Annotated in this window: 53 protein-coding genes and 2 tRNA genes (1 of these 55 running past the window's edge); 17 read left to right on the forward strand and 38 right to left on the reverse strand. The window is 69.9% G+C overall.

What is annotated here, in order from left to right; genetic code table 11:
• The first annotated feature begins 112 nt into the window (after window positions 1–112).
• The 5 genes from xseA (at window position 113) to ITJ62_RS10700 (ending at window position 4,419) form a co-directional block, all read left to right on the forward strand.
• Window positions 113–1,372 carry an exodeoxyribonuclease VII large subunit gene (gene xseA, locus ITJ62_RS10680; RefSeq protein WP_194601812.1) on the forward strand — a complete coding sequence of 420 codons (1,260 nt, stop codon included), beginning with the start codon at window positions 113–115 and terminating at the stop codon, window positions 1,370–1,372.
• A gap of 9 nt (window positions 1,373–1,381) precedes the next feature.
• Window positions 1,382–1,618, forward strand: a complete 237-nt coding sequence (locus tag ITJ62_RS10685; protein ID WP_064296575.1) for an exodeoxyribonuclease VII small subunit — start codon at window positions 1,382–1,384, stop codon at window positions 1,616–1,618.
• Window positions 1,615–2,310 (forward strand): DUF4245 domain-containing protein, encoded by a 696-nt coding sequence (locus ITJ62_RS10690; RefSeq protein ID WP_194601815.1) that lies wholly within the window; start codon window positions 1,615–1,617, stop codon window positions 2,308–2,310. The genes ITJ62_RS10685 and ITJ62_RS10690 overlap by 4 nt, the downstream gene beginning before the upstream one ends.
• Window positions 2,307–2,948 carry a carbonic anhydrase gene (locus tag ITJ62_RS10695; RefSeq protein WP_064296442.1) on the forward strand — a complete coding sequence of 214 codons (642 nt, stop codon included), beginning with the start codon at window positions 2,307–2,309 and terminating at the stop codon, window positions 2,946–2,948. Before ITJ62_RS10690 ends, ITJ62_RS10695 begins: the two co-directional genes overlap by 4 nt.
• A 67-nt stretch (window positions 2,949–3,015) precedes the next feature.
• A complete protein-coding gene (locus ITJ62_RS10700) occupies window positions 3,016–4,419 on the forward strand; it encodes an aspartate ammonia-lyase (RefSeq protein WP_082455866.1) in 1,404 nt (467 codons plus the stop codon).
• 72 nt (window positions 4,420–4,491) lie between these two features.
• On the opposite strand, the gene ITJ62_RS10705 is transcribed toward ITJ62_RS10700, so the two are convergent.
• The 4 genes from ITJ62_RS10705 to ITJ62_RS10720 form a co-directional block, all read right to left on the reverse strand.
• Window positions 4,492–5,073, reverse strand: coding sequence for an A24 family peptidase (locus ITJ62_RS10705; protein WP_194601818.1), 582 nt, complete (start codon window positions 5,071–5,073; stop codon window positions 4,492–4,494).
• A 100-nt stretch (window positions 5,074–5,173) separates the two neighbouring features.
• A complete protein-coding gene (locus ITJ62_RS10710; RefSeq protein WP_086473691.1) occupies window positions 5,174–6,598 on the reverse strand; it encodes a PhoH family protein in 1,425 nt (474 codons plus the stop codon).
• A gap of 203 nt (window positions 6,599–6,801) precedes the next feature.
• Window positions 6,802–7,968 carry an aminotransferase class V-fold PLP-dependent enzyme gene (locus ITJ62_RS10715; RefSeq protein WP_194601821.1) on the reverse strand — a complete coding sequence of 389 codons (1,167 nt, stop codon included), beginning with the start codon at window positions 7,966–7,968 and terminating at the stop codon, window positions 6,802–6,804.
• Window positions 7,965–8,747: an isoprenyl transferase gene (locus ITJ62_RS10720; RefSeq protein WP_064296447.1), complete on the reverse strand. Its 783-nt coding sequence runs from the start codon at window positions 8,745–8,747 to the stop codon at window positions 7,965–7,967. The genes ITJ62_RS10715 and ITJ62_RS10720 overlap by 4 nt, the downstream gene beginning before the upstream one ends.
• Window positions 8,748–8,820: 73 nt before the next feature.
• On the opposite strand from ITJ62_RS10720, the gene ITJ62_RS10725 reads away from it, so the two are divergent.
• Window positions 8,821–9,537 (forward strand): hemolysin III family protein, encoded by a 717-nt coding sequence (locus tag ITJ62_RS10725; protein WP_079705497.1) that lies wholly within the window; start codon window positions 8,821–8,823, stop codon window positions 9,535–9,537.
• A gap of 43 nt (window positions 9,538–9,580) precedes the next feature.
• Here ITJ62_RS10725 and ITJ62_RS10730 read toward each other — a convergent pair whose 3' ends face one another.
• Window positions 9,581–9,904: a hypothetical protein gene (locus tag ITJ62_RS10730; protein WP_228498154.1), complete on the reverse strand. Its 324-nt coding sequence runs from the start codon at window positions 9,902–9,904 to the stop codon at window positions 9,581–9,583.
• Window positions 9,901–10,776 carry a mycothiol conjugate amidase Mca gene (gene mca, locus ITJ62_RS10735; RefSeq protein WP_194601822.1) on the reverse strand — a complete coding sequence of 292 codons (876 nt, stop codon included), beginning with the start codon at window positions 10,774–10,776 and terminating at the stop codon, window positions 9,901–9,903. The genes ITJ62_RS10730 and mca overlap by 4 nt, the downstream gene beginning before the upstream one ends.
• A gap of 168 nt (window positions 10,777–10,944) precedes the next feature.
• Here mca and ITJ62_RS10740 point away from each other — a divergent pair, with 168 nt between their 5' ends.
• Together ITJ62_RS10740 and greA are read left to right on the forward strand one after the other, a co-directional pair.
• Window positions 10,945–11,379 carry a DUF4307 domain-containing protein gene (locus ITJ62_RS10740; RefSeq protein ID WP_194601825.1) on the forward strand — a complete coding sequence of 145 codons (435 nt, stop codon included), beginning with the start codon at window positions 10,945–10,947 and terminating at the stop codon, window positions 11,377–11,379.
• Window positions 11,380–11,535: 156 nt separating this feature from the next.
• Entirely contained in the window at window positions 11,536–12,027 is a 492-nt protein-coding gene (gene greA, locus ITJ62_RS10745) for a transcription elongation factor GreA (RefSeq protein WP_229938696.1), read from the forward strand.
• A gap of 86 nt (window positions 12,028–12,113) precedes the next feature.
• Here greA and ilvA read toward each other — a convergent pair whose 3' ends face one another.
• Both ilvA and ITJ62_RS10755 read right to left on the reverse strand, forming a co-directional pair.
• Entirely contained in the window at window positions 12,114–13,370 is a 1,257-nt protein-coding gene (ilvA, locus tag ITJ62_RS10750) for a threonine ammonia-lyase (RefSeq protein WP_194601828.1), read from the reverse strand.
• The gene (locus ITJ62_RS10755) at window positions 13,367–14,689 is read right to left on the reverse strand and encodes an AI-2E family transporter (RefSeq protein ID WP_194601831.1); all 1,323 of its coding nucleotides are present in this window, start codon (window positions 14,687–14,689) and stop codon (window positions 13,367–13,369) included. Before ITJ62_RS10755 ends, ilvA begins: the two co-directional genes overlap by 4 nt.
• A 109-nt stretch (window positions 14,690–14,798) precedes the next feature.
• Between ITJ62_RS10755 and ITJ62_RS10760 the strand changes: the two genes are divergently transcribed.
• On the forward strand, window positions 14,799–16,145 hold the full coding sequence (locus tag ITJ62_RS10760) for a DNA glycosylase AlkZ-like family protein (RefSeq protein ID WP_194601834.1): 1,347 nt from the start codon (window positions 14,799–14,801) through the stop codon (window positions 16,143–16,145).
• A 38-nt stretch (window positions 16,146–16,183) separates the two neighbouring features.
• Complete coding sequence (locus ITJ62_RS10765) at window positions 16,184–17,701, forward strand: hypothetical protein (RefSeq protein ID WP_194601837.1); 1,518 nt, start codon at window positions 16,184–16,186, stop codon at window positions 17,699–17,701.
• 80 nt (window positions 17,702–17,781) lie between these two features.
• On the opposite strand, the gene ITJ62_RS10770 is transcribed toward ITJ62_RS10765, so the two are convergent.
• From ITJ62_RS10770 to ITJ62_RS10795, 6 genes are all read right to left on the reverse strand, one after another.
• Window positions 17,782–18,666, reverse strand: coding sequence for a M48 family metallopeptidase (locus ITJ62_RS10770; protein ID WP_194601840.1), 885 nt, complete (start codon window positions 18,664–18,666; stop codon window positions 17,782–17,784).
• A gap of 19 nt (window positions 18,667–18,685) precedes the next feature.
• The gene (locus tag ITJ62_RS10775; protein ID WP_064296457.1) at window positions 18,686–19,252 is read right to left on the reverse strand and encodes a LemA family protein; all 567 of its coding nucleotides are present in this window, start codon (window positions 19,250–19,252) and stop codon (window positions 18,686–18,688) included.
• Between the two features lie 134 nt (window positions 19,253–19,386).
• The gene (locus tag ITJ62_RS10780) at window positions 19,387–20,697 is read right to left on the reverse strand and encodes a D-arabinono-1,4-lactone oxidase (RefSeq protein ID WP_194601843.1); all 1,311 of its coding nucleotides are present in this window, start codon (window positions 20,695–20,697) and stop codon (window positions 19,387–19,389) included.
• The gene (locus ITJ62_RS10785; RefSeq protein ID WP_194601846.1) at window positions 20,697–21,941 is read right to left on the reverse strand and encodes an alanine racemase; all 1,245 of its coding nucleotides are present in this window, start codon (window positions 21,939–21,941) and stop codon (window positions 20,697–20,699) included. The genes ITJ62_RS10780 and ITJ62_RS10785 overlap by 1 nt, the downstream gene beginning before the upstream one ends.
• Window positions 21,941–23,197 (reverse strand): MFS transporter, encoded by a 1,257-nt coding sequence (locus ITJ62_RS10790; RefSeq protein ID WP_194601849.1) that lies wholly within the window; start codon window positions 23,195–23,197, stop codon window positions 21,941–21,943. The genes ITJ62_RS10785 and ITJ62_RS10790 overlap by 1 nt, the downstream gene beginning before the upstream one ends.
• Complete coding sequence (locus tag ITJ62_RS10795) at window positions 23,194–23,823, reverse strand: TetR/AcrR family transcriptional regulator (RefSeq protein ID WP_194601851.1); 630 nt, start codon at window positions 23,821–23,823, stop codon at window positions 23,194–23,196. The genes ITJ62_RS10790 and ITJ62_RS10795 overlap by 4 nt, the downstream gene beginning before the upstream one ends.
• 206 nt (window positions 23,824–24,029) lie before the next feature.
• On the opposite strand from ITJ62_RS10795, the gene ITJ62_RS10800 reads away from it, so the two are divergent.
• The gene (locus tag ITJ62_RS10800; protein ID WP_228498158.1) at window positions 24,030–26,216 is read left to right on the forward strand and encodes a hypothetical protein; all 2,187 of its coding nucleotides are present in this window, start codon (window positions 24,030–24,032) and stop codon (window positions 26,214–26,216) included.
• Window positions 26,217–26,323: 107 nt separating this feature from the next.
• Entirely contained in the window at window positions 26,324–26,761 is a 438-nt protein-coding gene (locus ITJ62_RS10805) for a hypothetical protein (RefSeq protein ID WP_194601858.1), read from the forward strand.
• A 57-nt stretch (window positions 26,762–26,818) separates the two neighbouring features.
• On the opposite strand, the gene ITJ62_RS10810 is transcribed toward ITJ62_RS10805, so the two are convergent.
• From ITJ62_RS10810 to mfd, 15 genes are all read right to left on the reverse strand, one after another.
• Window positions 26,819–27,130, reverse strand: coding sequence for a rhodanese-like domain-containing protein (locus tag ITJ62_RS10810; RefSeq protein WP_064296463.1), 312 nt, complete (start codon window positions 27,128–27,130; stop codon window positions 26,819–26,821).
• Between the two features lie 275 nt (window positions 27,131–27,405).
• On the reverse strand, window positions 27,406–27,660 hold the full coding sequence (locus tag ITJ62_RS10815; RefSeq protein ID WP_138946673.1) for a hypothetical protein: 255 nt from the start codon (window positions 27,658–27,660) through the stop codon (window positions 27,406–27,408).
• 71 nt (window positions 27,661–27,731) lie between these two features.
• Complete coding sequence (locus tag ITJ62_RS10820; protein ID WP_085510468.1) at window positions 27,732–27,947, reverse strand: Lsr2 family protein; 216 nt, start codon at window positions 27,945–27,947, stop codon at window positions 27,732–27,734.
• 37 nt (window positions 27,948–27,984) lie between these two features.
• Window positions 27,985–28,058, reverse strand: a tRNA-Leu gene (locus ITJ62_RS10825).
• Between the two features lie 104 nt (window positions 28,059–28,162).
• Complete coding sequence (locus tag ITJ62_RS10830) at window positions 28,163–29,698, reverse strand: NAD(P)/FAD-dependent oxidoreductase (RefSeq protein WP_194601861.1); 1,536 nt, start codon at window positions 29,696–29,698, stop codon at window positions 28,163–28,165.
• 66 nt (window positions 29,699–29,764) lie between these two features.
• A complete protein-coding gene (locus tag ITJ62_RS10835) occupies window positions 29,765–31,003 on the reverse strand; it encodes a S8 family serine peptidase (protein ID WP_370581893.1) in 1,239 nt (412 codons plus the stop codon).
• A gap of 104 nt (window positions 31,004–31,107) precedes the next feature.
• Complete coding sequence (locus tag ITJ62_RS10840) at window positions 31,108–31,629, reverse strand: DUF501 domain-containing protein (RefSeq protein ID WP_194601867.1); 522 nt, start codon at window positions 31,627–31,629, stop codon at window positions 31,108–31,110.
• Window positions 31,630–31,667: 38 nt separating this feature from the next.
• Window positions 31,668–32,444 (reverse strand): septum formation initiator family protein, encoded by a 777-nt coding sequence (locus ITJ62_RS10845; protein WP_194601870.1) that lies wholly within the window; start codon window positions 32,442–32,444, stop codon window positions 31,668–31,670.
• 74 nt (window positions 32,445–32,518) lie between these two features.
• Complete coding sequence (gene eno / locus ITJ62_RS10850; RefSeq protein WP_085510462.1) at window positions 32,519–33,799, reverse strand: phosphopyruvate hydratase; 1,281 nt, start codon at window positions 33,797–33,799, stop codon at window positions 32,519–32,521.
• Window positions 33,800–33,915: 116 nt separating this feature from the next.
• Window positions 33,916–34,905 carry an endonuclease/exonuclease/phosphatase family protein gene (locus tag ITJ62_RS10855; RefSeq protein WP_194601873.1) on the reverse strand — a complete coding sequence of 330 codons (990 nt, stop codon included), beginning with the start codon at window positions 34,903–34,905 and terminating at the stop codon, window positions 33,916–33,918.
• Window positions 34,906–35,056: 151 nt separating this feature from the next.
• A complete protein-coding gene (gene hisS / locus ITJ62_RS10860) occupies window positions 35,057–36,364 on the reverse strand; it encodes a histidine--tRNA ligase (protein ID WP_194601876.1) in 1,308 nt (435 codons plus the stop codon).
• Between the two features lie 60 nt (window positions 36,365–36,424).
• Window positions 36,425–37,093: a MazG family protein gene (locus ITJ62_RS10865; protein ID WP_370581894.1), complete on the reverse strand. Its 669-nt coding sequence runs from the start codon at window positions 37,091–37,093 to the stop codon at window positions 36,425–36,427.
• Entirely contained in the window at window positions 37,090–38,541 is a 1,452-nt protein-coding gene (locus ITJ62_RS10870) for an aldehyde dehydrogenase family protein (RefSeq protein ID WP_194601879.1), read from the reverse strand. The genes ITJ62_RS10865 and ITJ62_RS10870 overlap by 4 nt, the downstream gene beginning before the upstream one ends.
• A gap of 77 nt (window positions 38,542–38,618) precedes the next feature.
• The gene (locus tag ITJ62_RS10875) at window positions 38,619–39,563 is read right to left on the reverse strand and encodes an alpha/beta fold hydrolase (RefSeq protein WP_194601881.1); all 945 of its coding nucleotides are present in this window, start codon (window positions 39,561–39,563) and stop codon (window positions 38,619–38,621) included.
• Between the two features lie 86 nt (window positions 39,564–39,649).
• Window positions 39,650–43,261, reverse strand: coding sequence for a transcription-repair coupling factor (gene mfd / locus ITJ62_RS10880; protein ID WP_194601883.1), 3,612 nt, complete (start codon window positions 43,259–43,261; stop codon window positions 39,650–39,652).
• Between the two features lie 124 nt (window positions 43,262–43,385).
• Between mfd and folP the strand changes: the two genes are divergently transcribed.
• The 3 genes from folP to ITJ62_RS10895 all read left to right on the forward strand — a co-directional run bounded on the left by folP (window position 43,386) and on the right by ITJ62_RS10895 (window position 47,248).
• Window positions 43,386–44,318, forward strand: coding sequence for a dihydropteroate synthase (gene folP / locus ITJ62_RS10885; protein ID WP_194601886.1), 933 nt, complete (start codon window positions 43,386–43,388; stop codon window positions 44,316–44,318).
• Between the two features lie 22 nt (window positions 44,319–44,340).
• On the forward strand, window positions 44,341–45,093 hold the full coding sequence (locus ITJ62_RS10890) for a pyrimidine reductase family protein (RefSeq protein WP_194601889.1): 753 nt from the start codon (window positions 44,341–44,343) through the stop codon (window positions 45,091–45,093).
• Window positions 45,094–45,205: 112 nt separating this feature from the next.
• Window positions 45,206–47,248 carry an Ig-like domain-containing protein gene (locus tag ITJ62_RS10895; RefSeq protein ID WP_194601892.1) on the forward strand — a complete coding sequence of 681 codons (2,043 nt, stop codon included), beginning with the start codon at window positions 45,206–45,208 and terminating at the stop codon, window positions 47,246–47,248.
• Between the two features lie 7 nt (window positions 47,249–47,255).
• Here the strand turns inward: ITJ62_RS10895 and pth are convergent, their stop codons facing one another.
• The 3 genes from pth to ITJ62_RS10910 form a co-directional block, all read right to left on the reverse strand.
• Window positions 47,256–47,837 (reverse strand): aminoacyl-tRNA hydrolase, encoded by a 582-nt coding sequence (gene pth, locus ITJ62_RS10900; protein WP_194601895.1) that lies wholly within the window; start codon window positions 47,835–47,837, stop codon window positions 47,256–47,258.
• 128 nt (window positions 47,838–47,965) lie between these two features.
• A complete protein-coding gene (locus tag ITJ62_RS10905) occupies window positions 47,966–48,574 on the reverse strand; it encodes a 50S ribosomal protein L25/general stress protein Ctc (RefSeq protein ID WP_079705465.1) in 609 nt (202 codons plus the stop codon).
• 174 nt (window positions 48,575–48,748) lie between these two features.
• On the reverse strand, window positions 48,749–49,252 hold the full coding sequence (locus ITJ62_RS10910; RefSeq protein WP_370581895.1) for a gluconokinase: 504 nt from the start codon (window positions 49,250–49,252) through the stop codon (window positions 48,749–48,751).
• 266 nt (window positions 49,253–49,518) lie between these two features.
• Between ITJ62_RS10910 and gndA the strand changes: the two genes are divergently transcribed.
• Window positions 49,519–50,979: an NADP-dependent phosphogluconate dehydrogenase gene (gene gndA / locus ITJ62_RS10915; protein ID WP_079001993.1), complete on the forward strand. Its 1,461-nt coding sequence runs from the start codon at window positions 49,519–49,521 to the stop codon at window positions 50,977–50,979.
• A 75-nt stretch (window positions 50,980–51,054) separates the two neighbouring features.
• Here gndA and ITJ62_RS10920 read toward each other — a convergent pair whose 3' ends face one another.
• The 3 genes from ITJ62_RS10920 to ITJ62_RS10930 all read right to left on the reverse strand — a co-directional run bounded on the left by ITJ62_RS10920 (window position 51,055) and on the right by ITJ62_RS10930 (window position 53,668).
• On the reverse strand, window positions 51,055–52,032 hold the full coding sequence (locus tag ITJ62_RS10920; RefSeq protein ID WP_064296480.1) for a ribose-phosphate diphosphokinase: 978 nt from the start codon (window positions 52,030–52,032) through the stop codon (window positions 51,055–51,057).
• Window positions 52,033–52,067: 35 nt separating this feature from the next.
• The gene (gene glmU, locus ITJ62_RS10925; protein ID WP_194601898.1) at window positions 52,068–53,549 is read right to left on the reverse strand and encodes a bifunctional UDP-N-acetylglucosamine diphosphorylase/glucosamine-1-phosphate N-acetyltransferase GlmU; all 1,482 of its coding nucleotides are present in this window, start codon (window positions 53,547–53,549) and stop codon (window positions 52,068–52,070) included.
• Between the two features lie 47 nt (window positions 53,550–53,596).
• Window positions 53,597–53,668 (reverse strand) — tRNA-Gln (locus ITJ62_RS10930).
• Between the two features lie 102 nt (window positions 53,669–53,770).
• Here ITJ62_RS10930 and ITJ62_RS10935 point away from each other — a divergent pair.
• Window positions 53,771–54,265: a MarR family winged helix-turn-helix transcriptional regulator gene (locus tag ITJ62_RS10935; RefSeq protein ID WP_064296482.1), complete on the forward strand. Its 495-nt coding sequence runs from the start codon at window positions 53,771–53,773 to the stop codon at window positions 54,263–54,265.
• Here the strand turns inward: ITJ62_RS10935 and ITJ62_RS10940 are convergent, their stop codons facing one another.
• The 3 genes from ITJ62_RS10940 to ITJ62_RS10950 all read right to left on the reverse strand — a co-directional run.
• Window positions 54,266–54,925, reverse strand: coding sequence for a methionine ABC transporter permease (locus ITJ62_RS10940; RefSeq protein ID WP_064296483.1), 660 nt, complete (start codon window positions 54,923–54,925; stop codon window positions 54,266–54,268).
• Window position 54,926: 1 nt separating this feature from the next.
• Window positions 54,927–55,955 carry a methionine ABC transporter ATP-binding protein gene (locus ITJ62_RS10945; protein WP_194601901.1) on the reverse strand — a complete coding sequence of 343 codons (1,029 nt, stop codon included), beginning with the start codon at window positions 55,953–55,955 and terminating at the stop codon, window positions 54,927–54,929.
• A gap of 103 nt (window positions 55,956–56,058) precedes the next feature.
• A protein-coding gene (locus ITJ62_RS10950) for a MetQ/NlpA family ABC transporter substrate-binding protein (RefSeq protein ID WP_194601904.1) crosses the window boundary here: on the reverse strand, window positions 56,059–56,479 show its 3' portion. The gene runs 488 nt beyond the window's last position; 421 of the gene's 909 nt are visible here — the last part of the coding sequence; its start codon lies beyond the right edge, outside the window; its stop codon occupies window positions 56,059–56,061.

Genomic DNA, 56,479 nt, shown 5'->3' on the forward strand with positions numbered 1-56,479 from the left:
TCGCGGAGATCGGTCACGTGTGGATTCTACGCGGCAGCGCTCGGGAGTCGGCCGTGAACGGCCGGGTGGTCCACGACCCCGCGCCGTCGGTGCTCGCGGCTAGGCTGGAGGGATGAGCGATGCACCGGCCACCATGGAAGCCCCCTGGCCGGTCGCGCTCCTCGGCACGAAGCTCCGCGACTACATCGACCGCCTCGGCACGGTCTGGGTCGAGGGTGAGATCACGCAGTGGGGCGCCTCGGGCGGCAACGTCTACGGCAAGCTCAAAGACCTCGAGATCGATGCGACGGTCGGGTTCACCATCTGGTCGTCCGTCCGGGCGAAGATCCCCGCCGACCTCAAGCAGGGCGACCACGTGGTCGCGTTGGTCAAGCCGAACTACTGGCTCAAGGGCGGCACGCTCACCATGCAGGTCATGGCGATGAAGCACGTCGGCATCGGCGACCTCCTCGAGCGACTCGAACGGCTCCGTCGGCAGCTCGCCGAGGAGGGGCTCTTCGACGCGTCGCGCAAGCGCCCACTGCCGTTCCTCCCGCAGCGCATCGGTCTCGTCACCGGCAAGGACTCCGACGCCGAGAAGGACGTCCTGCGCAACGCGGAGCTGCGCTGGCCGTCGGTCCGGTTCCGCGTCGTCCACGCCGCCGTCCAGGGCGACCGCACCCCCGGCGACGTCGTGAGCGCTCTGCAGACGCTCGACGCCGACCCCGAGGTCGACGTCATCATCGTCGCGCGAGGCGGTGGCGACTTCCAGAACCTCCTCGGGTTCAGCGACGAACGCGTGGTCCGTGCCGCGGCGGCCTGCACCACGCCCCTCGTGAGCGCCATCGGCCACGAGGCGGACCGCCCGCTGCTCGACGACGTCGCCGACCTCCGCGCCTCCACACCGACCGACGCCGCCAAGCGGGTCGTCCCCGACGTCGCGGAGGAGTTCGCTCGCGTACAGCAGGCCCGCGTCCGGTTGTCCTCCCGGGTGACCTCGTTGCTCGGTCACGAGATCGACCGCCTCGCGACGCTCCGCACCCGTCCAGCGCTCGCCGACCCGTCCTGGATCGTCGACTCACGGGCCGACGAGCTGACCCGCACGGTCGCCAGGGGTGCCGAGCTCATCGACCGCGCCGTCGAGCGCTCCCAGCGCGAGGTCACGGAACTCCGCGCACATCTCCGCGCCCTGTCGCCGCAGCGCACGCTCGACCGCGGCTACGCCATCGTCCAGCGAGCGGACGCGGAGGCCGGTGTCCCGGGCGGCGCGGTCGTCCGTGCGGAAGGCGACGCCCCCGCCGGCACGGAGCTCCTGGTCACCCTCGCCTCCGGCGCGATCGGCGCCTCCAGTACCGGCCCGGCCACGGCTGCCGCCCGGACCGACGACGAATAGGATAGAAGCATGCCAACCCCCTCCGATGTCCAGGAGCTCAGCTATGAGCAGGCACGCGACGAGCTCGTGCGTGTCGTGTCCGAGCTGGAGCAGGGCTCGGCGTCGCTCGAGGACTCCCTCCGGCTCTGGGAGCGCGGCGAACAGCTCGCCCAGCGCTGCGAGGAGTGGCTGATCGGCGCGAAGGCACGGCTGGACGCGGCTCGCGCCGCCCAGCTCGGATCCGGCACTCCGGACGCATCGCGGTGAAGGACACCAAGCCGCCGCGCGTCGTGGCCGAACTCGGCCGCCCCGAGACGCCGCAGGAGACCGCCGACCGCAAGGCGGAGAACTCCCGCCTGTACCGCTCGCGCAAGACCGTCAACAACCTCGTCCTGTCACTCCTGGCCACGGTCGGCCTCGTGGTCGTGATCGTGCTCGCCGTGCCCCGCGGTGAGGCCCCGGAACGCCCGACCGTCGACTACGCGCAGCTCGCCGGCCAGGCGCAGCCCGACCTCCCCGTCCCGCTCCTCACCCCCGAGCTCGGCGACGACTGGGGCAGCAACTACGCCGACGTCCGCACCGCAGCCTCGCCGGTCGCCGGCACGCCCGACATCCGCTCGTGGAACGTCGGACTCATCTCCCCCGACGACGAGTTCGTCGGCCTCGTCCAGGGCGTCGACGCCAACGACACCTGGCTCCTCGCCGAGCTCGACGAAGCCCGGCCCACCGGAACCGTCACCATCGACGGCGTGGAGTGGGTCGAATACGCGAACGGCAGCGGCTCCGACGACGGTAACGTCGCATACGCCCTGTCGACCGTCGCCGGTCGGAGCACGATCGCCGTGTTCGGCACGGCGAAGCCCGAGTACGTCCTCGATGTCGCACGGTCCGTGCGCACCGGGGTCACCGCCAACTTCGACGCCCCGTCGGGCGCCCCTGCAGAAACGGACTCAGAATGACCCAGAAGCGCCCCGGTGCCGTCTGGCGCGAGATGCAGCGCGGTAACGCGCGGTTCGTCGCCGGTCAGCCCGCCCACCCCCGCCAGGACGTCGAACGCCGCGCCACCCTCGCGCACTCCCAGGCCCCGGAGGCGGTCATCTTCGGCTGCTCCGACTCCCGCCTCGCGGCCGAGATCATCTTCGACAAGGGACTCGGCGACCTCTTCGTCGTCCGCAACGCCGGCCAGATCGTCTCCGACTCGGTGCTCGGCACCCTGGAGTACGCCGTCGGCGTCCTGCAGGTCCCGCTCATCCTCGTGCTCGCGCACGACGAGTGCGGCGCCGTCCGCGCGGCGATCGACTCGCAGATCGAGGACGCAACGCCGCTCCCCCCGTACATCGACCAGCTGATCCAGCAGATCGTCCCCGCCGTGAGCGCGGTCGCCGGCCCCGCACCGATCGACGCCGCCTCCGTCGACACCTCCGAGGTCGGACGACGCCACCTCCGCCGCACCGTCATGGAGGTCGTCTCGCGCTCCGAGCTCATCAGCGACGCCGTTGCGGCCGGGACGGTCGCCATCATCGGCGCGAACTACAAGCTCCTCGAGGGCACCGCCGTCGCCGACATCGTGATCGGCGACGTCACCGTCCCCGAATGACCTCCACCGCGCTCACCGACCGGTCGAGCGCCGCACCACCGCAATCGCACGAAGGAGAACGAACAGCGTGGTAGACACCTCAGCAACCGAGTACCGCATCGAACACGACACCATGGGCGAGGTGCGGGTCCCCGCGAACGCGCTCTACGGTGCGCAGACGCAGCGGGCCGTCGAGAACTTCCCGATCTCGGGCAGCGGGCTCGAGTCGGCGCAGATCGCCTCGCTGGCCCGGATCAAGAAGTCCGCGGCGCTCGCCAACGCCAAGCTCGGCGTCCTCGACCAGGGTGTCGCCGACGCGATCGCCGCAGCGGCCGACGAGGTCATCACCGGCGCTCACGACGCGCAGTTCCCGGTCGACACCTACCAGACCGGCAGCGGCACCTCGTCGAACATGAACATGAACGAGGTCCTGGCGACGCTCGCGAGCGCGCGCCTCGGCAGCCCGGTGCACCCCAACGACCACGTCAACGCCTCGCAGTCCTCCAACGACGTCTTCCCGACCTCGGTGCACATCGCGGTCACGAGCGCCCTCATCGACGACCTCATCCCGGCCCTCGACCACCTGGCCGTGTCGCTCGAGCGCAAGGCCGAGCTGTGGAAGACCGCGGTGAAGCCCGGCCGGACACACCTCATGGACGCCACGCCGGTCACCCTCGGCCAGGAGTTCGGCGGCTACGCGCGCCAGATGCGTCTCGGCATCGAGCGTGTGCGCACGGCCCTCCCCCGCGTCGCGGAGGTCCCGCTCGGCGGAACCGCGACGGGCACCGGCATCAACACGCCGAAGGGCTTCCCCCAGCTCGTCATCGAGCTGCTCGCGCAGGAGACCGAGCTGCCCATCACCGAGGCCCAGGACCACTTCGAGGCCCAGGGCGCTCGCGACGGACTCGTCGACGCCTCGGGAGCCCTCCGGGTCATCGCGGTGAGCCTCACGAAGATCTGCAACGACCTCCGCTGGATGGGCTCGGGCCCGAACACCGGTCTCGGCGAGCTGCACATCCCCGACCTCCAGCCGGGATCCTCGATCATGCCCGGCAAGGTGAACCCCGTGATCCCGGAGGCCGTCCTGATGGTCGGCGCGCGGGTCATCGGAAACGACGCGACCATCGCCTGGGCCGGTGCCTCGGGCTCCTTCGAGCTCAACGTCGCGATCCCGGTCATGGGCACGGCGCTCCTCGAGAGCATCCGTCTCCTGTCGAACGCGACCCGGGTCCTCGCAGACAAGACCGTCGACGGCCTCGAGGCCAACCTCGACCGCGCCGCGGCACTCGCCGGCTCCTCGCCCTCGATCGTCACCCCGCTGAACAAGATCATCGGCTACGAGTCGGCGGCGAAGATCGCCAAGCACTCCGTCGCCAAGGGCCTCACCGTCCGCGAGGCCGTCGTCGACCTCGGGTTCGTCGAACGCGGCGAGATCACGGAGGAGCAGCTCGACACGGCGCTCGACGTCCTCTCGATGACGCACCCCGGCTGAGTCGACCCGCTCGTCGAACGACCGGACGGCCCCGGAACCCTCGCGGTTCCGGGGCCGTCTCCGTCCGTGCGGTCACGCCGAGGCGGCGATCGCGCTCCAGCAGCCGAGGAGCAGGAACGGGCCGAACGGGATGCGCGTGCGCCAACCGGCGGAGCCGCCACGTGAGCGTGCGAGGAGCACGACGACCGCACCCGCGAGGCCGGCCGAGGAGACCGACACCACCGCGAAGAGCAGTACCGCGGACGTCCCGAAGCAGCCGACCGCGAGGCCGAGCAGCGCGCCCAGCTTCACGTCCCCCATGCCCAGCCCGCCGAAGACGGCGCACGCGTACAGGACGGCGCCGACCGCGAACCCCATCAGGAGTGGTCCGAGCGGGGCCGCCTGACGCGCCACGGCATCGATGGTCGTGACCGGCACCGCGATGGCGAGCGCCGGCAGCACGAGACGGTTCGGGAGCCGCCGCTCCACGATGTCGATGTGCACGAGCGGCGGCGTGATGCAGGCGAGCCACACGAGCACGATGACGACCGGTCGCGGCTCGGGGGCGAGTCGGGCCACGGTGACGGCCACGAGCAGCAACGTCGAGCCGACCATCGCCGCGGTGGTGACACGCGGGCGGAGCCGCCTGAGGGTGGAGGTCGGTCGCGAGGGCATCCCGTCAGGATAGGAGGATCCTCGCGCCGGCCGTCGGCGTTCTCCACAGGCGGCCGGAGCCGGCGGAGCGAGCCTCGCGAGCTCGCTCCGCCGACGGCCGCTAGGCCAGTTCGTTCCCTTCGAGCATCTCGGTCACGAGTGCCGCGATGGCCGAGCGCTCCGAACGCGTCAACGTGACGTGCGCGAACAGCGGGTGCCCCTTGAGCGTCTCGATCACCGAGGCGACGCCGTCGTGTCGGCCGACGCGCAGGTTGTCGCGCTGGGCGACGTCGTGCGTGAGGACGACCCGCGAGTTCTGCCCGATCCGGCTGAGGACCGTGAGGAGGACGTTGCGCTCGAGCGACTGCGCCTCATCGACGATCACGAAGGCGTCGTGGAGCGACCGGCCGCGGATGTGCGTCAGCGGGAGCACCTCGAGGATGCCCCGCTCCACCACCTCGTCGAGCACGTTCTGCGAGACGACCGCGCCGAGCGTGTCGAAGATCGCCTGTCCCCAAGGGTTCATCTTCTCGCCCTGGTCGCCGGGCAGGTACCCGAGCTCCTGGCCACCGACCGCGTACAGCGGGCGGAACACCATGATCTTCTTGTGCGCCTGTCGCTCGAGGACGGCCTCCAGCCCCGCGCAGAGGGCGAGCGCGGACTTCCCCGTCCCTGCTCGACCTCCCAGCGAGAGGATCCCGATCTCGGGGTCGAGCAGGAGGTCGATCGCGAGCCGCTGCTCGGCCGAGCGTCCGTGCAGACCGAAGACGTCGCGGTCGCCGCGGACGAGCTTGTAGCTGCGCTTGCCCGTGACCCGTCCCAGTGCGGATCCCCGGTCGGAGTGGATCACGAGGCCCGTGTTGATCGGCAGGTCCTCGATGATCGGCGTCGTCCCCTCCTCGCGCTCCCACAGCGTGCTCATGTCCTCGGAGCCGAGGGTGATCTCGGACATGCCCGTCCAGCCGGAGTCGACCGCGAGTTCCGCCCGGTACTCCTCCGCCTGCAGACCGATGGAGGCCGCTTTGACGCGCAGGGGCAGGTCCTTGGACACGACCGTGACCGTCAGGCCGTCGTTCGCCAGGTTCAACGCGACCGCGAGGATGCGCGAGTCGTTGTCGCCGAGCTGGAGACCGGACGGCAGCGAGGCCATGCTCGAGTGGTTGAGTTCGACCCGCAGGGATCCGCCGTCACCGACGGGGATCGGGAAGTCGAGGCGTTCGTGCTCGATGCGGAGCTCGTCGAGGATGCGGAGTGCCTGACGTGCGAAGTAGCCGATCTCGGGGTCGTTGCGCTTGCCCTCGAGCTCGCTGATGACGACGACCGGGATGACGACGGCGTGCTCCGCGAACCGGAAGAGCGCCTTGGGGTCCGACAGCAGCACGGAGGTGTCGAGCACGTAGGTGATCTCGGCCTGCGCCTGATCTCCCCCGCTCGCCGTGTGGTCGGCAGGTCGTCGGCTCGGTCTCGTCGACGCGTCCCGCGTCTCGGTCCCGGCTGACGTGTTCTGGATTTCTCGCGAGGCCACAACCACTCCCACCCCGAGCATCTGATGCTCGGATCACTGTGCGAAACGGCCGCCTGCAGGGTTTCGAGCCGAACTTGTGTGGCCGTCTCGACCGGGCTCCATGCCCGATGAGATGAACGTACGTCCGGCCACCGACATCGATGCGACGACACGCCCCGTGTCCTGTTACGGGGAGGTGAACAGATGGGGGCCGTCCCCTGGCCTGCCGGTGGTCGGACGGCGGCTCAGTAGCTCGCGGCCGTCGCGAACGAGAGCAACGCACCGCGCAGCTGGTCCAGCGTCTGCCGGCTGGTACCGGCGTGCACGCTGAGCCGCACGGCCCCGGCGCGGATGGTCGCGGTGACGCCGTGGTTCTCGAGCGAGGTCCACAGCGTGTCGAGGACGGACTCCTCCGGTTCCAGGACGACGATGCCCGCGCGTTCGTGCTCGTCTCGCGAGGAGACCACCGCGACGCCGAACTCGTCCGCGAGCTCGATCACCTCGGCCGTGAGCTCGGCGATCGCGGCGTGGACCGTCGCGGTGCCGACGGCGACCGTGTCCTCCAAGGACGCCGCGAACCGCGCTGCCGCGAGCGGGTCGGGCCTGGTGATCGAGTATGCGCGCGCGGATCGGCTCGGTGCCGGGGTCGCGCTGAACGGCCAGGGCTCGTCGGTGCCGGTCACGCCGGAGAAGACCGGTTCAAGTCGCTCGACGGCGCGGTCGCTCAGGGCGAGGAATCCGGTGCCCCAGCCCGCCCGCATCCACTTCTGCCCGCCCGAGGCGACCACGTCGGCGACGGCGTAGGGGGCGTCGACCACACCGAAGCCCTGGATGGCGTCGACGATCAGGAGGCGGTCGCCGATCGCCTCGCGGACGGTTTCGAGGTCGCAGACGTATCCGGTGCGGTAGTCGACGAGGCTCACGGCCACCGCGGTGACGGTGTCGTCCAGCTGCTCGCGCACGCTCTCGGCCGTGACGTGTCCGCGTCGCGTCTCGAGCCATCTCGGCGTGAGCAGGTGCCGGTGCTCGGCGGCCCGCTCCGCGGCGAGCGGCAGCGTGGGGTATTCCAGGCGGGAGAGCAGGACCGTGCCGCTCAGGCCGAACATCGCGTGCATGAGGCCCTGCGAGGTGTTGGGCTGGGCGACGACCTGGTCGGCTCGGAACCCGGTGAGCGTCCCGACGGCGGTCCGCATCCGTTCGTCCTGCCCGTCGACCGCGCCGAGCGTGCCGGGGGTCGCGCTCGCGAGCACGTCGTTCCAGCGGGCGGCCTCGACGACGACGGACGCGGCCAACGGACCGACACTGCCGTAGTTGAGGTAGCCGGCGACCTCTCCGAATCCCGCTTGGAAGGTCTCCAACCGGGACGCCGTCTCCGGCTCGTCCGGCTCCGAGGCGGGCGTGGACCGGCTCATCCGCCGAACCGCCGCTGCCGCCTGGAGAAGTCGCGGAGGGCGCGGAGGAAGTCGACCTCGCGGAGGTCGGGCCCGAGCGCCTCGACGAAGTAGAACTCGCTATGGGCGCTCTGCCAGAGCATGAAGTCGCTCATCCGCTGTTCGCCGCTGGTGCGGATGACGAGGTCGGGGTCGGGCTGGCCTCCCGTGTAGAGGTGCTCACCGATGAGGTCGGGGGTGAGCAGCGCCGCGAGGTCTTCCAGGCTCCGACCCTCGAGGTGGTGCTTGGCGACGATCGCGCGCATCGCGTCCACGATCTCGGTGCGGCCGCCGTAACCGACCGCGAGGTTGATGTGCATGCCGGCACGGTCCGCCGTGCGCTCCTCCGCGCTCGTCAACGCCGTGCGCAGCGACTCCGGGAGACCGTCGCTCGAACCGACGTGCTTCACGCGCCAGTCACGGTAGTGCGACAGCCCCTCGGCGAGGTCGGCGATGATGTCGACGAGGTCGTCCAGCTCGTCCGGTGCGCGGTTCACCAGGTTGTCGCTCGACAGCAGGTACAGGGTGACGACGCCGATGCCGAGGTCGTCGCACCAGGTCAGGAACTCGCGCATCTTCGCCGCACCGGCCCGGTGGCCGTGCGCCGCGGTGTCGTACCCGAGCTGCTTGGCCCACCGCCGGTTGCCGTCGATGATCATCGCGACATGGTGCGGCAGCGTCTGCGGAGTGAGCGCCTTCCGGAGGCGGCGTGCGTAGACGCCGTACAGGAAGCCGTCCACCGGTGCGGAATGCCTCGTCATCACCCTGCAACGCTAGTGCAGTTTCCTGCATCGCTCCCAGTACGGGTTCCGTGCCACCCCGTATCCTGGACCCATGACGAGTGGAGATCCCGAGCTGCCGAAGCTGCCGTTGCTCGAGGTCGCCGCCGACGATGCCGCCGCACCGGAGGAGGTCAAACCGACCTGGCGCGGATGGCTGCACGCCGGGATCTTCCCCATCTCGATCGTCGCCGGGATCGTCCTCGTCGTGCTCGCACAGGGTGCGGCCGCGAAGTGGAGTTCGACGGTGTTCGTGCTCACGTCGATGCTGCTCTTCGGGAACTCGGCGCTGTACCACCGGTTCTCCTGGCGCCCCTCGGTCAAGCTCCTCCTCAAGCGGATCGATCACGCCAACATCTTCCTGTTGATCGCCGGCACCTACACGCCGCTCGCCGTGCTCGCGCTACCACCGGCGCAGGGCAACCTCCTGCTCGTGCTCGTCTGGGGCGGCGCGCTCCTCGGCATCGGTTTCCGCGTGTTCTGGATCAACGCCCCGCGGTGGCTCTACGTCCCGCTCTACCTGGCACTCGGGTGGGGTGCGGTCGCGTACCTCGGCGACATCGCCCGCGGCAACTTCGCCACGATGGTGCTCGTCGCCGCCGGTGGCCTGTTCTACACGGTCGGCGCGGTCATGTACGCGATGAAGCGACCGAACCCCTGGCCCGGACGGTTCGGGTTCCACGAGCTCTTCCACCTGTGCACGGTGCTCGCGTTCCTCTGCCACTGGACCGGGATCCTGCTGATCGCGATCGACCCGGTCTACAACCGCTGACGACCCGCGACCCGGCGAGCGGCGAGACGTCGCGGTGGTGGTGTCAGCGGGCCGACTGGTCCGACGGCGGCCGAGGGTCGTCCTCGACGCCCGCGGGGGCAGCCTTGCCGGCGTCGCTCCCCGCGCGGTCCGCGGCTGCCCGCTCGGCGACCTCGGCCTGGAGCCGCTCGTCGATCTCCGCGCGGTAGTTGACCCGGCGCACGCGACGCACCATGTCGATGACGAGGAAGACGACGATGCCGGCGATGGCGAAGGTGATCACGAAGCCCCACGGTCCCGGCGTCACCTGGTTCTCGTCGAACGCCGGCGAGGGCGACGGCGACGGCGTGACCGCCAAGAGGACCTCGGTGAACAGGTGGTGCATCATGCGGTTCCTTCGCTGGTGTCGATGCCGTCGAACAGCTCCGACTCTGGGGTGGTCGACGCGACGTGCGACGTGACCAGTTGGTAGTCCTCGAACGGCCATGCGGCACGGAGGACGTCGTTGGGCCAGAAGAAGAACGGTGAGTCTGGCGGCACCTGGCTGCCGTGCGCCCGGAGCGCAGCGTCGCGCGCCTCGAAGAAGTCGCCGACGCGCACGTGCGTCGTAGCGAGATCGGGCCGGCCGGCCATCCACTCGCGCATCTCGGCCAGTCGCTCGACCGCCGGGTCGTCGGGGTGGTGCTCCAGCAGGTAGGCGTACACGGCCTCGAGTCGGGCGGGGCTGAACGAGCGGTCGTAGTACAGCTTGTCGACCCGCCAGGGCTCGCCCGCTTCGGGATAGCGCGTGGGATCTGCCGCCGCTTCGAACGCGGCGACGCTCACCTCGTGGCACCGGATGTGGTCGGGGTGCGGGTAGCCGCCGTTCTCGTCATAGGTGATGATGACCTGCGGCCGGAATGAGCGGACGATGCGCACGAGCACACCGGTCGAGACCTCGAGGGGGATGTCGGCGAAGCTCGCTGGTGGGACCGTGCCGTCGTCGCGGGCCATCCCGCTGTCCTGATAGCCGAGCCACCGGTGCTCGATGTCGAGGATCTCCTGCGCCGCGGCCATCTCGAGGCGACGGTAACCGGGGAGGTCGCGCTCGACCATCGCGACGTCGGCGAGCCCGGGGTTCTGGAGGTCGCCGCGTTCACCACCCGTGCAGCTGACGACCATGACCTCGGCGCCGAGGCTCCGGTAGTGCGCGAGGGTCGCCGCCCCCTTGCTCGACTCGTCGTCGGGGTGCGCGTGCACGGCGAGCAGTCTCATGGTCATGGTGCTCCGCCTTCCGGCTGGTCTGCGCGAGGGGACCGCTTCGCGACTCGTGACGTGACGACGCGGTCGGGACTCCGCATCCAGGAAGAGGCAATACGCTTGAGGTGTCGACCTCGAGGCGTCTCGCACTCCTGGTCCAGCTTAACCGTTCGAACCGGAGCCCGTGACGTGACCTCTCCCCTGCAGGATGCCGGCCCTCAGGACGCCATCGCGGCGCGCTACGGACGCACCCCTGGCAACCGTGCCCGCGACCGCCGCCTGATCTGGCTGGCCGCCGCAGCGTTCGCCGTCGTCTTCGTCGCGTGGGTCGTGTGGGCCGGTCTCGACGGCAGTCGGCCGAGCATCGAGTCGCGCAACACGGCGCACGAGATCGTCGACGACACGATGGTCAGCGTGTCCTTCGAGGTCACCGGTCCGCAGGACACCCCCATGGCCTGCTCGGTCCAGGCGCTCAACGAGCAGTTCGCGGTCGTCGGATGGAAGGTCGTCGAGCTGCCGCCGTCCGAGCAGCGCACCCGCACCTTCACGGAGAGCGTCCGCACCACGGAGCTCAGCAACACCGGCGTCGTCGACACCTGTTGGGTGGTCGAGCGCCGCTCCTGACCCGCGACGGCGTCGGCGCGTGCACCGCACTCCCGCGCCGATCGTGCGATACTCGAAGGCAGTACTTCATACGCCCCGGCATTCCGCCGGGGCGTCTGGCATATGACGGGCGTTTCGGCCGTCGTGTGCGGACCCACCATGCAAAGGAGTTCCATCGTGTCCGAGCAGATCCAGGAGACGTTCCTCACCCAGCAGGCCTTCGACCGGCTGCAGGCGGAACTCGAGCACCTCAGCACGACGGGCCGCGAAGAGATCGCCAAGCGCATCGAAGCGGCTCGCGAAGAGGGCGACCTCAAGGAGAACGGCGGCTACCACGCCGCGAAGGACGAGCAGGGCAAGCAGGAGGCCCGCATCCGGACGCTCACGCAGATGCTGCGCGACGCCAAGGTGAGCGAGGCACCGCAGTCCAGTGGTGTCGTGGAGTCCGGTACCGTCATCACGGCCGTCGTCGCGGGCGGCGAGGAGCGGTTCCTCCTCGGCAGCCGCGAGATCGCCGGCAACACCGACCTCGACGTCTACAGCGAGGGCAGCCCGCTCGGTGCCGCCATCCTCGGTCTGAAGATCGGCGAGAAGACCACCTACGAGGCGCCGAACGGCAAGGAGATCACCGTGTCGATCAGCGCGGTGGAGACCTACACCGGTTCCTGATCCGGCAGGTCGCGTCCTTCGCGACCGACCAGACGCAGCAGGGCCCCGCCGACACGGCGGGGCCCTGCTGTGTTCCGTCAGTCGGATCAGTCGTCGACGATCTGCGGGTCGTACCCCGCTTCGCGGAGCGTCTGCACGACGAGGTCGCGGTGGTCCGGCCCGCGCGTCTCGATGCTGAGCTCGAGTTCGACGTCGCTGATCTGCAGGCCGTGGCCGTGTCGGGTGTGCAGCACCTCGATGACGTTCGCATTGGCCTGCGCGACGAGCTCCGCCGTCCGTGCGAGCTGGCCCGGTCGGTCGGGAAGCGGGATGCGCAGGGTCAGGTAGCGGTCCGACGCCGCGAGTCCGTGACTGACGACCCGCTGCAGCAGGAGCGGGTCGATGTTGCCGCCGGAGAGGATGGTGACCGTCGTGCCGGTCGGCTCGATCTTCCCGGCCAGGATCGCCGCGACACCGGCGGCTCCGGCAGGTTCGACGACGAGCTTGGCGCGCTCCAGGAGGACGACGATCGCCCGGGCGAGGTCGTCTTCGCTGACGGTGACGACCTCGTCGACGAGGGCGCTGATCATCTCGAAGTTGAGCTCACCGGGACGGGCCACGGCGATGCCGTCGGCGATGGTCGGCTGCACGGTGATGGTCGTCGGGGTTCCGGCTTCCAGCGACGCCGGGTACGCGGCCGCGTTCGCCGCCTGGACGCCGATCACCCGGATGGTGCGTCCTTCGAGGGCCGCTCGCTGCTTCATGACCCCCGCGACACCCGAGATGAGCCCGCCGCCGCCGATCGGCACGATGACCGTCTCGACGTCGGGGACCTCCTCGAGGATCTCGAGCCCGAGCGTGCCCTGCCCGGTGATGACGTCCGGGTGGTCGAACGGCGGGATGAGGATGGCGCCGGTCTCCGCGGCGAACTCGGCGGCGGCGATCAGCGGTTCCGCCACCGTGTGGCCGCGCAGGATGACGTGCGCACCGTAGTCGCGCGTGGCGGCGAGCTTCGGGAGCGGGACGCCGACGGGCATGAAGATGGTCGCGGTGATGCCGAGCTCGCGGGCGGCGAAGGCGACACCCTGCGCGTGGTTGCCCGCCGAGGCGGCGACGACGCCGCGCGCCCGCTCCTCGGGGGTCAGGCTGGACATGCGGTTGTACGCGCCGCGGATCTTGTAGGAGCCGGTCCGCTGGAGGTTCTCGCACTTGAGGTGCACGGGCACGCCGAGGACGTCGGCGAGGTAGCGGGAGCTCTCCATCGGCGTGCGCTGGACGGTGCCGACGAGGGTGTCCCTGGCTCGCTCGAACGCGGCGAGCGACGGGCCGGGGAACACGGGGGTGGTGGTCGTTGTATCGGTCATGGTGTGCGGGATCCTGGACTTTCTGGGGACGAGGTCTCTCGGAGGTCTTCGCTGGGGTGCTGGGGCTCCTGATCGCCTGGGCGATCCTGCGGCTCGTGGGACGAGCGGGAGCCCGGACGGATTCGCCTGGGGGTCGGGACGGTCTGCCAGATGGCGCCGTCGGCGTCCGGCTCCGGCGGAGCACTGCCGCCGGTCCGCCAGGTGCCGCTGGCGATGGTGTGGACCATCACGTTGATCACGGCCACCACGGGCACCGCGAACAGGGCGCCGGGGATGCCGACGACGAGCGTGCCGCCCGCGACGGCCAGGACGACGGCGAGCGGGTGGACCTTGACGGCCGTACCCATGATGAGCGGCTGCAGGACGTGGCCTTCGAGCTGTTGGACGAGGAGCACGACGCCGAGCATGAGCAGCGCGATGACGGGACCGTTGTAGACGAGCGCGAGGAAGACGGCAACGGCTCCGGTCACGACGGCGCCGACGATCGGCACGAACGAGCCGAGGAAGACGAGCACGGCGACCGGGATCGCGAGCGGGACGCCGAGGAAGAACGCGCCGAGTCCGATACCGACCGCATCGATCGAGGCCACGAGGATCTGCGTGCGGACGTAGTTGCCGAGCGTCCGCCACCCTGCGCGACCGGCGCTGTCGACGGCGGGGCGTGCCCGCTGCGGGAAGACGCGCACCGTCCAACGCCAGATCGTCCGCCCGTCGATGAGCATGAACAGCAGACAGAAGAGCGTCAGGAAGACACCCGTCGCGACATGGCCGAGCGTCGAACCGATCGACAGGGCACCTGAGAGCAGGACCTGGCTGTCCTGCTGGAGCGAGTCGAACGCCTGGGCGATGAAGTCGTTGAGCTGTGTCTCGGTCACGTGCAGCGGGCTGGCGAGCAGGAAGGCCTTGAAGTCGCCGTAGGCGGTCATGGTGCGGGCCTGCACGGAGGCGAACTGCGAGGTGATCTGCGAGATGGCGAGGAAGATCAGTCCGCTCACCACGGAGAGCGTGCCGACCATCGCGAGCGCGATGGCGAGGCCCTTCGGCCAGCGGTGCCGCACCAGGACGTCGACGAGAGGCTTCAGGAGCGCCGAGATCAGGACGGAGATCAGCAGCGGGATCACGATGAGGCGGAGCTGCACGACGAGGAAGACGAGCAGCGCGACGACCGCGGCCACCAGCAGGATCCGCCAGGACCACGCTGCGGCCACGCGCATCCCGCGCGGGACGCTGCTCGACCCGCTCAGGTCCGGTTCGCGCACGGGCGAGGCCGCTTCGGGAAGGAAGCGTCCCCACCAGGTCTTCGGAGTGTCGTCCGCCATTGCTCAAGTGTATGGCTGGCACATGCCGGTGAGCGCATGCGGACACCGGTGGGCGGCGTCGGTTCCGCCGGTGCGCGGTGGTGTCCGACGCCGGTGCTAGCGTCGGGCCGTGTCCGCTTCCCTCTCCCCCGCCCTCGCCCGACGGATCGCGCTCGGTGCGCAAGGGTTCGGCGCCCCGCAGCGCACGACCCCCGCGGGTACGCGCACCCTGCGCTCGACGATCGACCGGCTGGGCCTCCTGCAGATCGACTCCGTCAACGTGTTCGAGCGCAGTCACTACCTGCCGTTGTTCGCAAGGCTCGGCGGGTACGACAAGACGCTGCTCGATCGACTCACCCTCGGAACCGACGCGCCCTACCTCGAGTACTGGGCGCATGAGGCCGCCTTCATCCCCCGCGACTCGTGGCCGCTGTTCCGGTGGCGGATGGACGCGCACCGCGCGAAGCATGCCGGCGACGAGACCACCTGGGCGAGCCAGAACACGGAGATGTTGGACTGGGTGCGAGCACTCCTGCGCGTCGAGGGGCCGCTGAAGGCGAGCGAGATCGAGCACGATGCGAACGTCCGCCGCGGACCATGGTGGGGCTGGTCCGATGTGAAGCGGGCGCTGGAGGTCCTGTTCCTCTACGGCGAGGTGGTCACGGCCGGTCGCGACCGGTTCGAGCGTCGGTACGCACTGGCCGAGCAGGTGCTCCCGCAGCAGCTCCTCGACCTCGACGTCGCCCGACCCGACGCGATCCGTGCGCTCGTCGAGCAGGCCGCGGCAGCGCACGGCGTCGCGACCGTCGCCGACCTGGCCGACTACTTCCGGATCAAGCCGCAGACCGCCGTCCGCCGAGCGGTCGCCGAGCTCGTGGACGCCGGTGTCCTCGAACCCGTGACCGTGGCCGGCTGGGAGCGACGCGGCGGGCCGCAGGAGGCGTGGCTGCACCGCGACGCCCGACGGCCGCGACGGATCGAGGGGGCCGCACTGCTCAGCCCGTTCGACCCGGTCGTCTGGTTCCGCGAACGTGCCCTCCGTATGTTCGGACTCCACTACCGGATCGAGATCTACACGCCGGAGCCCAAGCGCGTCTACGGCTACTACGTGCTACCGGTCCTCATCGACGGTGAGATCGTCGCGCGCGTCGATCTGAAGAGCGACCGCCAGGCCGGAGTCCTGCGGGTCCAGTCCGCCTGGTTCGAGCGTGGACACCTGGATGCCGTCGCCAGAGGGCTTCATCCCGTCGCCGACGACGCGATCGCGGGACGCCTCGCGGAGCTCCTCGGACAGACGGCCCGCTGGCAGGGACTCGACGCGGTGGTCGTCGTCGACCGCGGGACGCTGGCGGCGCCCCTCGCGCATGCGGTCGGCACCCGGCTCCTCCCCGGCTCGCCCGCGCTGGAGATGGGTACTACTCCCCATGCCCAGGAGGCGCAATCACTCTCAGGGGATGCACACCGACTGCTAAGTTGATGAGCACCTTCATGGTCCGAAACGAGGGGAACCCGCCCATGAGCAACGACGACACCACACCACAGCAACCAGGCCGACCGAACCCGGGCGAGCAGCAGAACCAGCCGTCCCAGGGTGACCAGCAGCCCTCGTACCAGCAGGGTCAGCAGCAGCCCAACCCGTACCAGTCCGGACAGCAGCAGACGCCGAACCCGTACCAGTCCGGCCAGCAGCAGACCCCGAACCCGTACCAGCAGGGTCAGCAGGGTCAGCAGAACCCGTACCAGTCCGGACAGCAGCAGACGCCGAACCAGGCACCCCCGGCTCCCTACGGCCAGCAGACCGGTCAGCAGCCCGGCGCTCAGAACCCGTACCAGCAGGGCCAGCAGCCCAACGGACAGTACGCGACGGCGCAGAACCCGTACGCGACCGGCGCTCCGAAGCAGCCGATGGACCCGAAGCAGAAGAAGCGGATCATCCTGTGGTCGTCGATCGCCGGTGGCGCACTCGTGCTCATCGCCGCCGCCGCCATCACCATCAGCGTGCTGAACACCACGGCGTTCGGCCCGCAGGCGAAGGTCGAGGAATACCTCAAGGCCATCGCCGCCGGCGACGCGAAGCTCGCGACGAGCCTCGTCGCACCGGACCCCTCGATCGTCGGCAGCACCGACGACGAGTCCGCAGCGCCTGAGGAGTCCGCAGAGCCCGAGGCGACCCCGGACCCGTCCGCGTCGGCCGATCCGGATGCGGACGCCGAAGCCGAGGCTCCGGCCGCCGTCAAGCCGACCGCACTGCTCACCAACGAGGTCCTGAAGGGCGCCGACGAGCGCATCAAGAACCCTGAGGTCGGCCGCGTCTACAACCGCAACGGCGAGGCACGCGTGCAGGTCACGTACGAGCTCGGTGGCAAGAAGTACGAGGACTCGGTCACGCTCGAGAGCGAAGGCAAGCAGTTCCTGTTCTTCGACCAGTGGAAGCTCGCCAGCTCCCTCGTCGGCAGCATCAACGTCTACACCGGTCTCGGTGGCACGGCGTTCAGCGTCAACGGCGTCAACTTCGACGGCGCGTCCGACGAGAGCCTGTTCGCCTACCCGGCCATCTACACGGTCGCACCGCCGGAGAGCAAGTTCCTGCAGGGCGATGCCCAGACCATCACGTTGAGCTCGTACAGCGCCGGCGAGGGTTCGGCCTTCATCGACATCGACGTGACCGCCACCGAGGCACTCACGACCGAGGTCACGAAGCAGGTCGTCGCGATGATCGAGAAGTGCCTCGACGCCACCACGCTCGACACCACCTGTGGCGTCATGCCGGACTGGCAGCAGAAGCAGTTCACGAGTGTCGGCCCGGTGACCTGGACGCTCACCTCTCCCCCGACCGTCGAGGTCGATGAGAGCGGTTCGTACTTCTACACCTCGGACGGCCGGATCGACGGCTCGTTCGACGCCTCCTGGTACGGCAGCGCCGTGGCGGGTCAGCAGGTGTGGGACACGTACCTGAACTTCCCCGGCAAGATCACGATCGACGCCGACGACAAGGTCACGGTGACGTTCGACTCCGACGAGCAGACCGAGTAACGGTTCTCGCCTGAACGCCGAATGGGGCGGCACCTCCGGGTGCCGCCCCATTCGTGTGTCCGGGACCGGAAGGCCCTCGCCTAGAAGCCGCCGCCGATGGTGCTCAGGCGCTTGATCCGTTCGACGAGCGGCGGGTGGGTGCTGAACAAGCGTGCGACCGCGCCGGGCTTCAACGGGTCGGAGATCCAGAGGTGCGCCATGGACGAGTTCTGCTTCGCCATCGGTCGACCGTAGGCGGCGAGCTTCCCCAACGCGCTCGCGAGCGCTTCGGGGTGACGGGTCGTGAGAGCGCCCGTCGCGTCGGCGAGGTACTCACGCTGCCGCGAGATGGACAGCTGGACGAGCGTCGCGAGCAGCGGTGCCACGAGCATCGCCACGATGCCGAGGATGAGCATGACGGGGTTGCCGCCGTTGTTGTTGTTCCGGTTGCCGCCTCCCCAGATCGTCATCCGGAGGAGCATGTCGGAGAGGAACCCGATCGCGACGACGAGCCCGAAGACGACCATGGACACGCGGATGTCGTAGTTGCGGACGTGACCGAGTTCGTGGGCCATGACCCCCTCCAGCTCGGCGTCGTTGAGGATCTCGAGGAGGCCGGTCGTCGCGGCCACCACCGCGTGCTGGGGGTCGCGACCCGTCGCGAAGGCGTTGGGCGCCGGGTCGGCGATGAGGTACACCTCGGGCATCGGCGTCCCGGTCGTGATCGCGAGGTTCTCGACGATGCGGTACAGCCTCGGGTTGTCGGCCAGCTCGATGCGCTGAGCGCCGGTCATCGCGATGGCCTGCCGCCCGGCGAAGAAGTACTGGATCACCGCGTACACGACGGCCACGACGAGCACCACGATCGTGATCGTCAGGTTCTGGTAGAGATACCCCGCGAGCCAACCGAGGCCGCCGATGATGACGAGGAAGACGATGAAGATCAGGACCGTGTTGAGCTTGTTCCTGGCGATGGCGCGGTACATGGGACTGCGCTACCGCACGTCAGAACTGGACGCGCGGCGGTTCGGCGATCGCCGCGTTGTCGGTGACCTCGAAGAAGTCGTGCTCCGAGAACCCGAGGCCCTTGGCGAACAGGTTGTTCGGGAACACCTTGACCTTGGTGTTCAGCTCCCGGACACCGCCGTTGTAGAACCGGCGCGAGGCCTGGATCTTGTCCTCGGTGTCGACGATCTCGGACTGGAGCTGGAGGAAGTTCTGGCTCGCTTGGAGCTGCGGATAGGCCTCCGCGACGGCGAAGATGCTCTTCAGCGCCTGCTGCATGTGGGTCTCGGCCTCACTCACGGCCGCCGGCCCCTGTGCGGTGAGCGTCTCGGCGCGAGCCTTCGTCACGTTCTCGAACACGGCCTTCTCGTGCGCCGCGTACCCCTTGACCGCCTCGATGAGGTTCGGGATGAGGTCGGCGCGCCGCTTCAGCTGGACGGTGATGTCGCTCCAGGCTTCCTCGACCCGCACGTTCAGCGTCACGAGCGAGTTGTACGTCACCCAGAAGTAGATGCCGACGATGACGACCAGGGCGACGACGATGAGGACTGGGATCAGCCATTCCATGAGGATGGGCTCCTTGTGAGTCGATGGAGAGCGGGTCTGCTCATTCTACCTGCGACCCGCCGGTGCCCTTGGGGAGTTCGGAGGAAGCACGCAGCAGGCGTGCAGCGCGGACGCACCGGACTCCCGGCGGGCCGTCATTCGCCGAGGACACGCGCGAGGTACCGGTTGCCGAACAGGCGGCCGGGGTCGAGGCGGTCCCGGAGGCGGACGAACTCGTCGAAGCGAGGATAGGCGCCGCGCAGGGACGACGCGTCACGGCCGTGCAGTTTGCCCCAGTGGGGCCGACCGCCCAACTCGGTCATGATCGCCTCGACGGCGCGGAAGTACTCCCCCGGGTCCTCACGGAAGAAGCGGTGCACGGCGACGTATCCGGTCGCTCGTCCTGATGCCGTGGAGAGCCACAGCTCGTCGGCCGCTGCGACCCGCACCTCGATGGGGAAGGAGATCCGCCACCCCCGCTCCTCGATGAGCGCGCGGATCCGGGCGAACGCGGTCGGGAGGTGCTCGAGCGGCACCGCGTACTCCATCTCCACGAACCGCACCGTGCGGCTCGTGGTGAACACGCGCGTCGACCGATCGGTGAACTCACGGTCGCCGACGAGGCGGTCCGCGAGCCGGTTCACGCGCGGGACGATGGCCGGCGCGACGACGCCCGTGTTGCAGAGGACCCGGTAGACCCCGTTGGCGAGGAGCGTGTCGTCGACCCACTTCGCGACCGGGCGGAGTGGCTGCGTGGGCGCATCACCCGGCAACCGGTGGTTCGTCTTGGTCAGGGCGGTCGCGGTGTGCGGGAACCAGTAGAACTCGAAGTGGTCGACGGCGGCGGCCCGGTCGAGCAGCGTGGGCAGCAGCTCGTCGAGCGGCTCCGGCTGTTCCACCGCGCGCAGCACGAACGCCGGGACGCACTGCAGCGTGACCTCGACGAGGATCCCGAGCGCTCCGAGCCCGAGCGCCAGTGCCGGCAGGAGCCCTGGCTCCTGCTCGGCGTCCGACGTCAGCAGCTCGCCGTCCGCCGTCACCATCGTCACCCCGACGACTTGCGTCGCGATGCCGCCGAACGCCATCCCGGTCCCGTGCGTGCCGGTGGAGATCGCGCCGGCGACGGACTGCCGGTCGATGTCGCCGAGGTTCGGCATGGCGAGACCGAACGGTTCGAGGAGGCGCGGGATGTCGTGGAGGCGCGTGCCGGCACGGAGGGTCACCCGGCTGCGTTCCCGATCGACCCGGACCAGACCGCTCAGGTCACCGAGCTCGAGCAGCACACCGGGCGCCACGGCGATCCCGGTGAAGCTGTGTCCGGCTCCGACCGCCTTGATCGGGAGACCCGCTCCCGCTGCGGCACGCACGAGGCGCTGCACCGCGCCGACCGAGTCGGGCCGCTCGACCCGCACGGGCCACGCCCGCTCGGTGCGCGCCCAGTTCGTCCACGCCGTCGTCCTACCCATCAGACGAACCCCTGTCCTTCGCCGCGGTACGTCGGCAGGACGGCTTCCACTCCGTCGTCCCCGACCACGTGGAACGCGTCCACCCGTTCGCTGAGCTCCCCGGACTTCGTGTGCCGCAACCAGACGCGGTCACCGAGCCGGAGCGACGCAGCCGCAGCCCCGGAGACCGGCGTCTGCACCTCGCCGGCCATCTCCCGCGGGAGCATCTCGAGGCCCTCCGGCCACGCGATGAGCGGGAGGCGGTCGAGCCCTGGCGGACCGGAGGCGACCCATCCGCCACCGAGGATCGTCGCGAGCTCCGGCGACGGCTTCCGGACGACCGACAGACCGAACGCCGCGGCCGGTGCCGGCGTGAACGCCCGGTAGTGGTCGAAGAGGTGTCCGCCGAAGACGCCACTCCCCGCGGCGATCTCGGTCACCGAGTCGTCGGACGCGGTGAGCTCCAGGGATCCCGTCCCGCCGCCGTTGACGAACTCCAGCTCCGCGACCGCTCGGACCTCCGCGACCACGGCGGCACGACGTTCCCGGAGTTCGGCCCACGAGCGCCGCTGGATCGCGCGGAGCGCAGCCGACCAGGCCGGTCGACCCGCGAGGTCGTCCCCCTGCCCGGCGATCTGCGCCTCATAGGCCATGATCCCGACCAGGCTGAAGCCGGGTCGGGCGACGACCGCCTCCGCGAGAGCCCGGACCTCGTCCGGCGTGCGCAGGGGCGAGCGGCGGACACCGACGTGGCCGAGGGCGGGCGCGCGGAACGAGGCGTCGAGCTCGATGCACACGCGGATGCGTGCACGTCGCTCCGGGGGTGTCACCGCGTCGACGAGGTCGAGGTGGTCGAGGGAGTCGATCATGAGGGTGATCCGCGAGGCCGCACGTTCGTCGGCTGCCAGCCGCGCGATGGCGCCCCGTTCCGCCGTCGGGTAGCCGACCACGATGTCGTCCACCGTCTCGGACAACCAGAGCGCCTCGGACAGGGAGTATGCCAGCACGCCGGCGTACCCGGGTTGTCTGAGGAGCGCGTCGATCACCGCCCGGACGCGGATGGACTTGCTGGCGACGCGGATCGGTCTCCCCGCGGCCCGTCGGAGCATGTCGTGCGTGTTGTGGCGGAGGGCTCCGAGATGCAGGACTGCGACGGGCGAGTCGACGTCCGAGACGGCTCGCTCGATGCCGCCCCAGTACCGTCTCGGGTCGAGCCAGGGCATCGGGTCGGACACCCGGCCGCCGGCGGTCAGTTCGATGCTCATCAGCGCACTCCTCGTACTCGGGTGACAGCGACCGCCCCTGCGACGGCGCAGGCCGCGGAGACGAGGTAGAGGCCGGCGAATCCGCCGAGCCAGGCGACGAGGCAGGCGCCGATGAGCGGGGCGACCGCCTGCGGCACCGCCTGGGCGATGTTCATGATGCCGAGGTCCTTGCCGTGCGACGCCGGGTCCGGCAGGACCTGCGTCGCGAGCGCCTGGTCGACCGACATGAAACAGCCGTAGCCGAGCCCGATGAGCGCCGCCGACACGAACCCCATCGGCAGCGAGGGCCAGATCGCGAGCAGGAGTGCGGCGAGCGCCTGTGAGGCGGAGGCCGCGACGACGAAGACGCGTCGTCGGCCGATGCGGTCGGACAGTCGGCCGAGCAGGATCGAGGAGCCGACGACGAACACCGTGTAGACGACCGTGACCAGCAGCAGGTCGGTCTCGGCGTCGGCGTCCCCCAGCCCGAAGAGCAGGAAGTAGAACAGCAGCGAGGTGCTGAAGGCGTTGCCGAGGTTCACGAGGACGCGGCTGAGCATGGTCCAGGCGAAGTCGGGGTGCCGTCGCGGTGAGATCCAGAGGCTCTCCAGGAGCGCGTGCACGGTGAGTGGCGCGGGGCGCTCACCCGTCGGGAGCGGATCGGGTAGCCGCAGGAACGGCACGACGAGCACGATGAGGAGGACGGCGAGTGCCAGGTACCCCACGACCATCTGGGTGCCGAGCAGGAGCAGGAGGGCGATGCCGAGGATGACCCCGACGGCCTGCGGAGCGGAGATCCACCCCGAGACGAAGCCGCGCTGTCCGACGGGCACCTGATCGGAGATGGTCGCGGTGAGCGCCGCTCCGAGGATGCAGAAGCCGATGATGGCGAGGCACCAGCAGACGCCGATGCCGACGATGCCGGTCTGGAGTCCGAGGAGGACGAGCCCCAGGGCGAAGACGAGCGCACCACCCGCGATCCACGGGCGGCGTCTCCCGAACCGCGACCGTGTGCGGTCGGACAGGGCGCCCGTCAGCGGATACACGACGATGGAGCAGAGTCCGGCCGCCCCGGCGACGACACCGAAGGCGACGACGCTGTCCACCCAGTGCTCGGGAGCGAGCGTCGCGTCGATCTGCGCGGGCAGGAGGAACTGCAGCGGGGCGAGCTGGGCCATCCAGACGCCCAGCCAGGCGACCGCGAAGGCGGCGACCCAGCGCCCGGTGACCCGTCGGTCGGCCGGGTGGTCGACGGCTGCGGTGCCGAGGCCGCTCATCTCGGCCCCGGTTCGGCGAGGGTTGCGACGAGGCGCGCCACCGTCCCGACGAGTCGCCGGGCTTCGGCATCGTCGCGTCGCACCAGCCAGCCGAGTGTCAGGCCGTCGGTGAAGGCGATGACGGTTCGTGCGATCTCGTCGACGGGCTGCGTCCAGGTGCTGCCACTGACCGTGGCGGCGAGCGCGAGCGCCTCACGCGCGAGCTCCTCGTACCGTCGGTACTGCTCGAGCGCGAGGTGCTCGAGGCCCGGCGTCCGCATCGCGTAGGCGCTGAGCTCCTGCATCGCCGCCTCCCGAGCCGGATCGGCGCGGAGGAGGTCGACGTAGCGTTCGAGGCCGGCACGGACGACGGCCTCAAGGGTCGGCGGAAGCTCCTGAGTGGCCTCCTCGTCCGTCAGCAGGTCGCCGACGTCGAGGACGACGCGTTCATGCTCGACGACGTGCGCGACCAGTTCGGCGAGGAGTTCGTCGCGGGAGGAGAAGGCATAGTGGAAGCTGGCGAGCGACATCCCGGCCTCGGCCACGATGGCCCTGGTCGTGGCGGCGGCGACGCCCTCGGCTGCGACGACGCGGAGGGCGGCCCTGATCAGCTCGGCTCGTCGGTCGACAACGGAGATCCTCGGCATCGCAACCCTTCCCGGGGCGCCTGCGGGTCGTGCCGCTCCATTGCGGCCGACTCGACTGGGACGGATGACCCAGTCGCGCAAGTATGGCGGACCGCCGGCCCGAGCGCACCTGTCGCGACGGATTTCCCGTGCGGATCGACCGGGAATGTGACCCGATCTGGCGGGGGAGGTTGACTTCCCGCGGTGATCTTGGGGGAATGGAGACGGTGACCGGGGAACACGCGCGCGCAGGAACAGGAGTCCGATCGAATCGCTCGATCGGACGCGTCGCGATCCTCCTCGCCGTCTTCCTCTCGGCCGGACTCTGGACGACGACCGTCGCGGGTCCTGCATCCGCGACGCCCGAGCCGCTCCCCACCCCGAGCGAGAGCGCTGCAACGCCGACCCCACCGCCACTCGACGGTCCGACCATCACGAGTCCCGGCTCCGGTTCCTTCATCGGCAGCGGCAGCACCACGGTCACCGGGACGAAGGACGCCGGCACGGGCGTCCAGCTGCAGGTCGGCGACGGTCTCGAGCCGGTCTGCATCCTGCCGCAGGACGACAGCACCGACTGGTCCTGCACGATCGACCTGCCCGACGGCGGCGGACTGCTCATCACCGCCGTGGAGGTCGGCGGGCCGGAGACGCTCTCCGCACAGATCTCCGTGTCCGCGCTCGGCCCGCCCACCATCACCGAGGGGACGCCGAGCAACGGCGGCGTCCGCGGCACCGCCTACCCCGGGGCGACGGTGACCGTCCGCGCCGACTCCGGTGCCACCTGCAGTTTCGCGGCGGACAGCTCCGGAAGTTGGTTCTGCGTGCTGGGCGAGCCGCTGCCGACCGGCGACCTCTCCGTGACGGCGACGCAGCAGGCGTCGTTCAGCGGCAATCAGCGCTCCGACGCGTCCGCTCCGATCGTGCTCACCATCGACCGCGACGCTCCGGCTCCGCCCGAGATGTCCTCACCGACGGCCGGACAGGCGATGCCGATCTCGGCGGCGAGCTACGCCGGCACCGGCGAGGAGGGCGCGACCGTCACGGTCTTCGCCGACTCGACGTCGGTCTGCACGGCGGTCGTCACCGGTGGCGCCTGGACTTGCTCGGGCGGTGGCGTGCCGGCGGGCGCGCACGTCGTCCTGGCGATCCAGCAGGATGCCGCGGGCAACACGAGCGGGGCGAGCACGGCGATCACCCTGACGTTCGGCGACGCATCGGCCACGCCCGCCACGCCGGCACCGTCCGCCTCCCCATCGCCGTCCGACGGCACCGAGCCCGCGCCCGCGCCTGGGACACCCGCTCCGGGGACGCAGCAGCCGACCCCGTCGCCCAGCGGCGAACCGGTGCCCGGCGCCGCCCCGCCCAGCGGCGGTGGCGGGCTCTGGTCGGGGACGACACCGTTCACGCAGACCCTCGCCTCCACGATCGACGGCCGCGGCCAGCCGGTCTGGTGGCTCGCCGCCCTCCTCGCCCTCGCGGCGGTGGCGCTCATCGCGATCCCGGCCCGACTCCTCGCGACCTCCATCGCCCCCTGGCGCGCCACGATCGCCGACCGTCGTCGTGCAGCGGTGACCGGGCGCAACCGACCGAGGGACGAGTTCGAGCGGGTCCCGTCGGTCCCGCTCCCGAGCCGCACGGCGATGGCCGTCGTGACCGCCGTGCTCGCGGCAGGCATCCTCATGTTCGCGCACCCCGTGAGCGGTCAGCCGGCCTATCTCCGGCTGTGGTTCGCCTCGCTCATCGCCGTGGTCGCGATCAACATCGTGGGCATCCTCGCGCAGCTCGTCGTCGCCCGCCGAGCCGGGCTGGGCTCGATGCGCGTCAGCGTCCGTGTCGGCGGGCTGGCGACGGTCGGTGTCGTCACCGCGCTCTCACGCCTCCTGGCCCTGCAGCCGGCTCTGCTCTTCGCGTTGCTGACCGAACTCCGGCCGACACGGAGACCCGCAACGCATGAAGCCGGCTCGACAGCCTCGGTGGAGACCGATTCCGATGCCATCACGCCACGCATCGCGGGTCGCCTCGCGCTGGCTCGGATCGCTGCGGCCGCCGGGCTCGGTTCGATCGCCTGGCTCGTGTCGGCGCTGGCCGGCGAGCCGAGCGGCGGTGCAGGCGCGATGCTCGTCGAGGCCGTGAACCTGACTGCGATCGCGGGGATCGGATCCGCGTCGATCGCGCTCCTCCCCCTCGGGCCGCTCGGTGGACGCGCCATCCTCGCCTGGTCGAGGCCGGTGTGGCTCGGCAGCGCGTTCGTGGGATTCACACTGCTGTTCGGGCTCCTGGGCCCGACGGCGACGGTTCCGGGCGCGGGTGACACGCTCGTCGGACTCTTGTTGGGGTCGCTCGCCTTCGCGGCGGTCGGAGCGGGCACGTGGGCCTGGAACCGACACCTCCGGCCGCTCATCGACGCACGCTAGGCCACACTCCTCCGGCGACGACGGTCGGGAACGGCCCTGCCCTACAATCGCGGTGAAGGCCACACACCGGGTCGAGAACCCGGTGCCGAGGTGCGGGAGGGTTCGGGATGTTCGGTTCGACGAGGAAGCTCGACGATCTCATGGCGCAGCTCAGGCCTGACCTGAGTCGGGAAGCACTGGGCGTCGGGCCCGCATTCCCCGGCGTCGCCCCGAATCCGGTCCTCAGCGGAGATGCTCGCAAGCGGAACGCCGAACTGCGCACGGGGACGCTGGCGCTCGGTGTCCTCGTCGACTGGCGGGAGGTCAACAACAATCCACGCCTGGTCCTGATGCTCGACGTGGAGACCGCTGACGGCCGCTCATTCCGCGGGATCGCCGACGAGAGCTTCACGATCACGGAGCTCACTCGACTCGCCCCCGGACAGACGTTGCCCGTGCGCTACCGCCCGGACGTCTCGGACCACTACGTCGCCCTCGCGCGCGACGCGGATCCCGCACTGGTGCAGCAGCTCTCGGATGAGATCGCGAGACGCAAGCGGCGCTGATCCGACCGACCGCCCACCACGGCTCGCGACGTTCGCCGTCCGACCGTCGGGGACGACTCAGCCGGCGTCGGCGGGACGCTCGACCGGCAGGCCGCTGGCAGCCCACTCGGAGATGCCCCCGGTGACGTTCACGGCGTCGTAGCCCTGCTGCTCGAGGTAGCCCGTGACGCGGGCACTGCGGCCGCCTGAATGGCACATGACGTACACGGTCTCTTCGCGGGGCACCTCGTCGAGGTGGTCGAGGAAGGACGACATCGGCAGGTGTCGGGCACCGGGCACGCTGGCGACGGCGACCTCGTCGGCTTCGCGGACGTCGATGATGACGGCCTGCTCGAGCTTGCTCAGTTCGGTGGGGGTGATCTCCTGCATCGTTTCAGCCTACCGTCGAGGACGTGCGGCCGGGCCGGGAGATGCGGCAGGCAAGCGTGAGGGCGAGGTAACCCGAATACCTCGCCCTCACTTGAGGCGTCTAGCAACCGGTCGACCAAGAAGCTTGCGGCTTCCGGGACCGGCTCACGGGTGACGCCCCCACCTCGAAGGTAGCGGACTCGAGGCACCTTGCGTGACGCAACACCGCCGTGTCGCGTCCGCGCCGTCGGTTTTGTGCACCCCGTTCAGGGGTCAACGTGCGAGGCATCGTTGTCTCAGTGCGCGCTGTCGGGGTCGCGAGGGATGTGGAGCTCACCCGGGTCGACGTCGACGTCGCCGGTGTCGTCCGGACCGCCGGTCCCGGGGGCGACGTTGATCATGCCGGAGGCGATGTCAGGATCGCGCACGACGGGCTGCCCGTCGTCCTGCTTGGCCGCCGTCTCCGCCTCGCTGGAGGGACTGTACGTGCGGTCCTTGCTCGTCTGCTCGTCGTCGTTCAGTGCGTGGTCGTGGTCGCTCGGAGTACTCATGCTGAGCACGCTAGTCGCGCTCCCCCGCCCGGCAGGGACCCTTGCAGGATCGAGGCGGACGTGCAGACCGCTCAGTGCAGCCGGCGGAGCGATGCCGACGCGATGACGGGTCGTGCGGCCTCGACGTACGACGCCAGCGTCTCGCGCAGTGCCGCCGCATTGTCGTCGCTCAGGTCGATCTCGTAGTTCTCGCCGTCGATGCCGAACCGGACCGTCTCCCCCAGCCCGCGGGGGATGTCGGAACCGTCGAGGTCGTCGACGAGCGTCGTGATCGTGCGGGTAGCCATGCGTCCATCCTTCCATGCGGGTGGCGGTACGGCGTCGTACCCCCGGTGGGGTTCGAACCCACACTGCGGCGATTTTAAGTCGCCTGCCTCTGCCAGTTGGGCTACGGGGGCGTGCACCTCATCGTATCGAGGCGTCGAACGCCGAGAGGCGCATGCCCCGGCGGACCGGATGACATGCGCCTCTCGAGGAACGGAGCGCTGGGCTCGGGACCGGACTACTTGTTCGCGCTGACTTCCTCAGCAGGCGTCGCGTAGGCCTGCTCGTCGTCGGCACCGGTGGGGGCGCCCGTGCCGGCAGGAGCCTCGGCGGCGGGCGCTGCGGCCTCGGCCGGGGCGGCCTTCGGCTTGCGCTTCACGGGAGCCTTGCGAGCGGGCTTCTCAGCCGCTGCGGGAGCCGCCGGAGCTGCTGCGGGGGCCGCAGCGTCTGCCGGGGGCTTCGGGCGCGACGCGAAGGTCTCGAAGGCCTCGCGCGGGTTCTGCACGGCCGACAGGGAGACGATGTCGCGTCCCAGCCAGAAGTTGTTCCACCAGCCACCGAACACGCGGAACTTGCGCTCGAAGCTCGGCATGGCCAGCCCGTGGTACCCACGGTGCGCGAACCAGGCCGGGAGGCCCTTGATCGCGAGGTTGCCGGACTGGAAGACGCCGACGCCGATGCCGAGACCGGCGACCGCACCCATGTTCTTGTGGAAGTAGTTCTTCGGCTCCTCGCCACGGAGGACCGCGGTGATGTTCTTCGCGAGCAGCTTGCCCTGACGGACGGCGTGCTGAGCGTTCGGCACGCAGAAGCCACCGACGCCACCACCGCTGAGGTCGGGGACGGCGGAGACGTCGCCGGCTGCCCAAGCACCCTCGACGATGTCGTCGTCGGTGCCGACGCGGAGGTCGGCGCGGGTCTTGATGCGGCCGCGCTCCTCGACGGGGAGGTCGCCACCGCGGACGACGCCCGGGTTCGCCATGACGCCAGCGGTCCAGACGATGAGGTCGGACTCGAACGACTCACCGGTCGAGAGCTCGATCTTGCCGTCGACAGCCGACTGCAGCTGGGTGTCGAGGTGCACGAGTGCGCCGCGCTCGGCCAGGTTCTTGAGGACCCAGTGGCTCGTCTCGATCTTGACCTCGGGCATGATGCGACCCATGGCCTCGATGAGGTGGAAGTGCGTGTCCTCGAAGGAGAGCTGCGGGTAGAACTTCAGCAGCGAGCTCGCGAACGAACGCAGCTCGGCGAAGACCTCGATACCGGCGAAGCCGCCACCGACGACCGTGAAGGTCAGGAGGCGGTCGCGCTCGGGCCCGGCCGGCAGGTTCGCGGCCTTGTCGAAGTTGGAGAGCACGCGGTCGCGGATCGCGACGGCCTCTTCGATGGTCTTGAGACCGATCGCGGTGTCGGCGACACCGGGGATCGGGAAGGTGCGGGAGACGGCTCCGGCGGTGACGACGATGATGTCGTAGTCGACCTCCCAGGGCTCACCGACCTCAGGCGTGATGGTCGCCTTCTTCTCGGCGTGGTTGATACCCGTGACCTTGGCGGTGATCACGTTCGTGTGCTTCAGGTGGCGACGCGGCGAGACGACCGCGTGACGCGGCTCGATGGAACCGGCGGCGACCTCCGGCAGGAAGGGCTGGTAGGTCATGTAGGGCAGCGGGTCGACCATGGTGACTTCGGCTTCACCACGACGAAGCTGCTTCTCGAGCTTCCATGCGGTGTAGAACCCGGCGTAACCACCACCGACGATCAGAATTTTGGGCACGGCGAACGATCTCCTACGTCAAGACGATTGGTTCAGATGAGTGTCTGAGAATATCGGAACAGAGTACTACTTCTGCAGCACCCGCTTGAAATGCCTGGTAGCGCCTATGACACCGAGCGTGACCAGGCTACCAGTTCCGAGGAGGAGCGCCAGTGGCAGCGACCCGTAGAGCAGGGTGCTCGGCGTCGGGAGGAACGGGTTGGCGCGCACCTCGACGGCCTCGTTCTCCGGGATCGCCGGGGGTACCGGCTCCGGTGTCGGCGACGGCTGCTCAGCACCCGGATCGGGATCGGGGACCTGCGGCGCCCGTCGGTAGAGCGTGATCCAGTCGGACAACTGCTGCTCCGGCGAGGTCGCCGCCGGACCGACGGAACCGCTGACCGCCTTCGCAGCGTCGATGAGACCGGCACCGTAGATGGGGCTCTGCGCGGAGTCGCCCACCTGCTTCGCCGTGGCCGTCACACGCTTGATGGCGTCGGCGGCGCTGAGCTCCGGCCAGGCGGAGCGGACGAGGGCCACGAGTCCGGAGACGATCGGTGCCGCCCCGCTCGTCCCCTGCCACTGCACGTAGGACCCGGCTGGCGTCACCCCGACGAGTTGCTCGCTCGGTGCAGCGACGGCGATCGTGATGCCCTGGCTCGAGGCGTCGAAGCTCGCCGACCCCTCGCGGTCGACACCGGCGACGGTCAGCACACCCGGGATCGTCGCCGGAGCACCGACCTCGACCGTCCCGCTCCCTCGGTTGCCCGCTGCAGCCACCACGACGACGTCGTGCGAGAAGGCGTAGAGGAAGGCGTCGTCCCAGCTCGTCGGCCAGTCGAGGCTGTTGCGCGTCAGCGACATGTTGATGACGTCGGCGCCGTTGTCCACCGCCCACCGGACGGCGGTCGCGATCTGGTCGTCCCAGGGGACGACGGCCGACCCGTCGGAGCCGAATCCGACCGAGACGGAGAGCAGGCGCGCCTCTGGCGCCACACCGATGACCCCGGCACCGCCCGTGCGACCACGTCCGGCGATCATCGAGGCGACCAACGTCCCGTGCTCGCTCCCCTCGGAGCCCACCGGTGTCCGTCCGTCGGGACTCCCGAGCCCGGAGACGTCGACGCCACCCGCGACCGCACCGGTCAACTCCGCCGGCCCGCTCGCGATGCCGGTGTCGATCACGGCGACGGTGACACCGGCGCCCTTCGTCGTCTCCCACGCCGTCGTGAAGCCGTAGTCGCCGAGCCAGTACTGCATGTCGCGCACGGTGTCCGCCGACGCCGGGAGCGCCTGCGTCCCCACGAGCAGGAACGCCAGGAGCACCGCGGACAGCGCCGACAGCGCACCTCGGAGGCCGCGCGGACGACGACGGTCTCCGCGTCGCGGTCCGTCACTCCCCCACAGGCGACCCCCGTCGCGTGCGGGGCCTATCCCTGCCCCGCCTGGCCGTCCGCGCATGCGCACACCTCGGGGCTCCAGCTCGCGCGGTCGAGCGCGAGGTCGCCGATGGGGTTGACGCCCGGACCAGCCGCAAGGGCGTGGCCGACGAGCGCGTGGAGGCACTTGACCCGCACCGGCATACCGCCGGCGGAGATCCCGTCGATCTCGGCGACCTCGGCGATGGAGGTGCGGTCGGCGAGGTAGGCCGTGTGTGCGGTGGCGTAGTCGGCGCGGACCGCTTCGTCCTCGGCCAGGAGCTCGTTGTACTCGTTCATCACCTGGGTCGCCTCGAGCGAGGAGACCGCGGCCGTGGCGGCCGGGTGGGTCAGGTAGTAGAACGTGGGGAACGGCGTGCCGTCGGCCAGGCGAGGAGCGGTGGAGACGACCGTCGGGGCGCCGCAGACACAGCGCGCCGCGATGCCGACGACGTTTCGAGCCGGGCGTCCCAGTTGCGCCGACACGATCTCGACGTCGCGCTCGGAGACGGGAACGAAGGGAGGGGTGCTCATGGTTCCATTATCGCCGGGTTCACCACTGGGTCCGGACGTCAGCCGCCGGCGGGAGGCGTCGTCTGCGTGGGAGCAGGGGTCTCGGTCGCGGCCGGGGCCGGCGAGTAGCCGGTGGCGACGAGCGAGGACAGCAGACCGTCGAGCCAGTCGGACTGCGAGTCGACGAGCGTGTCGCTCACGGGTGTCTCGGTGGTGGGCAACGAGGCCGGGTCGACGTCGTTGATGATGATGTAGCTGACCTCGCCGGGCAGGGCGTAGAACAGGCGGTCGCGCGCCTGCGTCATGACGTAGCTCTGGTCGTTCCAGCGCTCGCGTTCGGCCTGCTGCGCGTCCACCTTCTTCTGGGTGTCGGCGACACCGGCCTCCAGCGCGGCGATCTGCTGCCGCTGCTCGAGGAAGGTCTTGAGGTTCGGCGCGAGGACGACGACCCCGAGCACGAGGATCCCGAGGAGCAGGACGCTGAAGCCAGACAGTCGCAGACTCCGCAACCAGCCGCCGGCGTCCGACTGACGTGCCGGGGCGGTCCGTGTCGAGCCGGTCCGGGAGCGCGGTGCGGAGGAACCGGCCGACGCGGATCGCGGGGCCTTCGTCGTCGACCGCGGGGCTGTGCCTGCGGAGCGTGCGGGCTTCGCGGTGGCTCCCGTCGGGCGCTTGGACGACGAGGAGGCGCGCTTGGAGGAGGCGTCCGCGGAGCTCGACCGGGGCTTCGACGCCGGTCGCTGCTTCGACGAGCCGGAGGACGAGGCGGACGATGCTCCGCTGCCGGACGGCGTGGGCTTCGACTCGCCGCCGGCCGGCATCGATGGCTTCTTCACAGGCGCCTCCCGCACACGACGAAGGCTCTCAGGGGTGCCGATCGGCACCCCTGAGAGCCTTCAGGTGACGATGCTTAGGCGGTGAACCGGGGGAAGGCGCTGCGGCCGGCGTAGACGGCTGCCTGGCCCAGCTCCTCTTCGATCCTCAGCAACTGATTGTACTTCGCGACCCGCTCGCTGCGCGCAGGCGCACCGGTCTTGATCTGGCCCGCGTTCGTGGCGACCGCGAGGTCGGCGATCGTGGTGTCCTCGGTCTCGCCGGAGCGGTGCGACAGGATCGTCGTGTAGCCGGAGCGCTGCGCGAGGGAGACCGCGTCGAGCGTCTCGGTGAGCGTCCCGATCTGGTTGACCTTGACGAGCAGCGAGTTCGCCGCACCCTTGGCGATGCCGTCGGCGAGACGCTTCGGGTTCGTGACGAACAGGTCGTCGCCGACGATCTGGACCTTGGAGCCCAGCTCGGGGGTGAGGTGGGCGTAGCCCGCCCAGTCGTCCTCGGCCAGCGGGTCCTCGATGGTGATGAGGGGGTAGTTCGCGACGAGGTCGGCGTAGTACGCGGTCATTTCGGTGCTGTTGAGCGCCTTGCCCTCGAACTGGTACGCGCCCTCCTTGTAGAACTCGCTGGAGGCGACGTCGAGGCCGAGCGCGATGTCGGTGCCGACCGTGAAGCCTGCCTTCTCGATGGCCTCGACGATGAAGTCGAGGGCCGCACGGTTGTGCTCGAAGTCGGGGGCGAAGCCACCCTCGTCGCCGAGGCCGGTCGCGAAGCCCTTCGACTTCAGCAGGCCCTTGAGCGTGTGGTACGTCTCGGTGCCCCAGCGGAGCGCCTCACGGAAGCTCGGAGCGCCGATCGGAAGGATCATGAACTCCTGGATGTCGACGCCGGTGTCGGCGTGCGAGCCACCGTTGATGATGTTCATCATCGGGACCGGGAGGACGTGGGCGTTGGCGCCGCCGACGTAGCGGTAGAGCGACAGGTCTGCGGAGTCCGCAGCGGCACGGGCGACCGCGAGGCTCGCACCGAGGATCGCGTTCGCGCCCAGGCGGCTCTTGTTCTCGGTGCCGTCGAGCTCGATCATGGTGTGGTCGACGAGGCGCTGGTCGTCCGCCTCGATGCCCTCGAGTGCCGGGCCGATCTCGTCGAGGACGGCGTCGACCGCCTTCTCGACACCCTTGCCGAGGTAACGCGCGGCATCGCCGTCACGCAGCTCGTACGCTTCGAACGCACCGGTCGATGCGCCGGACGGGACTGCTGCACGGCTGACCGTGCCGTCTTCCAGGAGCACCTCGACCTCGACGGTCGGGTTGCCTCGGGAGTCGAGAATTTCGCGAGCGCCTACTGCCTCGATGAGTGCCACTGATGTTCTCCTTGTGGGGATTGGGACGTGGGACGGGTACGACGGCCGCCCGCGCTCAGTCTAGTGACATCGGCTGAACGGGCGCAGAGCCGCTGATCGTCGCCCGAGGCGCGCGGTCAGCGGTCGAGCCGGAAGCTCGACACGATGCCGTGGTGGTCGCTGCCCTCGGCGTCGCCGACGGCGTTGTGGGTCGCAGTCATGCCGCGGACGAAGACGTGGTCGAGTCGCATGAGCGGTGTCCCGGCCGGCCAGGTGAGTCCGAAGCCGCCCTCGCTCTGGTTGGGCTCCGACACCTCGCTCTGGAGTGCGGCGAGCGCCCGGTCGGAGGCGGAGGCGTTGAAGTCGCCCATGACGACGATCCGATCACGGGTGTTCGCCGCGACGGTGTCGGCCAATTCCGCGAGCATCACGTCCCGTTCGGCGTGCGCACCCGGACGCGCGGAGTCGGCGTGGATCACGTAGACGCTCACGGCTCCGGACGGGGTGTCGACGACGGCGTTGATCGCCCGATACCAGTCGAGGCCGAGCTTCAGCCCGACCGAGTCGGCGATCGGATAGCGGCTCCAGAGTCCCACCGTCCCCGTGAGCACGGAGTACGGGTACTGCTCGTCGAGCGTCGCGGCGAGCGGTTCGCGGTCATGGTCTTCGATCTCCTGGAGCGCGATGAGATCCGCCCCACTCGCCTGGAGGGAAGCCGCGATGACCGCGGGATCGCCCTGCGGCCCGAGGTTCTGGCTGGCGACCGTGAGGGAGGCCTCGGCCGGGACCGCCGAACGTGCGTCACCCATGGGGACGACGCCGGGGCCGAACAGGAAGGCCCAGACGAGGGTCGGCGCGAGGAGACCGATGACGGCGCCCGGCGTGCGGGCGACGAGGAGGACGAGGAAGAGCACCGGCAGCACGACCCACGTCCACGGCAGGGCGTTGTCCCAGACGAGTCCGAGGCCGAGGATGTCGGGGACGAGGGCGTGGGCGGCCGTCAGCAGGGCGAGCGGCACACCGACCGCCAACGCGAGCGTGGTCGCCCGGCGCCGCACGAGGCTCACCCGGCGGCGCGGAGAGCCGGTCGACTCCGGGGCGCGCTGCGGGCGCGCTGCAGGGGCCATGACGCTCATCGGGGGAACCAGTTCTTCGATCGGGGGCAGAGCGGACGGATCGCTCGTGGGAGGGGATCCGGCCGAATGCTCCATCCTGCACCGACGAGCTGGGCAGCGGCTCGGAAGCGCGCCGAGGAGCGGGAAGCGGGTGCGGGAATCGTCAGTCGAGCGCTTTGAACTCGAGCGACTCGAGGGTCGAGTCGGCCGAGACGAACGCGAAGGCTCCGAAGCCGGCTGCCGACACGCGGTCGAGGAGGGCCCTGAGGTTCTTCACGCGGGCTTCGAGGCGCACCCGACGCCCCTGGGCGACGAGCTTGGCCTTCAACGCCACCAGCGTCACGGGAGGCACGTCGCGGTCGTGCACGAGCACGACGGCATCCGCGGCCGCACCTGCGGGGAGCTCGATGAGGTCGACGATGCGCTCGAAGCCGATCGAGAACCCGACCGCCGGCACGTCCTGGCCGAGGAAGCGCCCGATCATGCCGTCGTAGCGACCGCCGCCGCCGAGCGAGTACCCGAGGTCGGGGTGCGCGATCTCGAAGATGGCGCCCGTGTAGTACCCCATGCCCCGCACCAGGAAGGGATCGAACACGAGCGGGTTCGCGAAGGGGTCGGCCGGCTGACCCTGGAGGGAGGTGGCCGCGGCGACGGCCTTCCCGAGTGCGTCGAGCTCCGCGACGACGGCGTCGTCCGCACCGAGCGGCAGCGCCTTGCGGATCGCCCGCTCGCCGAAGGTGTTGAACTCCATCGTCTGCGGACGGGAGAAGAAGGCCTCGAGTGCGTCGACGGCGGTGGCGTCGACCCCGCGGTCGCGCAGTTCGGCCACCACGCCCTGCTGACCGATCTTGTCGAGCTTGTCGATCGTGATGAGCACCTGCGCGTGCTCGTCGGCAGGGAAGCCCAGCGACTCGAGCATGCCGATGAGGAGTCGGCGGTCGTTGATCCGCACGCTGCAGCCGGTGACGCCGAGCTCCGCGAGGGCACCGAGGGTCGCGATGATGAGCTCGGTCTCGGCGAGGTTCGACGACTCTCCGATGATGTCGATGTCGCACTGCACGAACTGGCGGTAGCGGCCCTGCTGCGGCCGTTCGCCGCGCCAGACCGGAGCGATCTGGATCGAGCGGAACACCGGCGGGAGCTCGGCCCGGTGCGTCGCGTAGAACCGGGCGAGCGGCACGGTGAGGTCGAAGCGCAGGCCGAGGTCGGTGAGTTCGGTCTGGTTGTCCGCCGCGGCCACGATGGCCTCCGGGGTGAGCTTGCGCCGGAGGATGTTGAACGCCATCTTCTCGTTGTCGCCGCCGAGCCCGGAGTGCAGCCGGTCGTACTCCTCCACCACCGGCGTCTCGATCTCGTCGAAACCGTGCGCGGTGAAGACCCGACGGATGGTGCCCAGCGCGTGCTCCCGACGGGCCTTGTCGGCGGGGAGGAAATCGCGCATACCGCGCGGCGGGTTCACTGGAGCTGCCATGCCCCAATTCTGGCATGCCGGGGAACCGGCACCGTGAGCAGGCGCCCGGCGAACCCTCGCTCAGCCGTCGGTCGGGGACGCCACCGGACGCTCGGCGTCCTGCACCCGCGCGCTCAACCGACGGACGGCACCCCGGAGCGCCCGTTCCGCGTCGAGCCCGTTCGCCCGTGCTGCGGCGACGACGGCGAGGAGCTGCTCCCCCAGGGCGTCCTCGTCGTCCACGACATCAGCGTCGACCGTCGGGCCCACCCCGAGCGGCACGGCCCTGCCCAGCACCTTGTCGGCGAGGGCGAGCGACGGCATCCCCTGCGGGATCCCCTCGAGCGCGCTGCGGCGCTTCGCCTTCTCCTCAGCCTTCGCAGCGTTCCAGACGCGCACCACGTCCTCCGGGGTCGGCGCTGCTTCGTCGCCGAACACGTGTGGGTGACGGTGGACCATCTTGCGGGTGACGGCCTCGGCGACGTCGTCGAAGTCGAACGGCGCATCGGCGTCACGGGACGCGATCTCCGCATGGAAGACGACCTGCCACAGCACGTCGCCGAGTTCCTCGACGAGCTCGTCGCGCGTCCCGGCCTCGACCGCTTCGACGAGCTCGTAGCTCTCCTCGATGAGGTACGGCACGAGCAGGTCGTGGTCGATGCCCTGCGTCCAGACGCAACGGTCGCGGATCTGCCGCATGGCGTCGACGAGGCGCTCAGCGGAGGTGTCGCCGACGGGCTCGCTGCTCACCGACGGGCTCCCCACGGGCGGCGGTCGTCGGTGCTGCCGGTCTTCGAGATCAGTCGCGCGATCCTGTCGCGCGCTTCGGTGAAGGGCGGGTAGACGAGCGACAGCGTGTCCGGGGACAGCGGCTTGGAGAACACCGCCTTCGCGTGACTGAACGTGTCGAAGGAATGGCGACCGTGATACGCGCCCATTCCGCTGGCCCCGACACCGCCGAACGGCAGACCCGGCACGAGGAGGTGCGCGGCCGGCACGCCGAACGCCAACGCGCCCGAGGAGGTGTCGCGCGTGAACCGCTTCCGCGTGGCGCGGTCGTCGCTGAAGACGTAGAGCGCGAGCGGCTTCTCCCCCGCCCGGATGTGCGCGATGGCCTGTTCGAGGCCGGACACGTGGAGGATCGGCAGGATCGGACCGAAGATCTCCTCCTGCATGATCGACGCCGAAGCGTCGACGCCGTTCACGACCGTCGGGGCGATGTACCGCTCCGAGGCGTCGACCCCTCCGCCCAGGGCCGGTTCGAGACCGTCGAGCAGACCGCTGACCCGGGCGAAGTGCCTGTCGGAGATGATGCGGCCGTAGTCGGCACTGCCGGCGGGGTCCGGGCCGTAGAGCTCCGCGATCGCGTCGCGCAGGTACGGGACCAGCCGATCGGCGACCGACCGCGTCGCGAGCAGGTAGTCGGGGGCGACACAGGTCTGGCCGGCGTTCATGAGCTTGCCCCAGACGATCCGGCGGGCCGCGTCCGCGAGGTCCACGGTGTCGTCGACGTACACCGGCGACTTCCCGCCGAGTTCCAGGGTGATCGGGGTCAGATGCTCCGCCGCGGCTCGGGCGACGACCTTGCCCACGGCGGCGCCACCCGTGTAGAAGATGTGGTCGAACCGCTCGGCGAGGAGGGCGGTGGCGACCTCCGCATCGCCCTCGACGACCGCGACGGCACGGTCGTCGAGGTACTCCGGGAGGAGGCGCGCGAGTGCGGCGCTCGTGGCGGGGGCGAGCTCGCTCGGCTTCAGCAGGACGGCGTCACCGGCGGCGAGCGCCCCGATGACGGGACCGATGCAGAGCTGGACCGGATAGTTCCACGGGCCGATGACGAGGACGACGCCGACGGGTTCCGCCACGACCGATGCAGACGCCGGGGCGAGGGTGAGCGGCACCGCGACGCGTCGGGGCCGCACCCAGCGCTTGAGGTGCTTCAGCGTGTGATCGATCTCGCCGACGAGGAGGCCGATCTCGGTGATCTGCGCCTCGGTGCCGCTCTTGCCCAGGTCGGACACCAGCGCCCGCTCGAGTTCGCCGCCGCGTTCGAGGAGCAGTTGCTTCAGCGCACGGAGCTGGCGGAGCCGCCAGGCGACGGGCTTCGTGGTGCCGCGGTCGAAGGTCTGTCGGAGCCGGGCCACGGCGTCGGCCACGACCACCTTCGGCTCCTGCTTCGTCCGGATGCTGGTCGCCATGGGTTCCTCCGACTCGACGGGGTGGTGGGCACCAGCATACGTCCGTCCGCAGGCCGACGGCCGGGCCCGGCGACCGGCTACCCGACGCCTGGAGTCGTGAGGAAGCGGTCGACGTCCGCCGCGATCTCGCGGGACTTCGTGTGGTGCAGGTAGTGGTCGGCGTCGAGCGGCACGACCTCGCCTCGGTCGACGCTCGCAGCCTGCTCCTCATGGAGCGGCAGCCACCCCTCCACCGTCGGGTTGTCCCGCTGGGCGAAGAGCAGCACCGGGAGGTCTGCCGGGAAGGTCTTCCCCTTCGCCGCACGGAAGTTCGCCGCGATGCGCGACATCTCGTCCGAGGACGTCGCACTCGAGGTGTTGCGCAGCGAGATCATCCCGAGCTGCTCACGCGTGTGCTGGTCGTACGGCGGATCCGGGTACGGGTCGCCCGACAGCGCCGTGACGACCCGGGTGATGCCGAGCGCCTTCGCAGCACGCAGGGCGTCGACCGGCAGCGCGGCGTCCATGCCCGGCTGATCGGGCACGCTGCTGTCGATGCCGACGAACGCCGTCACCTCGTCGCGGAACCGCTCGACGTAGTCCAGTGCATAGATCCCGGCGATGGAGTGCCCCATCAACACGTACCGGTCGATGCCCAGCCCGGCGACCGCCTCGTGGATCTCCGAGACGATGTTCTCGGTCGTCCGCGGCACGTCGGTCTGGTCGCTGAGCCCGTAGCCGAAGGGCTCGACGACGACCACCCGGTACGACGACGAGAGCTCGCCGACGAGCGGCGAGAAGTCGAGCACGGGCGAACCGGTGCCGAAGCCGGGCAGGAGGACGATCGTCTGGTCTCCGTCCCCCATCACCGACACGTTCATGCGTTTGCCGTCGACCTCGACCCGCTGCCCGTACTCCTCGATGCGCGTGGCTTCAGCAGCCGATGCGGCGGTGTTGACGATAGTGGTCGTGAGGAGCCCGGCGAGCACGAGCGCGACGAGCGCTGCGATCCCGGTGAGGACGATGCGGAGGAACTTCTTCATCCCTCCACGCTAGGGATGGACGACGACCGTCGGATCGGCCGCGGGTACCGACGCTGTCGTCCCGCGGGCCCATCTGCGGCTGCCCGCTAGGACGACGTCGAGCCCTCCGGCAGCGGGTAGATCGCGTTCAGGAACTGCTGCACCCAGGCGATGAGATCGGTGTCGGCCAGCGGTTCGTCGCCGACGCGCGGCAACGGCACGATGACGGTGTTCGTCTGGGCCAGGTACTTCGCGCCGGGATACATGCGTCGCAGCCGCGTCTGGATGGAGTCGGGGAGGTCGGCGGGCGTGACCCGCAGGTTCGGTCCGACGGCGATGAGGTCGCTGAGTCCCGAGCGCTGCGCACGCTGACGGAGCCGCGACACGGCGATGAGTGTGCTCACCTGCGCCGGCGGCTCGCCGTATCGGTCGGCGAGTTCGTCGATCACGAGGTCGATCTGGCCGTCCTTGGCCGCCGGCCCGGACGCGGCCGACAGCTTCTGGTAGGCCTCCAGCCGCAGCCGCTCGCTGTCGACGTACTCCTCGGGGATGTGTGCGTCGACGGGCAGTTCGAGCCGCAGCTCGGTCTGCCCTTCGGCGACGTCGCCACGGAAGGTGGACACGGCCTCGCCGATCATGCGGAGATAGAGGTCGAAGCCGACGCCCGCGATGTGGCCGGCCTGCTCGCCCCCGAGCATGTTGCCGGCGCCACGGATCTCGAGGTCCTTCAGGGCGACCTGCATGCCGCTGCCGAGCTCGTTGTTCGCCGCGATGGTCGAGAGCCGGTCGTGGGCGGTCTCGGAGAGCGGCTTGTGCTCGTCGTACAGGAAGTACGCGTAGGCGCGCTCGCGGCCGCGACCGACACGACCCCGCAGCTGGTGCAGCTGGCTCAGGCCGTACTTGTCGGCGCGGTCGATGATGATCGTGTTGGCGTTCGAGATGTCGAGGCCGGTCTCGATGATCGTGGTGCAGACGAGGACGTCGAAACGGCGCTCCCAGAAGTCGACCACGACCTGTTCGAGCGCGGCCTCGCCGAGCTGCCCGTGGGCGATGGCGATGCGCGCCTCGGGGACGAGCTCCGCGAGGTCCGCAGCGACGCGGCTGATGGACGAGACCCGGTTGTGCACGAAGAAGATCTGGCCCTCGCGCAGGAGCTCGCGCCGGATCGCCGCACCGACCTGCTTGCCGTTGTACGGACCGACGAAGGACAGGATCGGGTGGCGGTCCTCCGGTGGTGTCGCGAGGGTGGACATCTCCCGGATGCCGGTGACCGCCATCTCGAGCGTGCGCGGGATCGGGGTCGCGCTCATGGCCAGGATGTCGACGTTCGTCTTCAGCTTCTTGAGGGCGTCCTTGTGCTCGACACCGAACCGCTGCTCCTCGTCGATGATGACGAGGCCGAGGTCCTTGAAGTGCACCTTGTCGGTCAGCAGACGGTGCGTCCCGATGATGACGTCGACCGTGCCGTCGGCGAGTCCGGCGAGCGCCTCACGCGCCTCCTTGTCGGACTGGAACCGGCTGAGCGGCCGCAGGTGCACGGGGAACCCGGCGAACCGCTCCTGGAAGGTCTCGAAATGCTGCTTGACGAGCAGGGTGGTCGGCACGAGCATCGCGACCTGCTTGCCGTCCTGGACGGCCTTGAACGCGGCACGGACGGCTACCTCGGTCTTCCCGAACCCCACATCGCCGGAGAGGAGGCGGTCCATCGGGATCTCGCGCTCCATGTCGGCCTTGACCTCGTCGATGGTCTGCAGCTGGTCGGGGGTCTCCGCGAACGGGAACGCCTCCTCGAGCTCGCGCTGCCACGGGGTGTCGGGACCGAAGGCGTGCCCCTTCGACGCCATGCGCGCCGAATAGAGCTTGACCAGCTCGACGGCGATGTCGCGGACGGCCTTGCGCGCCTTGCTCTTCGCCTGCGACCAGTCACTGCCGCCCATCTTGCTGAGCTGCGGAGCCTCGCCGCCCACGTAGCGGGTGAGGAGGTCGAGCTGGTCCGTGGGGACGAGCAGCTTGTCGCCCGGGTAGCCGCGCTTGGAGGGTGCGTACTCGAGCACGAGGTACTCGCGGGTGCTCTTCACCGGGTTGCGTCCGCCGCTCGAGACCTCGCGCTGGGTCATCTCGACGAACTTGCCGATGCCGTGGGTCTGGTGCACGACGAAGTCGCCGGACCGGAGCTGCATCGGGTCGACGACGTTCTTGCGTCGGGTGGCGAGCTTCTTGACCAGGCGCGAGTCGTACCCGGCGGTGCGTCCGTAGAACTCGGTCTCGCCGAGCAGCATGAGCTTCGACGTCTCCAGCTCGAAGCCGCCCTCGACGTCGGCCTGCAGCAGATAGGCGACCCCGGGCTCCGGGTCGGCCGGCAGCTCGTCGACCATGCGGGCCGCGATCTCGTGCTCGGCGAGGACGTCCGCCGCACGCTCGACGAGACCGACCCCACGGGCGGCGACGATGACCGTCCACCCCTCGCGGATGCGGTCGGCGACGTGTTCGATGGCGCCCTCGACGTTGCCGTGGAAGCTCGGCACGGTATCGCCGTCGACCGTGACGGTGAGGAGCTCGTCGAGTTCGAGGTGCTCCGGGAGCGTCTCGACGTCGGGGCCGGCGCGGAAGCCGCTGAACGTCCACCACGGGTGGTCGGGCGCCGGCTGGCCGGGAGCGCTGAAGGTGACGGACTCCTTCAGGGCGCCCAGCGAGATGAAGTCGCCGGAGGCGAGGTCGATCGGCGCGTTCGCACCGACGGTCGCGGCGCTCCATGCGGCGGCGAGGAACTCGCGGTTCGTCTCGGCGAGGCTGATCGACCTCGTGACGACGCGCTCCGGCGAGACGACGGCGACGGCCGCTCCATCCGGCAGGTAATGGGTGATCGGGACGAGGCGGTCGACGAGGGCCGGGGAGAGCGACTCCATGCCCTCCACCGCGATGCCCTCCGCGATCTTCTCGAGGATCCCGGTGAGGCTCGGGAACTCGTGCTGCATCTCCGCGGCGCGCTGCCGGACGGCCGGGCTGAGGAGCAGCTCCCGGGACGGCGGCAGGCGGATCGCGTCGACCGGCTCGGGCAGCGATCGCTGGTCGGCGACCGAGAACGCCCGGATGCCGTCGACCTCGTCGCCGAAGAACTCGACCCGGTACGGGTGGTCGGCGACCGGCGGGAAGACGTCGAGGATGCCGCCGCGCAACGCGAACTCACCACGCCGGGACACCATGTCGACCCGGGTGTACGCGAGTTCGACGAGGCGCAGTGCGATCGCGGCGAGGTCGTGTCCGCGACCGCCCTGGACGAGCTCGATCGGAGCGGTCTCGGTGAGGTTGTCGGCCACGGGCTGCAGGGCGGCCCGCACCGACGCGACGAGGAGGAACGGCCGCTCCCCCGTCCACGCGCCGAGCCGCCGCAGCGCCTCCAGGCGTCGGCCGACGATCTCGGCGCTCGGGCTGAGGCGCTCGTGCGGCAGCGTCTCCCAGGCCGGGAACTCGACGATCTCGGCCTCGGGCATGAGGTCACTGAGCGCGGAGCGGAGCCGCTCGGAGTCGCGGCCGGTCGCGGTGACGACGAGGGCCGCCTGCGCGGCACCCTGCCGACCGCGCTCGTCCATGAGCGCCGCGAGGAGCGGTGCACGCAGTCCGTCGATCACGGAGAAGTCCGCGCTCTTGCCCGCGTACGCGAGGGCATCGTCGATCGTTGTGGCGCGCCGAAGCGCGTGAGTCAAACCCTGAAGCGTCACCGGGACAGCCTACGCCGAGCCACCGACACCCATGACCCGAACCCCCACCGGCCACCGCTGTCAATCGGCTGCGGACGACGCGTCACGCGGCATCCTCTCGCGCCGGACGCGTCATGATTGACCCATGACGAGCACGGAGCCCCGGTCAGACCGACACCCCGAACGGACCGGCGGCTTCCCGCTCCCCCCGATCCGCCAGCCGATCCGCCAGATCGGAGCACGGACGTTCGACTTCTCGAAGCAGGTCGCGGTCATGGCGATCATCAACCGCACCCCGGACTCCTTCTTCGACCAGGGCGCGACGTTCTCGCTCGACCGAGCCGTCGACGCCGCCGTGACCGCCGCAGAACAGGGCGCCGACTGGGTCGACATCGGCGGAGCCAAGTTCGCCCCCGGGCCGGAGATCCCCACCGCCGAGGAGCTCGACCGCGTGCTCCCCGTCGTCGAGGCGCTCGCCGCACGGAGCGACGTCGTGATCTCCGTCGACACCTTCCGCCCAGAGGTGGCGGCGGCCTGCATCGCGGCGGGCGCCTCCGTCATCAACGACACCACGGGGATCCACGACCCGGCTCTCGCGGACGTCGTCGCCGCGAGCGAGGCCACCCTCGTCATCACGCACAGTCTGGCCAGGCCGAGGCAGCCGCATCCCCGCCCCCACTACGACGACGTCGCCGGTGAGGTCGCCGCCTTCCTCGCGGCCCGCGTCGACCTCGCGCTCTCCCACGGCGTCCCCGAGTCACGGCTCATCGTGGACCCGGGGCACGACCTCAACAAGAACACCGTGCAGACGCTCGAACTCACCCGACGGTTCGACGAGATCGCCGCGCTCGGGCTGCCGACGCTCGCCGCGGTGTCGAACAAGGACTTCATCGGCGAGTCCCTCGACCGCCCGAAGTCGAAACGTCTCGAGGGGTCCCTGGTGTCCGCTGCGGCGTGCATCCTCCTCGGCGCCCGCATCGTGCGGATGCACGCCGTGCCCGAGTCGATCGCGGCCGTGCGGATGACCGAGGCGATCCTCGGCTTCCGCGCACCGGTGGCGCCCGTCCACAACGTCTGATCCGGAACCCTCGAGGAGCCACATGAGCACCCCCAGCATCACGAGCCTGGTCCCCGCGCAGGACCGACCGCTGTCGGTCGACGAGCTCGTGGCGGCCTACACCGTCGAGGACCGCTCGGCCACGACCGTCCGCGTGAACTTCGTGACGAGCCTGGACGGTGGGGCGACCGTCGACGGCGTCTCCGGCGGGCTGGGCGGCCCGGCCGACAAGACCGTGTTCGACATCCTGCGTCGACTCACCGACGTCGTGCTCGTCGGTGCCGGGACCGTGCGCGACGAGGGCTACGGTGCCATGCGGCTCGACATCGACGCCGCGACGTGGCGCGACGACCACGACCTCCCCCTGCACCCGGTGTTCGCGATCGTGTCGGGCTCGCTCGACCTCGACCTCCGCTCGGAGGTCTTCACCCAGGCACCGGTCCGGCCGCTCGTCGTGACGACCGACCGCGCCGACCCCGCGAAGCGCGCGGCGCTCGACGCGGTCGCCGACGTGGTGGCGTGCGGCGACGAACACGTCGAACCGGCGCGGGTGGTCCAGACGCTCTCCGACCGTGGACTGCGGCAGATCCTGTGCGAGGGTGGTCCGGCACTCTTCGGCTCGTTCATCGCTGCCGACGCCGTCGACGAACTCTGTCTGACGATCAGTCCGGCGCTCGTCGGTGGGGACAGTGTCCGGGTCTCCGCCGGTCCCGCGTCCGAAGCTCCGCGACCGATGCGGTTACAGCACCTCCTGCGATCGGACGACCTCCTGATCTCGCGGTACGTACGCGCCTGAGCCGGCGGCTCCCATGTCATCGGACTTCCATCCCTCGATCGTCTGATATCCCAGAAGATCAGCACTGCTACGCTGGCGGCCTCCCCCATCCGATGATTTCTTGGGATGCTGCATGCGCGTTTCGACCAGCCCACTCCGTCCGATCCTGACCACGACACTCGTCCTGGCGGTCGGTTGGACCCTCTCGATGATCCAACCGGCACCGGCAGGAGCGACGGCCTTCGAGCCACCGACCGACGCAGCAGGTACTCCCCGTGGTGAGGTCTTCCACGAGGACTTCGAACGCGCACCCGACACCGGTACGCCCATGTCGATCCGCGATCACCTGGGCCGTTCGGACCTCCGGTTCGACGCCGACGACTTCTGGACGGACCGAGCGGCGTGCAACGGCTTCATCCTGTCGGCGTCCATGGCGGAGGCCGAGCCCGGTGACTGCCTCGACGCCGCGAGCGCCATGGCGAACGTCCGTGCCCTCGCCGGAGTGCTGGGCGTCCTCAACGGCACCGATCCCGGAACCAACTCCGCCGTTGCGGCCTATACCCAGACGAACGGTCCAGACGGCGCGGTCGAACTGGAGACGACCACGCCGATCCCACTGGCTACCGGCACCGGCCGCTTCCTGACCGCCTCCGTGAACGTCGCGTCCCTGAACTGCTTCGCAGCGGTGCCGACCGCACTGCAGCTGGCGCTGCGAACCTCCGACGGCGTCGAACACCCGGTGTCCAAGCAGGCGATCGATCCGTGCACGGACGACCGTGCCGAATCGTTCAGCCACGGCGGCGTCTCGGCTCGTGCCGGCCACTTCGCGGCCGACTCCTCCACCCTCATCGACGATGATTCGATCGGCGTCGTGATGCGCAACGAACACGGCGGCGGATCGGGCAACGACCACGCCTTCGACGATCTGAGCATCATCGACGTGACCCCGACCCTCGATGTCGAGCTGTCGCAGGACACCGCCTTCGTCGGTGAGACGGTCCGTCTCCGCTTCATCGTGCATAACACCCCGGAACTCGCCGCGAAGGCCGGCTGGTCCGTGCGGACGGCCTTGCCCGGTGGCCTCACGGTCGCCGTCGATCCGCGAGTGATCGCGAGCTGCTCGGCGGAGGTGAGCGCTCCCGCGTACGGGGCCGACGTCGCGTTCACCGGCGACCTCGCGGCGGGCGAGGAGTCCTGCACGATCGAGGTCGACGCCACACCGGTCGCTCGCGGCGCGCTGACCGTCGCCGTGGCGGGTGACGCCGCCCGCGGGCTCGACCTCGGCTCACAGCCGGCATTGACCGCCATCGATCGGGTCGCGATCGGGAGCCCGGCATCCGGCGCCGTCGTGGAGTCCTCGCGACCGACCTCCGCCGGTACGGGCGAGCCGGGCGCCGACATCACCGTGCGCGACGGCGAGGGCAACACCCTGTGTAAGACCACCGTTGACCCGTCCGGCCGCTGGAGTTGCGCGAGCACGGAGGTCGTCGAGTCCGGCGAGGCGGTCGTCCGTGCGGAACAGACCGCCTCCGGGCTCAGCAGCACGGACGAGACCACCTACCGAGTGCTCGCCCCCGCGCTGGCCGTGGAGGGCACCGTCCGCGTCGAGATCCAGGGTGCCGATGGATCGTGGGTTCCGGTCGAGGGCGAGACCGTCGCGACCGACCCCGGCGACCACTTGCGCGTCATCGCGACGGTCACCAACACCGGGGAGAACGCACTGGGCGACATCACCCTCGTGGAGACGCCGGACACCCGCCTCGCCTGCAGCAGCGAGCTCATCGACCCTGGTACCTCGACGGTCTGCATCAGCACCGAGCCGTTCGTCCTGACACCGGAAGCCCTCGACGACGGCTTGTTCGCCCACACGTTCGAGGCGGTCCTGACCGGGTACTCGCGCGCATCGGACCACGCAGCCACCGGGTCGATGACCTCGGCCGACACCGGTCGCCTGCCGCTCCCGGACGCACCCCGTGTCTCGACAGGGGCGCTCCACACCTCGCTCGGCATCGTGTGGCGGGTCGCGCCACTCGAACCGCAGGCGCCGTTGGTCCGGACGGGAGCCGAGGTCCCCCTCGCCACCGCGCTGCTCATCAGCGGACTGCTCCTGGTGGGCGCGGTGTTCGTCGGCGCCGGCACGCGCCAGGGCCGACGAGTCCGCTCACCGCTCGGCTGAGCGGCCGTCAGGAGCCGTGGAACCGGGTCTGTGCAGCCAACAGGCCCTCGTTCACGAGGAGCTCGACCGCATCGGCCGCGTCGGCGACCAGCATGGGAAGCTGCTCCCGCTCGGTTCCCGCGAAGTCCTTGAGGACGAAGTCGGCGGCGTCCTGACGACCCGGCGGCCTCCCGATACCGACGCGGACGCGCAGGAACTCGGGGGTCTTCAGCGCTGAGGCGATGTCGCGGATGCCGTTGTGCCCACCGTGCCCGCCGCCCTGCTTGAGCTTGATCGAGTCGAACGGGATGTCGAGCTCGTCGTGGACCGCGATGACGTGATCGGGGTCGACGGAGAAGAACTGGGCGAGCGCGGCGGTCGGGCCACCGGAGAGGTTCATGTAGCTGTTGGGCTTGCCGAGCACGAGCTTCGGGCCGCCCGGCACGAGCCGCCCCTCGGCCACGCGCGCGTTGCCCTTGTGGGTCTTGAAGGTTCCGCCGATGCGCTTCGCGAGCTCGTCGAGAACCATCTGCCCGACGTTGTGCCGGTTGCGGGCATACTGCTCGCCCGGGTTCCCGAGCCCGACGATGAGCCACGTGTCTGCAGCCATGCTGCCTTCCTGATCGAACGCCTCGGCCCGACCGGTGAGACCGGCCAGAAACCGAGCGAACCTGCCGCCTGCCATGCACCGAGACTATCGGGGCGGGCGGGCGACAGGTTCGTCTGCTGGAGTGGTGACTACTCCGCGGCCTCGGCTGCGGTCTCCTCGGCGGCGGCCTCAGCGGCCTCCGTCTCCTCGTCCGCCGGAGCGGCCGGGACGGTGATCGCCACGATGAGGACGTCGGCCTCGGTGATGAGCGAAGCGCCCTTCGGGAGCTCGAGGTCGCCGGCCAGGATCTGGGCGCCCTCTTCGAGGCCCTCGACGCTGACGGTGACGCGCTCGGGGATGTGGGTCGCCTCGACCTCGAGGCTCACCGTGGTGGCGTCCTGGTTGAGGATGGTGCCGGCGGCGGACTCGCCCTCGATGGTCACGGGGATGTCGACCTGGACCTTCTCGCCCTTCTTGACCACGATGAGGTCGAGGTGCTCGATGATCTGGCGCACGGGGTCCTTCTGGACGTCCTTGACCAGCGCGAGCTGGCCCTTGCCGGCGATGTCGAGCTCGAGCACCGCGTTGGACTTGCGGAGGATGAGCAGCATCTGGTGGCCGGGCAGCGAGACGTGCACGGGCTCGGTGCCGTGGCCGTAGAGCACGGCCGGGATCTTGCCGAGGGCACGGAGCTTGCGGGCTGCGCCCTTGCCGAACGATTCGCGGAGTTCCGCGGTGACCTTCAGGTCATCGGACATGATGTTCTCCTCACGGGTCTTGCACCCGGTTGGTCGTGCCGCGACGATGCGCGGCGGAATGGATGAGTCAACTCGAACGCGTATCTGCGTGAGGAAAAGCCGGAAGCCAGACCACCGCGTCGATCACGGAAGCTGCCACGGGCCGCTTCCCTCGCCGAAGTTCAGTGGGAGAGTCTATCGCACCGCGCTGAGGCCCGCGACCGCCTCGTCCACGATCTCGTCGACGGTGGCGTCGACGTCCACCACGAAGCCCGGTTCGTCGGCGTCCAGGTCTTCGAGGAGTGCGAACTGCGAGTCGAGGAGCGACGGCGGCATGAAGTGACCACTCCTGCCCTCCATCCGGCGGCCGAGCACCTCGCGCGAGCCGTGCAGGAGCACGAACCGCACCCCGGGCGCCTCCGCGAGGATCGCCTCCCGGTAGGCCCGTCGGAGTGCGGAGCAGGCCATCACGAGGCCCGTGTCCGAGGCGTCGGCGAGTGCTCTGCCCACGAGGGCCAGCCAGGGCCAGCGGTCGGGGTCCTCGAGCGGTGTGCCGGCGGCCATCTTCCGCACGTTCTCGAGCGGGTGCAGGGCGTCGGCGTCGACGAAGGGGACCCCGAGCCGGTCGGCGATCAGCACTCCGGTCGTGCTCTTCCCGGACCCGGACACGCCCATGACGACGACGAGCGGTGCATTCACACGGAACCCCCTGTGGTCTCCGGCCGATGGCCGGGCGGCCGGCTCGTCCGACCCGCACAGCACGATACCGGACACCCCCGCACGGTCCGCTGGGACCTCACCTGCACGCGGGGTCATTGAGCGGTGGAGCGACACCTCCCTTTGCTACGGTTGCAGGACGGGCCGTGCCCGGATCGACGAGGGTGTCGCCGCTGTCCTGCAGCCGCCCCGTCGACTCCTGAGCACTCGGAACGCCTCCCGCATCACCCACTCTGAAGGAGAACCACATGGTGAACACCGCCGAAGCTCGCGCCAACATCGGCGTCGTCGGTCTGGCCGTCATGGGCAGCAACCTCGCGCGCAACCTGGCGAGCCGCGAGGGCAACACGGTCGCCGTGTACAACCGCTCCCCCGAACGCACCGACCTGCTCGTGAGCGAGCACCCCGAGGCCGGCTTCGTCGCGTCGAAGACCATCGAGGAGTTCGCCGCGTCGCTCTCGAAGCCACGCACCGCGATCATCATGGTGCAGGCGGGTAAGGGCACCGACGCCGTCATCCAGCAGCTCACCGAGGTCTTCGAGCCCGGCGACATCATCGTCGACGGCGGCAACGCACTCTTCACCGACACCATCCGCCGCGAGAAGGCCGTCCGCGAGACCGGCATCAACTTCGTCGGCGCCGGTATCTCCGGCGGCGAGGAGGGTGCCCTCAAGGGACCGTCGATCATGCCGGGCGGCTCCGCCGAAGCGTGGGAGACCCTCGGCCCCATCCTCAAGTCGATCGCCGCGATCGCCGAGGGTGAGCCCTGCGTCACCCACGTCGGCACCGACGGCGCCGGCCACTTCGTCAAGATGATCCACAACGGCATCGAGTACGCGGACATGCAGCTCATCGCCGAGGCCTACGACCTCATCCGTCGCGGCACCGGCAAGTCGCCGGCCGAGATCGCGGAGATCTTCGCCGAGTGGAACCGCGGCACGCTCGAGAGCTACCTGATCGAGATCACCGCCGAGGTCCTCAAGCAGGTCGACGCAAAGACGGGGCAGCCGCTCGTCGACGTCATCCTCGACCAGGCCGGCGCCAAGGGCACCGGCGCGTGGACCGTGCAGACGGCACTCGACCTCGGCATCCCGGTGTCGGGCATCGCGGAGGCCGTGTTCGCCCGTTCGCTGTCGTCGAAGCCGGCGCAGCGCGCAGCGGCCCGCGAACTCGCCGGTCCCTCCGAGGAGTGGACCGTCGCCGACCCCGACCAGTTCGTCGAGGACGTGCGCCAGGCGCTCTACGCGTCGAAGATCATCGCCTACTCGCAGGGCTTCGACGAGATCGTCGCCGGTGCCGAGCAGTACGGCTGGGACATCAAGAAGGGCGAGATCGCGAAGATCTGGCGCGGCGGCTGCATCATCCGCGCGCAGTTCCTCAACCGCATCACCGAGGCCTACGAGGAGAACCCCGAGCTGGTCGCCCTCGTGACGGCGCCCTACTTCAGCGACGCCGTCGCTGAGGCGCAGGACAGCTGGCGCCGCGTGGTCGTCGCGGCCGCCCAGGCGGGCATCCCCTCGCCGGCGTTCTCGTCGTCGCTGTCGTACTACGACGGCCTCCGCGCCGAGCGTCTGCCCGCAGCGCTCGTCCAGGGCCAGCGCGACTTCTTCGGAGCGCACACCTACAAGCGCGTCGACCTCGACGGCACGTTCCACACCCTCTGGTCGGGCGACCGCAGTGAGGTCGAGCAGGCGGGCTCGAGCCACTGACCCACGGCCTGCCGACGCAGAACGCCCGGTCCGAGTTCGGACCGGGCGTTCTGCGTACCAGCGGAAGGTGACGGGCTACGCGGCGCCGTCGAACATGCTCGTCACGGAGCCGTCGTCGAAGACTTCGTGGATCGCTCGGGCGATGAGCGGCGCGATCGAGAGGACGGTCAGCTTGTCGAAGCGCTTGGCCTCATCGACGGGGAGGGTGTCGGTCACGACGACGGAGTCGATGGCGTCGCTCTGCAGGAGCTCGACCGCCGGGTCGGAGAACACCGCGTGGGTGGCCGCGACGACGACGCCGATCGCGCCGGCGTTCTTGAGCGCCTCGGCCGCCTTGACGATCGTGCGTCCGGTGTCGATCAGGTCGTCGACGAGCAGGCAGACCCGACCCTCGACCTGGCCGACGATCTCGTGGACGCTGACCTGGTTGGGGACCAGCGGGTCGCGGCGCTTGTGGATGATGGCGAGCGGCGCACCGAGCTTGTCGCTCCAGATGTCGGCCACGCGGACGCGGCCCATGTCGGGCGAGACGACCGTCAGCGTCGACGGGTCGAGCTTGGCGCGGAAGTGCTCGAGGAGGACCGGCATCGCGAAGAGGTGGTCGACCGGGCCGTCGAAGAAGCCCTGGATCTGCGCGGCGTGGAGGTCGACCGACATGATGCGGTCGGCACCGGCGGCCTTGAAGAGGTCGGCGACGAGGCGGGCCGAGATCGGCTCGCGGCCGCGACCCTTCTTGTCCTGGCGCGCGTACGGGTAGAACGGGGCGACCACGGTGATGCGCTTGGCGCTCGCCCGCTTGGCCGCGTCGACCATGATGAGCTGCTCCATGAGCCACTCGTTGATCGGAGCGGTGTGCGACTGGATGACGAAGACGTCGGTGCCGCGGATGCTCTCGTCGTACCGGGCGTAGATCTCGCCGTTGGCGAAGGTCCTGGCATCGGTCGGGAGGAGCTCGGAGTCGAGCTCCGCCGCGATCGCCTCGGCGAGTTCCGGGTGGGCTCGTCCGGAGACGAGAACCAGCTGCTTCTTGTTGTCCGCCGTGATGCCTGACACAGACCCTGCCTTCTGCCGGAATGCTCCGGCCTCACTCACGAGTCGACGTTACCAGCCGCAGCCGTGTCGTCCGACACGGCATCCATGGTCGGTGCCGCCGAGGCAGCGCCGGCAGCCGTCGCAGCCGCCGTACCCGGGCGCTTCTGCTCGACCCAGCCCTCGACGTTGCGCTGCTGCGCGACCGTCAGGGCGAGCGCCCCTGCCGGGACGTCCTTGCGGATGACCGTGCCGGCACCGGAGTAGGCGCCGTCGCCCACGCTGACCGGGGCCACGAGGGTGTTGTGCGCACCGGTGCGGACGTGCGATCCGATGGTCGTGCGGTGCTTGTGCACGCCGTCGTAGTTCGAGGTGATCGTGCCGGCACCCACGTTCGACTCGACGCCGATCTCGGTGTCGCCGATGTAGCTGAGGTGCGGGACCTTGCTGCCCTCGCCGATCTGCGCGTTCTTCGTCTCCACGAAGGTGCCGATCTTGCCGCGCTCGCCGAGCACCGTGCCGGGGCGCAGGTAGGCGAACGGTCCGACCTCGGCGCCGGCACCGATGACCGACAGGGTCGCGTCCGTGCGGCGGACGCGCGCGCCCGCGCCGACCTCGGTGTCGATGAGCGTGGTGTCCGGACCGATGGTGGCACCGGACTCGACGACCGTCGCGCCGAGGATCTGCGTCCCGGGAAGCAGGGTGACGTCGGCGTGGAGCCGCGCCTTGATGTCGATCCACGTCGTGGCCGGATCCTGGACGGTCACGCCGGCGAGCTGCCAGGCACGCACGAGGAGGGCGTTCAGCTTGGCCGCGGCGGCACTCAGCTGGGCGCGGTCGTTGATGCCCTCGACCAGCCAGGAGTCGCTCACCGGGAGCGCGGAGACCTCGGAGCCCGCGCGTCGCAGGAGGCCGATGACGTCCGTGAGGTACTTCTCCCCCTGGGCGTTGTCGGTGGTGACCTCGGCGAGCGCGTCGCGGAGCTGGCTCACGCCGAAGAGGTAGACCCCGGCGTTGATCTCGTTGACGGCCCGCTCGGCGTCGGTCGCGTCCTTCTGCTCGACGATGTAGTCGAGTGCCCCGGCCTCGGTGCGGATGATGCGTCCGTACCCGGTCGCGTCGTCGGGCATGGCCGAGAGGATCGTCGCCGCGACGTCGTGGTTGCGGTGGCGTTCGATGAGCGTGGTGAGCGTGGCGGCGTTCAGCAACGGGACGTCGCCGTTGACCACGAGGACGTCGCCGTCGAAGTCGTCGGGCAGCGCCAGGAGCGCCTGCTCCACCGCGCGACCGGTGCCTGGCACCTCGTCCTGGTCGACGATGGTCGCACCGGGGAGCTCCGACTCGATGGCCTCGACGAGGCGGTCGCGCTCGTGGCGGACCACGGCGATGACATGCCCTGCGTCGAGCGAGCGGGCGGTCGCCAACACGTGGCCGACGATCGGCACGCCGCCGAGCGGGTGCAGGAGTTTCGGCAGCGCCGACTTCATGCGGGTTCCCTGGCCAGCGGCCAGGATGATGATGGCCAGACGGTCGTCGGTCACGTGTGCTCCCCCTCGGTCCGGGCACTCGCCCGGTCGGTGATCGGTCGCTCCGCCACCAGGATTCGAACCTGGACCGAACAGCTCCAAAGGCTGCCGTGCTGCCGTTACACTATGGCGGACCACCACCCGGAGGCCGGGCAGCGTGGTCAATTCTGCCAGACGGATCCTGTGCTGCCGACTCGGATCCGATGCGACACGAGCGTTGCCTCGATAATGGTGGGATGCCAGCTAGCACCGATGAGGTCGACCGGATCGTCGACGCCTGGAACCGCGAGCGCCCGGATCTCGACTTCTCGCCCCTCCAGATCCTCTCCCGTGTCGCCCGGCTGTCACGCCACCTCGACCGGGCGCGTCGAGCGGCGTTCACGCGGTCAAACCTCGAGCCGTGGGAGTTCGACGTCCTCGCGGCGCTCCGTCGCGCCGGCTCCCCCTACCGGCTGAGTCCGAAGGCCCTGCTGCTCCAGACGCTGGTCTCAAGCGGCACGATGACGAACCGCATCGACCGCCTGGTCGAGCGCGGACTCGTGGAACGCCAGGGCGACCCCAACGACGGCCGCGGCATCCTCGTGCAGATGACGAACGCGGGACTCAACACGGTCGACGCCGCCATCACGCGCCTCGTCGACGCCGAGGCGGACCTGCTCGACGGCCTGAGCTCGACCGAACAGGCCCGGCTGACCGTCCTGCTGCGGAAGCTCAGTCTCGACTTCGACTAGCTAGCGGCGGAGGATCTTCCGGGCCAGCCAGTTGCCGAAGAACTGGATGAGCTGCACGAGCAGGATGATGATGATCACCGCGGCCCACGTGACGACCGGCTCGAACTGGCGGAAGCCGTACTGGATCGCGAAGGCACCGAGCCCACCGCCGCCGATGAAGCCCGCGACCGCCGACATGTCGACGATGACCACGAACACGAAGGTGTAGCCGAGGATCAGCGGACCGAGCGCCTCCGGGAGGACGATGCTCAGCAACGTCCTGAGCCGGCTCGCACCCGCGGCACGCGAGGCCTCGATGACACCGGGCGACACCGTCAGCAGGTTCTGCTCGACGATCCGGCTGATGCCGAAGGTCGCCGCCAGCGAGATGATGAAGATGAACGCGTTCGCGCCGATGCCGGTGCCGATCACGAGTCGTGAGAGCGGTTGGGCGGCCGCGAGGAAGATGATGAACGGGATCGGCCGGAAGATGTTCACGATCACGTTGAGCACACCGTAGAGCACCGGGTGCGAGTAGAGGTTGCCGGGCCGCGTCACGTAGAGACCGGTGCCGACGACGAGTCCGGCGATCCCACCGAAGAGCAGGCTGAAGGAGACGAGGTAGAGGGTCTCGACGGTCGCGTCGCCGAGCTTCGGGAGCAGATCGATCAGTGCGTCCATGTCAGCGCACCTCCGTCACGGTGGCCTGGGATCCGATGGCGGTCAGCGCTCCGTCGATCGCCTGGTCGTCGCCGCGGAGGGCGAGCGTCAGGTGGCCGAACGCGCGACCCTGGATGTCGTTGATCCCGCCGTAGACGAGCTCGAAGTCGACGCCCGCCTGCGCGAGCGTGAGGAAGACGCCCGCCTGCGAGGCGTCGCCGTCGCGGAAGGACAGGGTGACGATGCGCCCGACGTGTCGTTCCTGGAGCACCGCCAGCTCGGCCGGCGACGGGACACCCTTGATGACCGTCGACACGAAGCGCTTGGACGCAGCGTGCTGCGGGTCGGAGAACACCTCGAAGACGTCGCCCTGCTCGATGACCTTGCCGCGCTCCATGACGGCGACCTTCGTCGCGAGCGACTGGATCACCTCCATCTCATGGGTGATGACGACGATGGTGACGCCGAGGTCGCGGTTGACCTGCTTGAGCAGCGCCAGGACCTCCTGCGTGGTCTCGGGGTCGAGGGCGCTCGTCGCCTCGTCCGCGAGCAGGATCCGGGGCGAGGTCGCGAGCGCACGAGCGATGCCGACGCGCTGCTTCTGCCCGCCGGAGAGCTGGTCGGGGTAGTTGTCGGCCTTGTCGGACAGCCCGACGAACTTCAGCAGCTCGTCGACGCGGCTGCGGATCTCCGCGCGGGGACGTCCGGCGACCTCGAGCGGGTAGGCGATGTTCTTCCGCACCGACTTGGAGTTGAAGAGGTTGAACTGCTGGAAGATCATCCCGATGCCGAGGCGGAGGTCGCGGAGGCCGCGCTCCGAGAGCGTCGTCACCTCGGTGCCGTCGACGACGATGCTCCCCGACGTCGCGGGCTCGAGCGCGTTGATGAGGCGGACGAGCGTCGACTTACCGGCTCCCGAGTAGCCGATGATCCCGAAGACGTCACCGGCCTCGATGTCGAGGTCGACGCCGTCGATCGCGGCGATCGGTGCGGCGCCCTTCTGCGGAGACGGGTAGCGCTTCGCGACGTCTCGGAGGCTGACGAGTGGCATGGGGGTGTCCTCGGTGTGTCGGGTGATCAGGAGGCGGTGAAACGACGAAGCGTTCCTGTGGGAGCGGATGACAGCCTCCCACAGGAACGCTCTGAACGTCGGATCAGCCCTTGGCCTTGATGTCCTTCTGGACGGTCTCGAGCGACTTCACGAGGTCCTTGACCGGGGTCTTCAGCGGAACCGCGGTTCCGCCGGAGTTCTCCACGACGCCGTCGACGACGGACTTCGTGTCCTGGTAGATCTTCACGAGCTTCGCGTACGTCTCGTTGTCGGCGTCGGCGGCCTTCGCGGCGAAGATGTTGACGTACGGCAGCGCGTTCGGGTCGGACGGGTCGTCCTCGGCGATCGCGTCGGACGCCTTCAGACCGGAGTCGTTGATGAAGTCGTTGTTGATGATCGCGCCGGTGACGTCAGGCAGCGAAGTCGGCGTCAGCGAGGCCTCGAGCGAGGTGACGGTGACCTTCGACTTGTCGGCGATGATGTCGTCCGGCGTCGAGAAGATGTTGCCGCCGTCCTTCAGCTCC

This window comes from Plantibacter sp. VKM Ac-2876 (assembly GCF_015350715.1).
GTDB lineage: Bacteria > Actinomycetota > Actinomycetes > Actinomycetales > Microbacteriaceae > Plantibacter > Plantibacter auratus.

Excerpts from the sequence above, each read along its gene's own strand:
- ITJ62_RS10815 (WP_138946673.1), bottom strand. The coding sequence starts at position 27,660 with ATGAGTACTCCGAGCGACCACGACCACGCACTGAACGACGACGAGCAG.
- hisS (WP_194601876.1), bottom strand. The coding sequence starts at position 36,364 with ATGGCAGCTCCAGTGAACCCGCCGCGCGGTATGCGCGATTTCCTCCCC.
- ITJ62_RS10855 (WP_194601873.1), bottom strand. The coding sequence starts at position 34,905 with ATGGCCCCTGCAGCGCGCCCGCAGCGCGCCCCGGAGTCGACCGGCTCT.
- ITJ62_RS10730 (WP_228498154.1), bottom strand. The coding sequence starts at position 9,904 with ATGATGCACCACCTGTTCACCGAGGTCCTCTTGGCGGTCACGCCGTCG.
- ITJ62_RS10840 (WP_194601867.1), bottom strand. The coding sequence starts at position 31,629 with ATGAGCACCCCTCCCTTCGTTCCCGTCTCCGAGCGCGACGTCGAGATC.
- ITJ62_RS10770 (WP_194601840.1), bottom strand. The coding sequence starts at position 18,666 with ATGTACCGCGCCATCGCCAGGAACAAGCTCAACACGGTCCTGATCTTC.
- ITJ62_RS10875 (WP_194601881.1), bottom strand. The coding sequence starts at position 39,563 with ATGAAGAAGTTCCTCCGCATCGTCCTCACCGGGATCGCAGCGCTCGTC.
- ilvA (WP_194601828.1), bottom strand. The coding sequence starts at position 13,370 with ATGACCGATACAACGACCACCACCCCCGTGTTCCCCGGCCCGTCGCTC.
- ITJ62_RS10820 (WP_085510468.1), bottom strand. The coding sequence starts at position 27,947 with ATGGCTACCCGCACGATCACGACGCTCGTCGACGACCTCGACGGTTCC.
- ITJ62_RS10705 (WP_194601818.1), bottom strand. The coding sequence starts at position 5,073 with ATGCCCTCGCGACCGACCTCCACCCTCAGGCGGCTCCGCCCGCGTGTC.
- ITJ62_RS10890 (WP_194601889.1), top strand. The coding sequence starts at position 44,341 with ATGAGCACCCCCAGCATCACGAGCCTGGTCCCCGCGCAGGACCGACCG.
- xseA (WP_194601812.1), top strand. The coding sequence starts at position 113 with ATGAGCGATGCACCGGCCACCATGGAAGCCCCCTGGCCGGTCGCGCTC.
- ITJ62_RS10695 (WP_064296442.1), top strand. The coding sequence starts at position 2,307 with ATGACCCAGAAGCGCCCCGGTGCCGTCTGGCGCGAGATGCAGCGCGGT.
- ITJ62_RS10780 (WP_194601843.1), bottom strand. The coding sequence starts at position 20,697 with ATGGGTAGGACGACGGCGTGGACGAACTGGGCGCGCACCGAGCGGGCG.
- ITJ62_RS10785 (WP_194601846.1), bottom strand. The coding sequence starts at position 21,941 with ATGAGCATCGAACTGACCGCCGGCGGCCGGGTGTCCGACCCGATGCCC.
- folP (WP_194601886.1), top strand. The coding sequence starts at position 43,386 with ATGACGAGCACGGAGCCCCGGTCAGACCGACACCCCGAACGGACCGGC.
- ITJ62_RS10790 (WP_194601849.1), bottom strand. The coding sequence starts at position 23,197 with ATGAGCGGCCTCGGCACCGCAGCCGTCGACCACCCGGCCGACCGACGG.
- ITJ62_RS10805 (WP_194601858.1), top strand. The coding sequence starts at position 26,324 with ATGTTCGGTTCGACGAGGAAGCTCGACGATCTCATGGCGCAGCTCAGG.
- ITJ62_RS10765 (WP_194601837.1), top strand. The coding sequence starts at position 16,184 with ATGAGCAACGACGACACCACACCACAGCAACCAGGCCGACCGAACCCG.
- ITJ62_RS10945 (WP_194601901.1), bottom strand. The coding sequence starts at position 55,955 with ATGCCACTCGTCAGCCTCCGAGACGTCGCGAAGCGCTACCCGTCTCCG.
- ITJ62_RS10795 (WP_194601851.1), bottom strand. The coding sequence starts at position 23,823 with ATGCCGAGGATCTCCGTTGTCGACCGACGAGCCGAGCTGATCAGGGCC.
- ITJ62_RS10940 (WP_064296483.1), bottom strand. The coding sequence starts at position 54,925 with ATGGACGCACTGATCGATCTGCTCCCGAAGCTCGGCGACGCGACCGTC.
- ITJ62_RS10715 (WP_194601821.1), bottom strand. The coding sequence starts at position 7,968 with ATGAGCCGGTCCACGCCCGCCTCGGAGCCGGACGAGCCGGAGACGGCG.
- ITJ62_RS10755 (WP_194601831.1), bottom strand. The coding sequence starts at position 14,689 with ATGGCGGACGACACTCCGAAGACCTGGTGGGGACGCTTCCTTCCCGAA.
- ITJ62_RS10720 (WP_064296447.1), bottom strand. The coding sequence starts at position 8,747 with ATGACGAGGCATTCCGCACCGGTGGACGGCTTCCTGTACGGCGTCTAC.
- ITJ62_RS10895 (WP_194601892.1), top strand. The coding sequence starts at position 45,206 with ATGCGCGTTTCGACCAGCCCACTCCGTCCGATCCTGACCACGACACTC.
- ITJ62_RS10775 (WP_064296457.1), bottom strand. The coding sequence starts at position 19,252 with ATGGAATGGCTGATCCCAGTCCTCATCGTCGTCGCCCTGGTCGTCATC.
- gndA (WP_079001993.1), top strand. The coding sequence starts at position 49,519 with ATGGTGAACACCGCCGAAGCTCGCGCCAACATCGGCGTCGTCGGTCTG.
- ITJ62_RS10905 (WP_079705465.1), bottom strand. The coding sequence starts at position 48,574 with ATGTCCGATGACCTGAAGGTCACCGCGGAACTCCGCGAATCGTTCGGC.
- pth (WP_194601895.1), bottom strand. The coding sequence starts at position 47,837 with ATGGCTGCAGACACGTGGCTCATCGTCGGGCTCGGGAACCCGGGCGAG.
- ITJ62_RS10725 (WP_079705497.1), top strand. The coding sequence starts at position 8,821 with ATGACGAGTGGAGATCCCGAGCTGCCGAAGCTGCCGTTGCTCGAGGTC.
- ITJ62_RS10710 (WP_086473691.1), bottom strand. The coding sequence starts at position 6,598 with ATGCTCGGGGTGGGAGTGGTTGTGGCCTCGCGAGAAATCCAGAACACG.
- ITJ62_RS10810 (WP_064296463.1), bottom strand. The coding sequence starts at position 27,130 with ATGCAGGAGATCACCCCCACCGAACTGAGCAAGCTCGAGCAGGCCGTC.
- ITJ62_RS10870 (WP_194601879.1), bottom strand. The coding sequence starts at position 38,541 with ATGGCGACCAGCATCCGGACGAAGCAGGAGCCGAAGGTGGTCGTGGCC.
- ITJ62_RS10685 (WP_064296575.1), top strand. The coding sequence starts at position 1,382 with ATGCCAACCCCCTCCGATGTCCAGGAGCTCAGCTATGAGCAGGCACGC.
- ITJ62_RS10935 (WP_064296482.1), top strand. The coding sequence starts at position 53,771 with ATGCCAGCTAGCACCGATGAGGTCGACCGGATCGTCGACGCCTGGAAC.
- mca (WP_194601822.1), bottom strand. The coding sequence starts at position 10,776 with ATGACCATGAGACTGCTCGCCGTGCACGCGCACCCCGACGACGAGTCG.